45 protein-coding genes (2 of these 45 only partly in view) are annotated in these 57,671 nt (G+C 62.8%); 30 read left to right on the top strand and 15 right to left on the bottom strand.

Annotated elements, in window-relative coordinates; translation table 11 throughout:
* Positions 1-36, top strand: partial view of a translation initiation factor IF-1 gene (gene infA, locus BLT86_RS05375; protein WP_002553999.1) — the 3' portion only. Its footprint begins 183 nt before the window's first position; the window shows 36 of its 219 coding nt (coding positions 184-219); the start codon falls outside the window, past its left edge; its stop codon occupies positions 34-36.
* 95 nt (positions 37-131) lie between these two features.
* Here the strand turns inward: infA and clpA are convergent, their stop codons facing one another.
* Both clpA and clpS read right to left on the bottom strand, forming a co-directional pair.
* A complete protein-coding gene (gene clpA / locus BLT86_RS05370) occupies positions 132-2,402 on the bottom strand; it encodes an ATP-dependent Clp protease ATP-binding subunit ClpA (RefSeq protein WP_092375208.1) in 2,271 nt (756 codons plus the stop codon).
* Between the two features lie 29 nt (positions 2,403-2,431).
* Positions 2,432-2,794, bottom strand: a complete 363-nt coding sequence (gene clpS / locus BLT86_RS05365; protein WP_003460431.1) for an ATP-dependent Clp protease adapter ClpS — start codon at positions 2,792-2,794, stop codon at positions 2,432-2,434.
* 231 nt (positions 2,795-3,025) lie between these two features.
* Here clpS and cspD point away from each other — a divergent pair, with 231 nt between their 5' ends.
* A complete protein-coding gene (cspD, locus tag BLT86_RS05360) occupies positions 3,026-3,295 on the top strand; it encodes a cold shock domain-containing protein CspD (RefSeq protein ID WP_092375204.1) in 270 nt (89 codons plus the stop codon).
* Between the two features lie 135 nt (positions 3,296-3,430).
* Here the strand turns inward: cspD and icd are convergent, their stop codons facing one another.
* Entirely contained in the window at positions 3,431-4,687 is a 1,257-nt protein-coding gene (icd, locus tag BLT86_RS05355) for an NADP-dependent isocitrate dehydrogenase (protein WP_092375201.1), read from the bottom strand.
* A 360-nt stretch (positions 4,688-5,047) separates the two neighbouring features.
* On the opposite strand from icd, the gene BLT86_RS05350 reads away from it, so the two are divergent.
* Both BLT86_RS05350 and BLT86_RS05345 read left to right on the top strand, forming a co-directional pair.
* Complete coding sequence (locus tag BLT86_RS05350) at positions 5,048-7,276, top strand: NADP-dependent isocitrate dehydrogenase (RefSeq protein ID WP_092375198.1); 2,229 nt, start codon at positions 5,048-5,050, stop codon at positions 7,274-7,276.
* Positions 7,277-7,439: 163 nt separating this feature from the next.
* Positions 7,440-7,877, top strand: a complete 438-nt coding sequence (locus BLT86_RS05345; protein ID WP_092375195.1) for an NUDIX hydrolase — start codon at positions 7,440-7,442, stop codon at positions 7,875-7,877.
* Positions 7,878-7,910: 33 nt separating this feature from the next.
* On the opposite strand, the gene BLT86_RS05340 is transcribed toward BLT86_RS05345, so the two are convergent.
* From BLT86_RS05340 to BLT86_RS05325, 4 genes are all read right to left on the bottom strand, one after another.
* Positions 7,911-9,293, bottom strand: a complete 1,383-nt coding sequence (locus tag BLT86_RS05340) for a tripartite tricarboxylate transporter permease (protein WP_021489182.1) — start codon at positions 9,291-9,293, stop codon at positions 7,911-7,913.
* Positions 9,293-9,820, bottom strand: coding sequence for a hypothetical protein (locus BLT86_RS05335; RefSeq protein ID WP_052716904.1), 528 nt, complete (start codon positions 9,818-9,820; stop codon positions 9,293-9,295). The genes BLT86_RS05340 and BLT86_RS05335 overlap by 1 nt, the downstream gene beginning before the upstream one ends.
* 133 nt (positions 9,821-9,953) lie before the next feature.
* A complete protein-coding gene (locus BLT86_RS05330; protein WP_092375193.1) occupies positions 9,954-10,865 on the bottom strand; it encodes a hydroxymethylglutaryl-CoA lyase in 912 nt (303 codons plus the stop codon).
* Entirely contained in the window at positions 10,862-12,148 is a 1,287-nt protein-coding gene (locus BLT86_RS05325) for a hydroxymethylglutaryl-CoA reductase, degradative (protein ID WP_017677074.1), read from the bottom strand. Before BLT86_RS05325 ends, BLT86_RS05330 begins: the two co-directional genes overlap by 4 nt.
* Before the next feature lie 117 nt (positions 12,149-12,265).
* Between BLT86_RS05325 and BLT86_RS05320 the strand changes: the two genes are divergently transcribed.
* The 12 genes from BLT86_RS05320 to BLT86_RS05265 all read left to right on the top strand — a co-directional run bounded on the left by BLT86_RS05320 (position 12,266) and on the right by BLT86_RS05265 (position 26,223).
* A complete protein-coding gene (locus tag BLT86_RS05320; RefSeq protein ID WP_026088579.1) occupies positions 12,266-13,651 on the top strand; it encodes an aminotransferase-like domain-containing protein in 1,386 nt (461 codons plus the stop codon).
* 88 nt (positions 13,652-13,739) lie between these two features.
* Positions 13,740-14,852, top strand: a complete 1,113-nt coding sequence (mnmA, locus tag BLT86_RS05315; RefSeq protein WP_017677076.1) for a tRNA 2-thiouridine(34) synthase MnmA — start codon at positions 13,740-13,742, stop codon at positions 14,850-14,852.
* Complete coding sequence (gene hflD, locus BLT86_RS05310) at positions 14,849-15,469, top strand: high frequency lysogenization protein HflD (RefSeq protein ID WP_017677077.1); 621 nt, start codon at positions 14,849-14,851, stop codon at positions 15,467-15,469. Before mnmA ends, hflD begins: the two co-directional genes overlap by 4 nt.
* 2 nt (positions 15,470-15,471) lie before the next feature.
* Positions 15,472-16,335, top strand: coding sequence for a DMT family transporter (locus tag BLT86_RS05305; RefSeq protein ID WP_017677078.1), 864 nt, complete (start codon positions 15,472-15,474; stop codon positions 16,333-16,335).
* A 148-nt stretch (positions 16,336-16,483) separates the two neighbouring features.
* Positions 16,484-17,854, top strand: a complete 1,371-nt coding sequence (purB, locus tag BLT86_RS05300; protein WP_017677079.1) for an adenylosuccinate lyase — start codon at positions 16,484-16,486, stop codon at positions 17,852-17,854.
* Between the two features lie 78 nt (positions 17,855-17,932).
* Entirely contained in the window at positions 17,933-19,099 is a 1,167-nt protein-coding gene (locus BLT86_RS05295) for a ribosomal protein uL16 3-hydroxylase (protein ID WP_017677080.1), read from the top strand.
* Entirely contained in the window at positions 19,092-19,517 is a 426-nt protein-coding gene (locus BLT86_RS05290) for a GNAT family N-acetyltransferase (RefSeq protein ID WP_017677081.1), read from the top strand. The genes BLT86_RS05295 and BLT86_RS05290 overlap by 8 nt, the downstream gene beginning before the upstream one ends.
* An 8-nt stretch (positions 19,518-19,525) precedes the next feature.
* A complete protein-coding gene (locus BLT86_RS05285) occupies positions 19,526-20,167 on the top strand; it encodes a DUF7931 domain-containing protein (protein WP_017677082.1) in 642 nt (213 codons plus the stop codon).
* Positions 20,164-20,973 (top strand): secretin N-terminal domain-containing protein, encoded by an 810-nt coding sequence (locus BLT86_RS05280; protein ID WP_017677083.1) that lies wholly within the window; start codon positions 20,164-20,166, stop codon positions 20,971-20,973. The genes BLT86_RS05285 and BLT86_RS05280 overlap by 4 nt, the downstream gene beginning before the upstream one ends.
* 560 nt (positions 20,974-21,533) lie before the next feature.
* Positions 21,534-23,129, top strand: a complete 1,596-nt coding sequence (locus tag BLT86_RS05275) for an isocitrate lyase (protein ID WP_017677084.1) — start codon at positions 21,534-21,536, stop codon at positions 23,127-23,129.
* A gap of 301 nt (positions 23,130-23,430) precedes the next feature.
* A complete protein-coding gene (locus BLT86_RS05270; protein ID WP_017677085.1) occupies positions 23,431-25,446 on the top strand; it encodes a PhoX family protein in 2,016 nt (671 codons plus the stop codon).
* Positions 25,447-25,566: 120 nt separating this feature from the next.
* Positions 25,567-26,223 carry a hypothetical protein gene (locus tag BLT86_RS05265; protein ID WP_017677086.1) on the top strand — a complete coding sequence of 219 codons (657 nt, stop codon included), beginning with the start codon at positions 25,567-25,569 and terminating at the stop codon, positions 26,221-26,223.
* Between the two features lie 45 nt (positions 26,224-26,268).
* Here the strand turns inward: BLT86_RS05265 and BLT86_RS05260 are convergent, their stop codons facing one another.
* Positions 26,269-27,666 carry a pectin acetylesterase-family hydrolase gene (locus BLT86_RS05260; protein ID WP_017677087.1) on the bottom strand — a complete coding sequence of 466 codons (1,398 nt, stop codon included), beginning with the start codon at positions 27,664-27,666 and terminating at the stop codon, positions 26,269-26,271.
* Positions 27,667-28,234: 568 nt separating this feature from the next.
* Between BLT86_RS05260 and BLT86_RS05255 the strand changes: the two genes are divergently transcribed.
* The 13 genes from BLT86_RS05255 to nuoN all read left to right on the top strand — a co-directional run bounded on the left by BLT86_RS05255 (position 28,235) and on the right by nuoN (position 43,117).
* On the top strand, positions 28,235-28,648 hold the full coding sequence (locus tag BLT86_RS05255; RefSeq protein ID WP_013715479.1) for an NADH-quinone oxidoreductase subunit A: 414 nt from the start codon (positions 28,235-28,237) through the stop codon (positions 28,646-28,648).
* Positions 28,649-28,658: 10 nt separating this feature from the next.
* On the top strand, positions 28,659-29,336 hold the full coding sequence (locus BLT86_RS05250; RefSeq protein WP_013715478.1) for a NuoB/complex I 20 kDa subunit family protein: 678 nt from the start codon (positions 28,659-28,661) through the stop codon (positions 29,334-29,336).
* A gap of 63 nt (positions 29,337-29,399) precedes the next feature.
* Positions 29,400-31,181, top strand: a complete 1,782-nt coding sequence (gene nuoC / locus BLT86_RS05245; RefSeq protein ID WP_026088580.1) for an NADH-quinone oxidoreductase subunit C/D — start codon at positions 29,400-29,402, stop codon at positions 31,179-31,181.
* A 2-nt stretch (positions 31,182-31,183) separates the two neighbouring features.
* Positions 31,184-31,678 (top strand): NADH-quinone oxidoreductase subunit NuoE, encoded by a 495-nt coding sequence (nuoE, locus tag BLT86_RS05240; RefSeq protein WP_017677089.1) that lies wholly within the window; start codon positions 31,184-31,186, stop codon positions 31,676-31,678.
* Positions 31,675-33,021: an NADH-quinone oxidoreductase subunit NuoF gene (nuoF, locus tag BLT86_RS05235; protein ID WP_017677090.1), complete on the top strand. Its 1,347-nt coding sequence runs from the start codon at positions 31,675-31,677 to the stop codon at positions 33,019-33,021. Before nuoE ends, nuoF begins: the two co-directional genes overlap by 4 nt.
* A 58-nt stretch (positions 33,022-33,079) precedes the next feature.
* Positions 33,080-35,788 (top strand): NADH-quinone oxidoreductase subunit NuoG, encoded by a 2,709-nt coding sequence (nuoG, locus tag BLT86_RS05230; protein WP_017677091.1) that lies wholly within the window; start codon positions 33,080-33,082, stop codon positions 35,786-35,788.
* Complete coding sequence (gene nuoH, locus BLT86_RS05225) at positions 35,785-36,777, top strand: NADH-quinone oxidoreductase subunit NuoH (RefSeq protein WP_017677092.1); 993 nt, start codon at positions 35,785-35,787, stop codon at positions 36,775-36,777. Before nuoG ends, nuoH begins: the two co-directional genes overlap by 4 nt.
* 13 nt (positions 36,778-36,790) lie before the next feature.
* Positions 36,791-37,339, top strand: coding sequence for an NADH-quinone oxidoreductase subunit NuoI (gene nuoI, locus BLT86_RS05220; RefSeq protein ID WP_017677093.1), 549 nt, complete (start codon positions 36,791-36,793; stop codon positions 37,337-37,339).
* 67 nt (positions 37,340-37,406) lie between these two features.
* Positions 37,407-37,916: an NADH-quinone oxidoreductase subunit J gene (gene nuoJ / locus BLT86_RS05215; RefSeq protein ID WP_017677094.1), complete on the top strand. Its 510-nt coding sequence runs from the start codon at positions 37,407-37,409 to the stop codon at positions 37,914-37,916.
* The gene (gene nuoK, locus BLT86_RS05210; RefSeq protein ID WP_003460477.1) at positions 37,913-38,221 is read left to right on the top strand and encodes an NADH-quinone oxidoreductase subunit NuoK; all 309 of its coding nucleotides are present in this window, start codon (positions 37,913-37,915) and stop codon (positions 38,219-38,221) included. Before nuoJ ends, nuoK begins: the two co-directional genes overlap by 4 nt.
* Entirely contained in the window at positions 38,218-40,068 is a 1,851-nt protein-coding gene (gene nuoL, locus BLT86_RS05205) for an NADH-quinone oxidoreductase subunit L (RefSeq protein WP_017677095.1), read from the top strand. Before nuoK ends, nuoL begins: the two co-directional genes overlap by 4 nt.
* 15 nt (positions 40,069-40,083) lie before the next feature.
* Complete coding sequence (gene nuoM / locus BLT86_RS05200; RefSeq protein ID WP_017677096.1) at positions 40,084-41,613, top strand: NADH-quinone oxidoreductase subunit M; 1,530 nt, start codon at positions 40,084-40,086, stop codon at positions 41,611-41,613.
* A gap of 19 nt (positions 41,614-41,632) precedes the next feature.
* On the top strand, positions 41,633-43,117 hold the full coding sequence (gene nuoN, locus BLT86_RS05195) for an NADH-quinone oxidoreductase subunit NuoN (protein ID WP_017677097.1): 1,485 nt from the start codon (positions 41,633-41,635) through the stop codon (positions 43,115-43,117).
* A gap of 127 nt (positions 43,118-43,244) precedes the next feature.
* Here nuoN and tam read toward each other — a convergent pair whose 3' ends face one another.
* Positions 43,245-44,006 (bottom strand): trans-aconitate 2-methyltransferase, encoded by a 762-nt coding sequence (gene tam / locus BLT86_RS05190; RefSeq protein WP_017677098.1) that lies wholly within the window; start codon positions 44,004-44,006, stop codon positions 43,245-43,247.
* 323 nt (positions 44,007-44,329) lie between these two features.
* Here tam and BLT86_RS05185 point away from each other — a divergent pair, with 323 nt between their 5' ends.
* Complete coding sequence (locus BLT86_RS05185) at positions 44,330-45,337, top strand: TRAP transporter substrate-binding protein (RefSeq protein WP_017677099.1); 1,008 nt, start codon at positions 44,330-44,332, stop codon at positions 45,335-45,337.
* Between the two features lie 52 nt (positions 45,338-45,389).
* On the opposite strand, the gene BLT86_RS05180 is transcribed toward BLT86_RS05185, so the two are convergent.
* The 6 genes from BLT86_RS05180 to BLT86_RS05155 all read right to left on the bottom strand — a co-directional run.
* Entirely contained in the window at positions 45,390-46,859 is a 1,470-nt protein-coding gene (locus tag BLT86_RS05180; protein WP_026088581.1) for an efflux transporter outer membrane subunit, read from the bottom strand.
* Positions 46,856-49,960: a multidrug efflux RND transporter permease subunit gene (locus BLT86_RS05175; protein WP_017677101.1), complete on the bottom strand. Its 3,105-nt coding sequence runs from the start codon at positions 49,958-49,960 to the stop codon at positions 46,856-46,858. The genes BLT86_RS05180 and BLT86_RS05175 overlap by 4 nt, the downstream gene beginning before the upstream one ends.
* 103 nt (positions 49,961-50,063) lie before the next feature.
* Positions 50,064-53,156 carry an MdtB/MuxB family multidrug efflux RND transporter permease subunit gene (locus tag BLT86_RS05170; RefSeq protein WP_017677102.1) on the bottom strand — a complete coding sequence of 1,031 codons (3,093 nt, stop codon included), beginning with the start codon at positions 53,154-53,156 and terminating at the stop codon, positions 50,064-50,066.
* The gene (locus BLT86_RS05165) at positions 53,153-54,412 is read right to left on the bottom strand and encodes an MdtA/MuxA family multidrug efflux RND transporter periplasmic adaptor subunit (protein ID WP_026088582.1); all 1,260 of its coding nucleotides are present in this window, start codon (positions 54,410-54,412) and stop codon (positions 53,153-53,155) included. The genes BLT86_RS05170 and BLT86_RS05165 overlap by 4 nt, the downstream gene beginning before the upstream one ends.
* Positions 54,413-54,638: 226 nt before the next feature.
* Entirely contained in the window at positions 54,639-55,139 is a 501-nt protein-coding gene (gene tpx, locus BLT86_RS05160) for a thiol peroxidase (protein WP_017677104.1), read from the bottom strand.
* Between the two features lie 175 nt (positions 55,140-55,314).
* Positions 55,315-57,671, bottom strand: the 3' portion of a protein-coding gene (locus BLT86_RS05155) for a translocation/assembly module TamB domain-containing protein (RefSeq protein ID WP_017677105.1). The gene runs 1,327 nt beyond the window's last position; only the last 2,357 of its 3,684 coding nucleotides appear in the window; its start codon lies off the right edge, out of view; the stop codon is at positions 55,315-55,317.

The raw sequence follows: 57,671 nt of genomic DNA, 5'->3' as shown, positions 1-57,671 counted from the left end.
TTGAGCAAGGGCCGTATCACCTACCGCGCCCGTTAAGCCAAGCACCAAACGAAAACGCCCGGCATATGCCGGGCGTTTTCGTTGGCTCACCGAAAGCCATCAAAGCTTTCGGTGAACCTGATGCCATTCGATCAGGCGACCTCTGCCGCCGTCTCGAACTCGAAGCTGGGCTCGCCATCCTTGATGTCGATGTGTACCACGCCGCCATGCTCGGCCAGCTCGCCAAAGAGGATTTCCTCTGCCAGCGGACGCTTGATCTTGTCCTGGATCAAACGCGCCATCGGCCGCGCCCCCATCAGCACATCGTAACCACGCTCGGCCAGCCAGCCGCGCGCCGCATCGCTGACTTCCAGCGTGACGCGCTTGTCCTCCAGTTGCGCCTGCAGTTCGGTGAGGAACTTGTCGACGATACTCTTGATGGTCTCGTGACTCAGGCGGCCAAACTGGATGATGGTGTCCAGGCGGTTGCGGAACTCTGGCGTGAAGCTCTTCTTGATGACTTCCATGGCATCGGTGGAGTGATCCTGCTGGGTGAAACCGATCGACGCACGTGAAGCGGTTTCCGCACCGGCGTTGGTGGTCATGATCACTATCACGTTGCGGAAGTCCGCCTTGCGCCCGTTGTTGTCAGTCAGCGTACCGTGGTCCATGACCTGCAGCAGTAGATTGAAGACCTCCGGGTGCGCCTTCTCGATCTCGTCGAGCAGCAGCACGCAGTGCGGTTGCTTGGTGATCGCTTCGGTCAGCAGACCTCCCTGATCGAAACCGACGTAACCGGGCGGCGCACCGATCAGGCGCGACACCGTGTGGCGCTCCATGTACTCGGACATATCGAAGCGCACCAGCTCGATACCCATGGCCTTGGCCAACTGCCGTGCAGCCTCGGTCTTGCCCACGCCAGTAGGACCGGCGAACAGGAAGGAACCGACAGGCTTGTCCGGTGCCTTGAGGCCCGCACGCGACAGCTTGATCGCGGTGGCCAGCGAGTCGATTGCAGCGTCCTGACCGAATACGGTGAGCTTGAGGTCGCGCTCCAGATTACGCAGCAACTCCTTGTCGGAGCTGGATACGTGCTTCGGCGGAATTCGCGCGATCTTGGCCACGATGTCCTCGACCTGCGCAACCTCGATACGCGCCACACGCTTCTCTTCCGGCTGCAGGCGCTGGTAAGCCCCCGCCTCGTCGATCACGTCGATGGCCTTGTCCGGCATATGACGGTCGTTGATGTAGCGCGCAGCCAACTCGGCCGCTGCACGCAGGGCTTCGTCACTGTATTCGATGTGGTGGTGCTGCTCGAAGCGCGCCTTGAGCCCCTTGAGGATGCCGTAGGTGTCGTCCACCGAAGGCTCGACCACGTCGACCTTCTGGAAGCGCCGCGCCAATGCGCGATCTTTCTCGAAGATGCCGCGGAATTCCTGGAAGGTGGTGGAGCCTATGCAGCGAATCTCACCCGAGGACAGCATTGGCTTGAGCAGGTTGGATGCATCCATGACCCCACCCGACGCCGCGCCGGCACCAATGATGGTGTGGATCTCGTCGATGAAGAGGATGGCGTGCGGGCGCTTGCGCAGCTCGTTGAGCAGCGCCTTGAAGCGCTTCTCGAAGTCGCCGCGATATTTGGTGCCCGCGAGCAGCGCACCAAGATCCAGCGAATACACAACGCTGTCAGCCAGCAGGTCGGGTACCTGCTCGTCGACGATACGCTTGGCCAGGCCTTCGGCGATGGCGGTCTTGCCGACACCGGCCTCGCCTACCAGCAGCGGGTTGTTCTTGCGCCGGCGAGCGAGAATCTGCGCAACGCGCTCGACTTCATGCTCGCGCCCGACCAGTGGATCGATACGTCCCTGACGAGCCAGTTCGTTGAGGTTGCTGGCATAGGCATCCAGCGGATTGCCGGAAGCGGAGGACTCGCCACCCTCATCATCCTGCATATCCTGATCATTCTCATGGTGATCGCCATGCCCAGGCACCTTGGAGATACCGTGGGCGATGTAATTGACCACATCAATGCGGGCCACGCTCTGCTGCTTGAGCAGAAACACGGCCTGACTTTCCTGCTCACTGAAGATCGCAACCAGCACGTTGGCGCCGGTCACCTCACGCTTGCCGGAGCTCTGCACATGGAAAACAGCACGCTGCAGAACGCGCTGGAAGCCCAGAGTCGGCTGGGTTTCGCGATCTTCATCGTGCTGAGGAATCAGCGGCGTGGTGGAGTCGATAAACTCCTGCAAATCATGGCGCAGCTTGTCGAGGTTGGCCCCACAAGCCCGCAGCACACTGGCAGCTGCCTCGTTATCCAGCAAGGCGAGTAATAGGTGCTCGACCGTCATGAATTCATGACGCTTGGCACGGGCCTCCTTGAAAGCCAGATTGAGGGTGACTTCGAGCTCTCGATTCAACATAGCTTCACCTCATACCCAAGTGGCCGGCGTTAACCGTCCTTCTCTATTTCACAGAGTAGCGGATGCTGGCTCTCTCGCGCGTATTGGTTGACCTGCATTGCCTTGGTCTCCGCAATATCGCGGGTGTACACACCACATACCGCACGCCCTTCTGTATGGACGGCCAGCATGATCTTGGTCGCCAGCTCCCGGTTCATGCCGAAAAACGTTTCGAGCACTTCGACGACGAAATCCATCGGGGTGTAGTCGTCATTGAATAAGACCACCTTGTACATCGGTGGTGCCTGCAATGCTGGCTTGGATTCCTGAACAGCGATACCAGAGGAGTCATCCTCATGCTCTGCCGGGTGATCCTGATTGAATGTTAGTCGAATCTGGCTACTTGCATGCATGCTGAAATCAGAGGTTCAAGGCCGGGCGAATGGGGATGCTAGAGGGAGTTTGACTGAGTTCTCAGCCATCCGCCGTATAGCCTTGACTAACGGCAAAAGGGTGTTACAACAAATGAATACCCACTGGTGGGTATCAGGGATTCCACGCTTTCGCCCAGCCTGGTCGGTTAACGCGCGGAATCGAAGTGGATGATACTCCAGAGATGGAGTCCTTTGCAGAGGGATATCAGCATGCTCAGCGGTAAGGTCAAGTGGTTCAACAACGCCAAAGGCTATGGATTCATCCTGGCCGACGGCCGAGATGAGGACCTGTTCGCCCACTACTCGGCCATCCAGATGGAAGGTTACAAGACACTCAAGGCCGGCCAGCCGGTCCGCTTCGAGATCGTGCAAGGCCCCAAAGGACTGCATGCCATCAATATCAGCGCGGTTACCGCCAACCAGGACGCCCCCGTGGCCGTACCCCAGGCGCAAAATATCGCGAGCACTGTCGAAGTCTGAGTCCCCTGCCGCCACAAAAACGCCGGGAGCGTTTTTGCGCGCAAACCCCGAAGGGGTGAAGCACATGGATGTGCTGAGCACAAAAAGGCCGGTCATGTGACCGGCCTTTTTCACGCTATTGGTTCAGTGAACTGATCACATATGGCTGATCATCGCATCACCGAACTCGGAGCACGACATCAGCTTCGCACCCTCCATCAGACGCTCGAAGTCATAGGTCACGGTCTTGGCGGCGATGGCGCCGTTGGTGCCCTTGATGATCAGATCGGCAGCTTCGGCCCAACCCATGTGACGCAGCATCATCTCGGCAGAGAGAATGACCGACCCCGGGTTGACCTTGTCCTGACCGGCATATTTGGGCGCCGTGCCATGAGTCGCCTCGAACATGGCCACCGAATCGGACAGGTTGGCGCCGGGCGCGATGCCGATGCCGCCGACTTCCGCAGCCAGTGCGTCGGAGAGGTAGTCACCGTTGAGGTTGAGGGTGGCAATCACGTCATACTCGGCCGGACGCAGCAGAATCTGCTGCAGCATGGCGTCGGCGATCACATCCTTGACCACGATGTTCTTGCCGGTGCGCGGATTCTTGAACTGCATCCAAGGGCCGCCGTCGAGCAGCTCGGCGCCGAACTCCTCACGAGCGATCTCGTAGCCCCATTCCTTGAAGGCACCTTCGGTGAACTTCATGATGTTGCCTTTGTGCACCAGGGTCACCGAGCTGCGATCGTTGTCCACGGCGTACTGCAGCGCCTTGCGCACCAGGCGCTTGGTACCCGCCTCGGAAACCGGCTTGATGCCGATGCCGCACATATCGGTGAAGCGGATCTTCTTGACACCCATTTCCTCGGTGAGGAATTTGATGACCTTCTCGGCTTCGGGGCTGCCGGCTTTCCACTCGACACCAGCGTAAATGTCCTCGGAGTTCTCGCGGAAGATCACCATGTCCACGTCACCCGGCTTCTTCACCGGGCTTGGCACGCCTTCGAACCAGCGCACTGGGCGCAGGCAGACATAGAGATCGAGCTCCTGACGCAAGGCCACGTTAAGTGAGCGAATGCCGCCACCAACAGGCGTGGTCAGCGGACCTTTGATCGAAACCACGTAATCACGTACAGCTTCGAGGGTTTCTTTCGGCAGCCAGGTGTCCTGGTCGTAAACCTGGGTAGCTTTCTCGCCGGCGTAAACTTCCATCCAGGAGATCTTGCGAGCGCCGCCATAAGCTTTTTCGACAGCAGCGTCGACGACCTTGATCATCACCGGAGAAATATCGACGCCAATACCATCACCCTCGATGAACGGGATGATCGGGTTGTTCGGAACAGTCAGCGACATATCGGCGTTGACGGTGATTTTGTCACCGCTGGCTGGCACCTGGATCTTTTGGTATCCCATGCTGGACTCCATCTTGTGGTTAGACAGTGTGCATCCCCGAGAGTAGCGCAAACCGCTCGCGGAGACACATGTGCAAAGGTCTTATTCAACTGGGCATTCTGTGGCGAGGTGTCGCAGTGGTATACTGCTTAGGTGACTAACGAGTCATAAGGGGCGACCTGTCTGGAACCAGGCAGCAACCTCTTGAAACCGGTAAACGGCCACCACTGTCTGCCGGCTCGAAATGCTCGACACTCTACGGGTGCATCCAACATCACCGCGGCGAGTCCTCGACCCGGCCCCGCCATCATGGGGCTCAAGCGCCTACCCGCGCAGGTCGAGTTTCTATGCGCGCTCAGCAAAGAAGAGAGTTAACCCTAAATGTCCACCCCTTCGAAGATCATCTACACCTTCACCGACGAAGCTCCGGCCCTCGCTACCTATTCGCTTCTGCCAATTGTAGAAGCCTTTGCCGCCTCGGCTGACATCTCCGTTGAAACCCGCGACATCTCTCTTGCTGGACGGATCCTGGCAAGCTTTGCCGACCGCCTGGACGCCGACAAGCGCATCGATGACGACCTGGCCAAACTGGCCGAGCTGACTCTGCAGCCGGACGCCAACATCATCAAACTGCCGAACATTAGTGCCTCCGTACCTCAGCTCAAGGCAGCCATCGCCGAGCTGCAGGCTCAGGGCTATAACATTCCGGACTTCCCGGAAGATCCGCAGAGCGACGAAGACAAAGAAGTTCGCGGCCGCTACGCCAAAATCCTGGGCAGCGCCGTGAACCCGGTTCTGCGCGAAGGCAACTCCGACCGCCGCGCCCCGGCCGCGGTCAAGGCCTATGCACGCAAGCACCCGCACAGCATGGGCAAGTGGAGCATGGCTTCGCAGTCCCACGCCGACTACATGCGCGGCGGCGACTTCTTCTCCAGCGAGCAGTCGATCACCATGGCCAAGGCTGGTGACGTGCGCATCGAGTTCGTCGGCAAGGACGGCAAGGTCGAGGTCAAGAAACAACTCGCCCTGCAGGAAGGCGAAGTGTTCGACAGCATGTTCATGAGCTGCCGCAAGCTGCGTGACTTCTTCGAGAAGACCCTGCAGGACTGCAAGGAAACTGGCGTAATGTGGTCCCTGCACGTCAAGGCGACCATGATGAAGGTCTCCCACCCGATCGTCTTCGGCCACGCCGTCAGCGTTTACTACAAGGACGTGTTCGACAAGTACGGCGAACTGTTCAAGGAACTGGGCGTCAACCCGAACAACGGTATCAGCAGCGTCTACGACAAGATCAAGTCGCTGCCGGCCTCGCAGCAGGAAGAAATCCTCCACGACATCCACGAGGTCTACGCCCATCGCCCGGAAATGGCCATGGTCGACTCGGTCAAGGGCATTACCAACCTGCACATTCCGAGCGACGTGATCGTCGACGCCTCGATGCCGGCAATGATCCGCAACTCCGGTCAGATGTGGGGCAAGGACGGCAAGCAGAAAGACACCAAGGCCGTCATGCCTGAGAGCACCTACGCTCGCATCTATCAGGAAATGATCAACTTCTGCAAAACCAACGGCGCCTTCGACCCGACCACCATGGGCACCGTGCCGAACGTCGGCCTGATGGCGCAGAAAGCCGAAGAGTACGGCTCTCACGACAAGACCTTCGAAATGACCGCCGACGGCACCATGCGCGTCGTGGCTGCCGACGGCACCGTGCTGATGCAGCACCAGGTCGAAGCCGGCGACATCTGGCGCGCCTGCCAGACCAAGGACGCGCCGATTCGCGACTGGGTGAAGCTGGCCGTTACCCGTGCTCGTCAGTCCAACACCCCTGCCATATTCTGGCTGGACCCGGAGCGCGCCCACGACCGCGAGCTGCAGAAGAAGGTCGAGCTGTACCTCAAGGATTACGACCTGACCGGCCTGGACATCCGCATGATGGGCTACAACGAAGCCATCCGTGTCTCCATGGAGCGCATGATTCGCGGCCAGGACACCATCTCGGTGACCGGCAACGTACTGCGCGACTACCTGACCGACCTGTTCCCGATCATGGAGCTGGGCACCTCGGCCAAGATGCTGTCCATCGTGCCGCTGATGGCTGGCGGCGGCATGTACGAAACCGGCGCCGGCGGCTCGGCACCCAAGCACGTACAGCAGCTGGTCGAAGAGAACTACCTGCGCTGGGATTCCCTGGGCGAGTTCCTGGCCCTGGCCGTGTCGCTTGAGGAAACCGGCATCAAGACCAACAACGCCAAGGCCAAGGTACTGGGCAAGACCCTGGATCAGGCCACCGGCAAGCTGCTGGACAACAACAAGTCCCCGGCGCGCAAGGTCGGCGAGATCGACAACCGCGGCAGCCATTTCTACCTGGCACTGTACTGGGCACAAGCCCTGGCCGAGCAGAATGACGATGCCGAGCTGAAAGCCCGCTTCACCCCGCTGGCCAAGCAACTGACCGAGCAGGAAGCGACCATCGTTGGCGAACTGGCTGCCGTACAAGGCAAGCCGGTCGAAATCGGTGGCTACTACCGCTCCAACCCCGAGCTGACCAGCAAGGTGATGCGCCCCAGCGCTACCTTCAATGCCGCTCTGGCTGCACTGAATGCCTGATAGGGCTTGAGTGTCAAAAGAACCCCGGCCCTATGCCGGGGTTCTTTATTTATAGACGCGAACAATCGCCGTTGGAGCGAGCTCCGCTCGCGAAGCCGTTTTTCGCGAGCAGAGCTCGCTCCTACAGAATCCTGCACGCTGATCGTTTTTTGGAGCACCAAAAATGGAGTGGCAACCCCATATCACCGTGGCCACGGTGATCGAAGATGATGGCCGTTTCCTCTTCGTCGAAGAGTTCAAGGCCGGCCGCCTGGTACTCAACCAACCGGCCGGGCACCTGGAAGCCAATGAATCGCTACGCGAAGCCGCACTGCGCGAGACGCTCGAGGAAACCGGCTGGGACGTCGAGCTCACTGCCCTGCTCGGCATCTACCTCTATACCGCACCAAGTAATGGCGTGACCTATCAACGCGTGTGCTTCAGCGCACGCCCCGTGCGCCATTACCCCGAGCGCGAGCTGGATAGCGACATCAGCGGCATCACCTGGTTGACGCGCGACGAGTTGGCCACCCAGCCCGAGCGCTGGCGCAGCGAGCTGGTACTGCAATGCGTGGATGACTACCTGGCTGGCATCAGCGGACCACTGGAGCTGCTGCGCTAACGCCAGGCACACCGTTGCGCCCAAGGTTGTCGCTTACCTCAACACGGCCAACATAGCCGGTACGCTCAATACCGCCGTGTAGTAACCCATGAACTGCACGCCGATGTTGAACCCCAGGAAGCGCCCGAGGAAGCCACCAATCAAGCCGATGGTGACCACCACCAGCACTCCGAGCAGGCCACCCTCCCAGATACCCACGACCAGTGCCAGACCGATGAAGGTGGAGATCACCGCCTCGTGACTGATCTTGCGGAACACGAAGGATGCCGCCCGGTGGGCGAAGCTCATGGAAAACGGATAAGCGATCAGGATGGCGACAAACACCGCCAACATGCCATAACCGAAGAACTCCCAGTAGTTCAGCAGGTTGTGCAGGTTGTTGACCTCACCTGTCGCGCTGTCGACGGTAAAACGCGGCGGTGCATTGAACAGCGGCGCAGCCGGCCCGGCAGCTACCGGGCTTAGCGGCAGGCCGAAGGCGATCAGGGGAATCAGCGCTTCCGCGATGTAGGTCGACTCAGTTACGCCATTACGTGCAGTGATCACCGTGGTCAATCGCTCGTATGCCTGCTTGATGCGGGCACCGATCACCTCGCCCATGATCACGGTCATGGCCACGGGGCTGAAGACGAAGGTGGCACTGGTGACACTGGCAGCCATCGCGGTCATGCGTCTCTGACGCTTGTTGATCACTCGAAACGGATTGGGAAAGTAGCCTTTCCAGCCCTTCATGTCCGGAGCCAGGGAAAAGACGCGAAAGCCATCGCGACGCATCTTCTCGCGCTCGCCCGGCGCCAGCAGAGAGAACAGCGAGGCGATCAGCGGCGCGACTGCGATACCGAGGAAATAGCTGACGGCGAGCTTGACGTCGTGCTGAGCCGTCAACGCCTGCAAGGCAACGATGACCAGCACGAATGGCAGCAGCGCCAGCACCGAGGCCCAGCGACCGGCCGAGAAATAAGCGATGGCAAAGGCCGCACAGAGGAAAACCCAGGGAGCGAACTGCTTGATCACATCGCCGAATGGCGCCAGCAACACCGCGAACAGCACCGATAACGGCACTGCAATCAGAGCGGCCATCGCGCCGCCGGTGATCATCTTGCGCAAGGCCACGTGGGGCACGCCGAGTCGGCGCAAGTAGTTGGCGTCCCCGATCAGAGCAGTCGCCATGGTGTCGCCGGGAATCCCCAACAGCGCAGTGGGTACGGCGTGGGTCATATGCTTGGCGACCGCCCCGGCCAGAAAGAAGGTGAGGATGCCGGCTGGCGGCGCACCCAGCATCACGACCAACATGGTCAAGGGCGCCAGGGTGGTGGTTTCATCGGTTCCCGAGACCAGACCGATAGCGGAGAACAACACCGCGCCGAACAAACCCAGTGCCAGAGCCATCAGGATTTCGTAGAGCAACCCCTCCATCACGAACGCCCTCCACTTGGCTGCAGGGATGCATGCTCATCCACCTCGGTGTCAGCGGCAGACTCACGCGCTCCCTCCTCTCGCCGCTGAGCGTCGCGAAATAGCTCGTAGAGCCCCAGATCGCGCAGCTCGGCGATCACCTCGGGCGACGTCTCCTCAAGGCGACCAAGGCTGCCGTACTCCTTGAGCAGGTCGTTGACCACTTGCTCACGAAACGCGGGATCCGCCACGTGCTCGACCACATCGCGCTTGGGTTTGAACAGGAAGGCGCTGATCGTACCGCCACCCAGGCAACCCAGAATTCCGAACAACATGGCGTAGGCCTTGGCCATCTGCGCCGAATCCAGGATGTCGGCAAGAATCCCTAATGCCAATGCATAGGTACCGAGACTGACGACTGCACTGATCAGAATGGCCAGCACGAGATGCCTGGAATCCACGGTGTCGCCCCACACCTCATAGAGGTTGTTGGTATCGCGCGTGACGTCGGACGGCGTTGCGGCCGGCCTGGCAAGTTCTTGAGTCATGATGTCCCTCGCCCTCGCGGGCTCTTGTTGTTATTGAGGAAGCGCTTGGATGGACGACCGCCAGGTCGTCGTTTATGGGGTGTCGGGATACTGGGCGTGACACATGCCTGTCATCACCAGCCCTCCGGCACCGTCATCGCGGACGGGCTGCCTTGCTGCGCAGAGCCGTGGCCACTCTCGAGGCCGAGGCCTTGCCCAGCGCGGCATCGATAAAGGCTCCCGCTTCGAGCAGCGCCGGAAGATCAACACCGGTCGCCAACCCCTGCTCACGGAACAGGTAGACCAGTTCCTCGGTTGCCACGTTACCCGTGGCACCTGGTGAATATGGACACCCGCCAAGCCCGGAGATCGAGCTGTCGAACACACGCACGCCAGCGTCCAGAGCCGCCTGAACGTTGGCCACTGCCATGCCATAGGTGTCGTGGAAGTGCCCGGCCAGGGCCGTGACCGGCACTTCGCTGGCGCACGCCTCGATGAGCTGCCTGACCCGCCCCGGCGTACCTCTGCCAATGGTGTCCCCCAGGCTGATCTCATAGCAGCCCATGGCATACAGCTCACGGGCAACTCGAACCACATCAGCCATCGGTACTTCATCGCTGAACGGACAACCAAGCACGCAGGACACGTAGCCGCGTACCGCCACGCCCTGCTCTGCTGCCTTGGCAAGCACAGGCTGGAAGCGCTGCAGGCTTTCATCGATGGAGCAGTTGATGTTCCGCTGCGAGAACAACTCGGATGCGGACGCGAAAACCGCGACCTCCCTGCAGCCCGCCGCCAGCGCGGCATCCAGCCCCTGGAGATTGGGCACCAGCGCCGTGTAGGTCACCCCCGGGTGCTGCCGAAGCCGTCGCAGCACCTCATCGGAGTCGGCCATCTGCGGAACCCAGCGCGGCGAGACGAACGCACCGGCCTCCAGAGTTTGCAACCCGGCTGCGACCAGGCGCTCGATCAGCTCCACGCGTATCGCCACCGGCAGCGTCTGGGCCTCGTTCTGCAGGCCGTCGCGTGCGCCGACCTCTACCAGCCTTACCGCATCCATGGTCATTGAGCACGCTTTTCGCGCAGCAGAACCTCCGCGCGGTCGGCGCGCACATCTCGCGCCTCGACCATTCGCTTGACCAGCCAGTCCACCTCATCGCCACGGGCACCGGCCGACAGCGCGACATTGCGCGCATGCAGGGCCATGTGACCGCGCTGAATGCCTTCGGTGGCCAGGGCGCGCAGAGCCCCGAGGTTCTGCGCCAACCCCACGGCGACCGCAATTTCGCCCAGCTCCTGAGCACTCTTGACGCCCAGAATGCGCAGCGACAACTGCGCCAGGGGATGAGTCTTGGTGGCGCCGCCCACCAACCCCAGCGGCATGGGCATTTCAATGGTTCCGACCAGATGACCTTGGCTGTCCTTCTCCCAGGTGGTCAGTGAACCATAGTGACCATTGCGGCAGGCATAGGCATGAGCACCGGCCTCCACCGCCCGCCAATCGTTGCCAGTGGCCACCACCAGGGGATCGATGCCATTCATGATGCCCTTGTTGTGGGTCGCCGCTCGGTAGGGATCGATCGCCGCAAAGGTATAGGCATCGATCACCCCTTCGATGACCTCGACCCCCTTGTACGCCGGCGTATCCAGCTGCTCCGGCGCAATACGCACCTGGGCGCGGGCCAGACGCAGATCGGCGAGGTTGGAGAGAATGCGCAAACGCACCTTGCCGCCGGTGAGCTGCTCCATCAGCGGCGCCACCGCCTCTGCCATGGTATTGACCGTATTGGCGCCCATGGCATCGCGCACGTCGACGATCAGGTGAGCCACCAGCATCGGCCCGCGCGGGCTATCGATGAAGGTGTGCACCTCGATATCGCGACAACCGCCACCCAGGCTGTTCAGCAACTGGTCCTTGCTGTTGGCCAGAGCGATGATCTCGTCCTTGCTGCGCAGCAGGCTGAGCCGCGCATTGTAGGGGTCGCTGACGCCAATGATCTGTACCTGAGCACGCATCAGGGGCGCACTGCTGGAGGTCTGAAAACCACCAGTCGGCCGCGCCAGCTTGGCCATGAACGAAGCCGCGGCAACCACCGAAGGCTCCTCCACCACCAATGGAATCACTACATCCCTGCCGTTGATGCGGAAGTTGCTTGCCAGTGCGTAGGGCAACTCGAACGTGCCGATCACGTTCTCGATCATGCCGTCGGCGATTTCAATCGGCAGTGCACCGGCATCGCGGAGAAGGGCCGAGTCCTCGGCAGACAGACCGATCAGTTGCTGAACGTAGTCGAGTCGTTTCGAGGGCGACAGATTGCGGAAATTGGGCAGGCGGGAGTCGATGGACATCGGGGAGCTCTCTTGGAGTCGTTTGTTCTTGGTTGCGAAACACTATCCGCACTGTATCCATGAAAAAAGGTACAGTTTGTCCAGACACTTCACCCATGTACCCACGACCTTTTCGCCATGCCCAGACAAACCCTTGCGCAAAGAGTGGCCGACGCCATTGCCAGGCAGATAGCCGAAGGCGCCCTGCAAGAGGGCAACAAACTGCCCTCGTTACGCGAGTACATGCGCCTGCATGGGTACGCCAAGAACACCGTAATCACCGCTTACGAGCACCTGGCATCGCAGGGGCTGGTAGAAGCCCGGCATGGCAAGGGGTTCTTCGTCTGCAAGAACCTCAAAGCGCGCAAGGAGGATGACGAACCAGAGCCTTACACCCGGGCGCTGGACACCATCTGGATGATGCGCCAGCAGTTCGTGCGCGACCCTGGCCATTCACACCTGGGCGAAGGGTTTCCGCCGATCGAATGGCTGATGGACATGCGCCTGGACAAATTCCACCGGCAAGTGGTGCGCGGTGGCGTGTCGACCCTGTTTCGCTACGGAACACGGCTGGGCAATCCCGACCTGCGCCAACGCCTGGTGCAGAAGCTGGCGGACTACCAGATTGCCGTATCACCACGGCAACTGGTGACCACCCTGGGCGCCAACCATGCAATGGACCTGATCATCCGTCGCTACGTGGCCCCCGGCGACACGGTACTGGTCGAGGACCCTGGCTACTATCCCTTGTTCGGCAAGCTGCAACTACAAGGGGCGCGCATGCTCGGCATTGCGCGAGAGGCTGATGGCCCGGACCTGGATACGCTGGAACGCCAGCTGAAGAAGCACCGCCCCAAACTGTTCTTCCTCCAATCCGTGGGCCACAACCCGACCGGCTCCGATCTGTCCCCAGCCAAGGCGCACCAGTTGCTGCAGCTTGCAGAAGCGCATGACCTGCTGCTGGTGGAGAACGACGCCATGGCCGACTTCAAACCCAGCTCGGCGATAAAGCTGACGGCCCTGGACCAGTCCGAGCGCACCCTGTACCTGGGCAGTTTCTCCAAATCGATTTCCGCCGCCTTGCGCGTCGGCTTCATCGCCGGCAGCAAGAAACGCATCGAGGAACTGGCCGACCTGAAGATGCTGCTGCACAACAGCGGCGCCGAGTACAGTGAGCGCACCATCGACGTGATCCTCGCCGAAGGGCACTTCCTGCGCCACCTGTCGCGCCTTCAGGAACGCTTGCGCGCTGCCACGCAACGCGGTCTGGCGGTACTCGACGGTTTGGGCGCCGAGGTGTTCTGCCGGCCCGAACAGAGCCTCTATCTGTGGGCCCGCTTTCCTGGGGCAGATGATGCCAATACCCTCACCCGCCAATGCCTGAGCCAGGGCGTGATGCTTGCGCCGGGCTCGATCTTCGCGGTCGATCGGCAGATGCCCGTGGCCTGGACGCGGCTCAATGTCGCCTACCTGGACGATCCAGCCTTTCGCCGCAGCCTCATGCACCTGGGGCTAGCAGGATAAGAACAACAGTCGCTCTCGCCTGCGCACTGAACGGGCGCAGGCTTTCTGGTAGACTCGGCAACTTTTCAGGCTTCACTCGCAGATTCCCATGCAAGCACCTAGCACCCAACGCGTGATCGTCGGCATGTCCGGCGGCGTCGACTCGTCCGTTTCCGCCCTGCTGTTGATGGAGCAGGGTTACCAGGTCGAAGGCCTGTTCATGAAGAACTGGGATGAAGACGACGGCACCGAGTACTGCACCGCCATGGACGACCTGGCCGACGCCCAGGCCGTATGCGATCGCATCGGCATCAAGCTGCACACCGCCAACTTCGCCGCAGAATACTGGGACAACGTGTTCGAGCATTTCCTGGCCGAATACAAGGCCGGACGTACGCCGAACCCGGATATCCTGTGTAACCGCGAGATCAAGTTCAAAGCCTTCCTCGACTACGCCCTAAGCCTCGGCGCCGACCTGATCGCCACCGGCCACTACGTGCGTCGCCGCGATATCGATGGCCGTACCGAGCTGCTCAAGGGTCTGGACCCGAACAAGGACCAGAGCTACTTCCTGCATGCCGTCGGCGGCGAGCAGATCGCCAGGACCCTGTTCCCGGTCGGTGAACTGGAAAAGCCGCAGGTGCGCGCCATTGCCGAGAAGTACGAGCTGGCCACGGCGAAGAAGAAGGACTCCACCGGTATCTGCTTCATCGGCGAGCGCCGCTTCAGCGACTTCCTCAAGCAGTACCTGCCGGCGCAGCCTGGCGATATCGAAACCACTGACGGCCAGGTCATCGGCCGTCATCACGGCCTGATGTACCACACCATCGGCCAGCGCCAGGGCCTCGGCATCGGTGGTCTCAAGGACGCCAGCGACGATCCCTGGTACGTGCTGCGCAAGGACCTGACGCGCAACGTGCTGATCGTCGGCCAAGGCAACGAACATCCCTGGCTGTTCTCCCGCGCCCTGCTCGCCTCGGACATCTACTGGGTCAACCCCGTGGACCTGAGCACTCCGCTCCGCCTCACGGCCAAGGTGCGCTACCGCCAGAGTGACCAGAGCTGCACCCTGGAGAAGACCGAAAACGGCTATCGCGCCGTGTTCGACGAGCCGCAGCGCGCCGTCACCCCGGGTCAGTCCGTGGTGTTCTATGACGGCGAGGTGTGCCTCGGCGGCGGCGTGATCGAAACCGCCGAAGCCTGGTACGAGGACGCCCGATGAGCCCGCTGCAGGAGCAACTGGTTGCCCTCGGCGCCGTATTCGAAGCCGCCGTACTGGCCGACAAGATCGCCCGCACCGGCCAGGTCAGCGAAGCCTCTATGGGCTGCATGCTGGGCAGCCTGCTGGTGCGCGACCCGAAAAGCACGCTGGACGTATACGGCGGCGACGACCTCAACCTGCGTGACGGTTATCGCGCCCTGATCAGCTCGCTGGAGCGCAACCCATCCGCTCTGCAGCGCGAGCCGCTGCGCTATGCGCTGGCGATGATCGGCCTGGAGCGGCAACTGGACAAGCGCAGCGACATGCTGCAGGTGATGGGCAGCCGGCTGGATCAGATCCAGCAACAGGTCGAGCATTTCGGCCTGGTCCATGACAACGTCATTGCCGCCTGCGGCGGCCTGTATCAGGACACCATCAGCACCTTCCGCCAGCGCATTCAGGTGCACGGCGACATGCGCTTCCTGCAGCAGCCGAACAACGCGGCAAAAATCCGCGCCCTGCTGCTCGCCGGCATCCGCTCGGCGCGCCTCTGGCGTCAGCTCGGCGGCCACCGCTGGCAGTTGGTGTTCAGCCGCAGCAAGCTGCTCAAAGAACTCTACGAACTGACGCGAAGCTGACCATGGAGCCCGCCAGCCGCAGCGTAAAACCCCTTCAGGGTGCCCTGCTGCTGGCGCTCTCGGCGCTGCTGTTCGCCTTTACCGGAGTCGGCATCCGCGAGATATCCGTCAGCGTCAACAACGAGTCGGTGGTGTTCTTCCGCAATCTGGTCGGCGTGCTGTTCTTTCTGCCGCTGCTGCTGGTACGCGGTGTTCGTCCTCTGCGCACGACACGGCTGAAATCCCATCTGTGGCGCACCACCTACGGCCTGGCGGCGATGTACTGCTTCTTCTACGCCATCGCCCACCTGCCACTGGCCGACGCCATGCTGTTCACCTATTCGGCGCCGGTATTTACCCCGCTGATCGCACATATCTGGCTCAAGGAGCCGCTGACGCGGCGCATGCTGATCAGCAGCCTGATCGGCCTGTGCGGGGTACTGCTGGTGGCCAAGCCCAGCGCCGCCCTGTTCGAGGGGCCCGCGCTGTTTGGCCTGGCCGCCAGCCTGCTGGCCGCCTTCGCCTTCGTCTCCATCCGCGAAATGAGCGACAGCGAACCGGCCACGCGCATCGTCTTCTATTTCTCGCTGTTCAGTGCACTGTTCTCCGCCATCCCGCTGACCTGGAGCTGGCAACCGCTCGACTCCACGCAACTTAGCTGGCTGCTGGGCATCGGCCTGCTGGCCACCGCCAGCCAGGTGATCATGTCGCGCGCCTATGGCCTGGCGCCGCCCGGGCTGATCGGCCCGGTCGCCTACCTGGCCATCGTCTTCGCCGGCATCATCGCCTGGCTGCTCTGGGGCGAGACGCCAGACACGCTTTCGCTGCTCGGTGCAGCATTGATCTTTGCCGCCAGTCTGTTATCGGTAGCAAGACGCAGGGCATAGGCGGCCAAGCGTCGGTTTTCATGTATGATATGCGCCCTTTTCGTCAGAGGTCGTCCCGGCACCTGAGCTAGCGCCCGCTTCATCGAAGCCGGCGCGATGCACAGCGATCCAGGATGGCTTTTCAGCCCGACAGCCCGAGAACGCCTACATGCAGCTTTCCTCGCTCACCGCGGTTTCCCCCGTCGACGGCCGCTACGCCGGCAAAACCAGCGCCCTGCGCCCTATCTTCAGCGAATACGGCCTGATCCGTAGCCGCGTACTGGTCGAAGTGCGCTGGCTGCAGCGCCTGGCTGCCCACGAAGGCATCCCGGAAGTCGCGCCCTTCTCCGCCGAAGCCAACGCCCTGCTCAACGAGCTGGCCGAGAACTTTGCCGTCGAGCATGCCGAGCGCGTCAAGGAAATCGAGCGCACCACCAACCACGACGTCAAGGCCGTGGAGTACCTGCTCAAGGAGCAGGCCGCCAAGCTGCCAGAACTGAACAAGGTCAGCGAGTTCATTCACTTCGCCTGCACCAGCGAGGACATCAACAACCTGTCCCACGCTCTGATGCTGCGCGAAGGCCGTGACAGCGTCCTGCTGCCGCTGATGAAACAACTGGCAGACGCCATCCGTGAGCTGGCGGTGAAGTTCGCTGACGTGCCGATGCTGTCGCGCACCCATGGCCAGCCGGCCTCGCCGACCACCCTGGGCAAGGAACTGGCCAACGTCGTCTACCGACTGGAGCGCCAGATCGCTCAGGTCGCGGCTGTACCGCTGCTGGGCAAGATCAACGGCGCCGTGGGCAACTACAACGCGCATCTGTCGGCCTACCCGAGCATCGACTGGGAAGCCAACGCCCGCCAGTTCATCGAAGGTGACCTGGGCCTGAGCTGGAACCCCTACACCACCCAGATCGAGCCGCACGACTACATCGCCGAGCTGTTCGACGCCATCGCCCGCTTCAACACCATCCTGATCGACTTCGACCGCGACGTCTGGGGCTACATCTCCCTCGGTTACTTCAAGCAGAAGACCGTGGCCGGCGAAATCGGCTCCTCGACCATGCCGCACAAGGTCAACCCGATCGACTTCGAAAACTCCGAGGGCAACCTGGGTATCGCCAACGCGATCTTCCAGCACCTGGCCAGCAAGCTGCCGATCTCCCGCTGGCAGCGCGACCTGACCGACTCCACCGTGCTGCGTAACCTGGGTGTCGGCTTCGCTCACAGCGTCATCGCTTACGAGGCAAGCCTCAAGGGAATCAGCAAGTTGGAGCTCAATGCTCAGAAAATCGCTGAAGACCTGGACGCCTGCTGGGAAGTGCTCGCCGAGCCGATCCAGACCGTCATGCGCCGTTATGCCATCGAGAACCCGTACGAGAAGCTCAAGGAGCTAACCCGCGGCAAGGGCATCAGCCCCGAGGCCCTGCTGGCCTTCATCGACGGCCTGGACATGCCGACCGCCGCCAAGGAAGAGCTCAAGCAACTGACCCCGGCGCGCTACATCGGTAACGCCGTGGCCCAGGCTAAACGCATCTGAGCCATACCAGCCTCGAGGACGCCCGGCTGAGCCGGGCGTTTTTGTTTTAAGGTTTTTATCTATTTCAAGGGCTTACTGATGAATCCTGATACTCCGCTGCAATTGCTGGGTGGCCTCACAGCCCGTGAATTCCTGCGCGACTACTGGCAGAAGAAACCCCTGCTGGTGCGTCAGGCCATTCCCGACTTCGAAAGCCCGATCAGCCCGGACGAACTGGCCGGCCTGGCGCTGGAAGAGGAAGTCGAGTCGCGCCTGGTGATCGAGCATGGCGAGCGCCCCTGGGAGCTGCAGCGCGGTCCGTTCAACGAAGACACCTTCCAGGATCTGCCCGAGCGCGACTGGACCCTGCTGGTACAAGCCGTCGACCAGTTCGTCCCGGAAGTGGCCGAACTGCTGGAAGACTTCAAATTCCTGCCCAAGTGGCGCATCGACGATCTGATGATCAGCTTCGCTGCCCCCGGTGGCGGCGTCGGCCCGCATTTCGACAACTACGACGTATTCCTGCTGCAGGCTCATGGTCATCGCCGCTGGCAAATTGGCCAGATGTGCGATGCCGACAGCCCGCTGCTCCCCCACGCCGATCTGAAGATCCTGGCTCAATTCGAACCAACCGATGAATGGGTGCTGGCACCCGGCGACATGCTCTACCTGCCGCCATGCCTCGCCCACTGTGGCACCGCTGAGGATGATTGCATGACCTATTCCGTGGGCTTCCGCGCGCCGAGCGCCGCCGAAGTACTGACCCATTTCACCGACTTCCTCGGCCAGTTCCTGCCCGACGAAGAGCGTTACAGCGATGCCGACATCCAGCCGAGCGAGGATCCCAACCAGATCCAGCGCGACGCCCTGGAGCGCCTCAAGGCCCTGCTCAATGAGCACATGGGTGACGAACGTCTGCTGATGACCTGGTTCGGCCAGTTCATGACCGAGCCCAAGTACCCGGAGCTGGTCGCCGGCATCGAGATCGAGGAAGAAGACTTCCTTGGCGCACTGGAAGATGGCGCGATCCTCATCCGCAACCCCAGCGCACGCATGGCCTGGTCGGAAGTCGGCGAAGATCTGGTGCTGTTCGCCAGCGGCCAGAGCCGTCTGGTGTCGGCCCGCCTGCGTGAGCTGCTGAAGCTGATCTGCAGCGCCGATGCGTTACATGTGGAAAACCTCGGCGCCTGGCTGGCCGACGACGAGGGGCGTACCCTGCTATGGGAACTGGTCAAGCAAGGCAGCCTGGGATTTGCCGATGAGTGAGATCTCCGTCCGAGTCGCGGACTGGCACAGGGACAATGTCGAGCTTCGTCGTATCCGCGACAGCGTGTTCGTCGCCGAGCAATCGGTGCCGCCAGAACTGGAGTGGGACGCCGAGGATACCGACGCCGTGCACTTTCTCGCCGAGGAAGGCGATTACCCGGTCGGCACCGCACGCCTGCTGCCCGACGGCCATATCGGTCGCGTGTCGGTGCTCAAGGACTGGCGCGGCCTGAAAGTGGGCGAAAAACTGATGCAGGCGGTGATTGCCGAAGCGGAAAAGCGCGGCCTGCATCAGCAAATGCTCACGGCTCAGGTGCACGCCACGCCGTTCTATGAAAGGCTAGGCTTCAGGATTGTCAGCGACGAGTACCTCGACGCTGGCATACCGCACGTGGATATGGTGCGCACCAGCCAGTAGAGAGCACGATGAACGACAAAGACGCCCCGGTCGAACCGATCGATACGCCAGATCCCATTGAACTGGCGGCTATCCAATTCGAGTCGCCGGGGCGTTTTGCCGTGCACAACCCCGCCCCCATCACGCCGGATGCGGCGCAATGGGAGCCGGCCCCCTTCGTCTTGGGCGAGCACGAGCGCCTGGAGCGCTTCAGCCAGCCCCAGCAAGCGCGCGCTCACGTTCTCGCCCTGATCCAGCAGGCGCAGCGCAACCTGTGCCTGTACAGCGATGACCTGGAACCCTGGCTCTATCACCACAGCAGCGTGCAACAGGCCTGTACCCGATTCCTGCTGAGCAGCCCACGAGCGCGCCTGCGCATCCTGCTGCGCGATCCGACCCGCGCCGTGAAGGAAGGTCATCGCCTGCTCGCCCTGTCACGCCGACTGTCCTCCAACCTGCATATCCGCAAACTCAATCCGGATTACGCCAACGAGGAACTGGCCTTCCTGATCGCCGATGACAGAGGCCTGTTCGTGCGACCTGAACTCGATCAACAATCCGGCTACACCCTGTACAACGATCCGGCGCGCGTGCGCCAACGCCAAACCCAGTTCGACCAGGCCTGGGATACCAGCATCACCGACCCTGATCTGCGGAGCTTTCTGCTATGACCCTGCGCACGCTGTTCGCCGCCCTGCTTCTCGGCCTGTGCCTGCCGCTGCAAGCGGCCACCGAGGTAATCCCACTGAATTACCGCACTGCCGATGACGTACTCGGCGTGGTGCAGTCGATGCTCGGCAACGAGGGCAAGGTCAGCGCCTATGGCAACCAACTGATCGTCAATGCGTCACCGGCCAAGATCGGTGAAGTGCGCGTGTTGTTGCAGCAACTCGACACCCGCCCGCGTCGCCTGCTGATCACCGTGGAGAGCGCCGACAGCAATTACCAGAACGACCGCGGCTATCGCGTCGATGGCACGCTCAGTGCCGGCAATGCCGAAGTACAGGTCGGCCGCGGCGAAGTGAACGGTCGCGACCAGGTGCGCATCATCCGCCGCAGCACCGACAGCCGTGGTGGCGGCACCCAGCAGGTACAAGCCACCGAAGGTTATCCAGCGCTGATCCAGGTCGGCCAGAGCGTGCCGCTGACCACCACCAGTACCGGCCCTTACGGCCAGGTCTACCAGGATACCCATTACCGCGACGTGACCCGCGGCTTCTACGTAACGGCCAGCCTCTCTGGCGAACTGGTCCACGTTGCCATCAGCAGCCAACGCGATCGCGTCAGCAACAGCCACCCCGGCGTGATCGATGTGCAAAGCACTGATACCCGCGTCAGCGGCCGACTCGGCGAGTGGATTACCCTGGGTGGCGTCAGCGAGGAAACCAGCTCCAGCGGCCGTGACGTGTTGCGCCGACACACTACCCAGGGCCGCGAGGACATGTCGCTGCGCCTGAAGGTCGAAGCGATCGACTGACACCCCGACCAAAGTCGAATGCCTTTCCCTCGCAAGAACGATGGACAACTCACGCAACCCGCGAAATGCCTGAAACGCCCATCCCATGGGCTGCCGAGCGTGACCAGCCAGTCGCCTACTGAATATGTAGTAGTTTTAAAAAACCACTACAAAACGTTTGACGAAGCATTTTCCCAGAGGCATGATGGCCTCGCTCCCGCTAGCCAGGGGTCCTGAAAAGGATCTCCAGACCGCCCGCGAAGTACTTCGCAACGGTCCGTGTCCCAACAGCCCACAAGGCCGTACGACGAGGTTGCGACTGGAACGAAGTTGTCCTGAGGGACGGGGAAGCGTTTAGCGTCAGACAGATCGAAAGCCCAGCAGGTGCCCAAGGCTTCCACGAGCCAACCAGCCCACGCCAAGCGCCCGAACTGTTCGCCACATCCCCCCCTCCTCGCGGTCAATCCTCGCCCCAGCCGTATTCTCGCCGTCAAAGTGGAAGCCTCCCGCAGCCGCTGCATCCGTGCACGCATTGCGTGGGTAGTCGGTGCTCAACCAACACATTTTTTGAAGGATTGACCATGTCCGCATATCAAAACGACATCAAGGCTGTAGCCGCTCTGAAAGAGAAGTTCGGCAGCAGCTGGAGCGCTATCAACCCCGAGTCCGTCGCCCGTATGCGCGCTCAGAACCGCTTCAAGACCGGTCTGGAAATCGCTCAGTACACCGCTGACATCATGCGCAAGGACATGGAAGAGTACGACGCCGACTCCTCCGTCTACACCCAGTCGCTGGGTTGCTGGCACGGCTTCATCGGTCAGCAGAAGCTGATCTCGATCAAGAAGCACCTGAAGACCACCAACAAGCGCTACCTCTACCTGTCCGGCTGGATGGTCGCTGCTCTGCGCTCGGACTTCGGCCCGCTGCCGGACCAGTCGATGCACGAGAAGACTGCCGTCTCCGACCTGATCGAAGAGCTGTACACCTTCCTGCGTCAGGCCGACAGCCGCGAACTGGATCTGCTGTTCACCGCCCTGGACGCTGCTCGTGCAGCTGGTGACCAGGCCAAGGCTGCCGAGATCCAGAACCAGATCGACAACTACGAAACCCATATCGTGCCGATCATCGCCGACATCGACGCTGGTTTCGGTAACCCGGAAGCCACCTACCTGCTGGCCAAGCGCATGATCGAAGCAGGCGCCTGCTGCATCCAGATCGAGAACCAGGTTTCCGACGAGAAGCAGTGCGGCCACCAGGACGGTAAGGTGACCGTTCCTCACGCCGACTTCCTCGCCAAGATTGCTGCCGTTCGCTACGCCTTCCTCGAGCTGGGCATCGACAACGGCGTGATCGTTGCACGTACCGACTCCCTGGGTGCCGGTCTGACCAAGCAGATCGCCGTGACCAACGAGCCGGGCGACCTGGGCGACCTGTACAACAGCTTCCTGGATTGCGAAGAAGTGTCTGCTGCCGACCTGGGCAACGGCGACGTCGTGATCAACCGCGGCGGCAAGCTGCTGCGTCCCAAGCGCCTGCCGTCCAACCTGTTCCAGTTCCGTGCTGGCACCGGCGAAGACCGCTGCGTACTGGACTGCATCACCAGTCTGCAGAACGGCGCCGATCTGCTGTGGATCGAGACCGAGAAGCCGCACGTTGGCCAGATCAAGGCCATGGTTGACCGCATCCGCCAGGTCATCCCGAACGCCAAGCTGGTGTACAACAACAGCCCGTCCTTCAACTGGACCCTGAACTTCCGTCAGCAGGTGTTCGACGCCATGGTTGCCGAAGGCAAGGACGTTTCCGCCTACGACCGCGCCAAGCTGATGAGCGTCGAGTACGACGAGACCGAACTGGCCCAGATTGCCGACGAGAAGATCCGTACCTTCCAGCGCGACGGTTCGGCCCACGCCGGCATCTTCCACCACCTGATCACCCTGCCGACCTACCACACTGCCGCACTGTCCACCGACAACCTGGCCAAGGGCTACTTCGCCGACCAGGGTATGCTGGCCTACGTGAAGGGCGTGCAGCGTCAGGAACTGCGTCAGGGTATCGCCTGCGTCAAGCACCAGAACATGGCTGGCTCCGACATCGGCGACAACCACAAGGAGTACTTCGCTGGCGAAGCAGCTCTGAAGGCGAGCGGTAAAGACAACACCATGAACCAGTTCCACTAAGAACGGTTCTCCTGCTGCGGACCACGCATCCGCAGCAGCCTGTTTGCCTAATCCGCCCCGGCTTTGCCGGGGTTTTTTTATGCCTGGGCGCAGGGTACGTCCCGCGCATCAATATCACCGCAAACGCCTGCACTGCCTGCCCTGCACGGCCTTGCCACACCTGATGAAGCGGCGCCAAACAGAGGATGGTCGTTGCCCCTCCGAGCAGTTTTGTGCAATGGCGCACAGGCGCTGTCACTATTCCGTCGTTTTCCTTGGTTAGCGTCATGACTCCGTCGATCAGCCTGACAAGGAGCCCTCCATGCGCAATGAACAAGAGCAAAACGTGCTATTCGGCAATGGCGATGAACCGCTCAGCAACGCCTCCAGCAATCCTCATATCAATGACCTGATCGAAGCCGGCCTGAGCCGCCGCCAGGTGGTCGCCGGCGGCGCTGCGCTCGGCGTCATGGGCTTTCTCGGCGTCGCCATGCCCGGTAGTGCCGAGGCCGCCGACAACCCGCTCAAAGACCAGCTCAAGGAGCTGCTGGAACGCCTGAAGAAACGCAGCAAGCGCCTGCCGTTCAATCCGGTGGCGGTTACCCGTGCCGATACCATCACCGTGCCAGCCGGCTACAAAGCCACCACTTTCATCCCCTGGGGCACGCCGATTCGTGGCAGCTTCCCGGCATTCCTCGACAACGCCGGCAACAGTGCCGCCGATCAGGCTGACCAGATCGGCATGCACCATGACGGCATGCACTTCTTCCCCATCGACGGTCAGCGCGGCGGCGGTCACAAGAGCGACCACGGCCTGCTGGTACTCAATCACGAGTACATCGACGCACCGCTGCTGCACCCCAATGGCCCCACCCTGGTCGGCGGCAAGCGCAGCAGCGCCGATGAAGTGCGCAAGGAAATCAACGCCCACGGCGTTTCGGTGGTAGAAGTGCGCCGCGTGCGCGGCCAATGGGAGGTGCTGCCCAGCGCCCGCAACCGCCGCATCACGGGCGCCACACCGATGCAGATCAGCGGCCCAGCACGCGGTCACGCCCTGCTCCGGACTCGCTACAGCCCCGACGGCACCGCCACCCGCGGCACGCTGAACAACTGCGCCAACGGCTTCACGCCCTGGGGCACTTACCTGACCTGCGAGGAAAACTGGGCCGGTTATTTCGCCAGCGGCGATGCCGAGCGCCCGCGTGAAATGACCCGCTACGGTGTCGGCAGCGCCAGCCGCTACGGTTGGGATCACCTGTCCGGCGACGAATTCCAGCGCTTCAACGCCACCCGCCTGGCCGCCGAGGCTGCAGGCGACTATCGCAACGAGCCGAACCACTTCGGCTGGATCGTTGAGATCGATCCCTTCGCGCCGGAATCGCCCCCGGTCAAGCGCACTGCACTGGGCCGCTTCGCCCACGAAGGCCTGGTATTCGCCCCGGTCAAACCGGGCAGTCCAGTGGTCTGCTATTCCGGCGACGATTCGCAGAATGAGTACATCTACAAGTTCGTCAGCCGCGGCAGGTACGTACCGGGTCGCAGCAACGGCAGTCTGCTCGACGAGGGCACTCTCTACGTGGCGCGCTTCAAGGCCAACGGCAAGGGGGATTGGCTGGCCCTGGACATCAAGGACAAGGCCTTCCAGGCCGCCTGCAGGGCTGCCGGGGTAAGCTTCGCCGACCAGGGCGAGGTACTGATCAACACCCGCCTGGCTGCCGACATCGTCGGCGCCACCAAGATGGATCGTCCGGAATGGGGGGCGGTAAACCCGAACAACGGCGACGTCTACTTCACCCTCACCAACAACAGTTCGCGCACCGTCGCTGATGCAGCCAACCCGCGCCCGGCCAACGCCTTCGGTCACATCATCCGCTGGCGTGAGCAGAGCCGCGACTATGCTGGCCGTGAATTCGTCTGGAGCCTGTTCCTGCTGGCCGGGCCGGAGAACGACAGCCTCGACCCCAACGGCAGACCGCTGACCGCCGACAACCGCCTGGCCAGCCCGGACGGCCTGTGGTTCGACGACGAAGGCCGCCTGTGGATCCAGACCGACATGAGCGGCAGCCAGCTCGCCAGCGGCCCTTTCGGCAACAACCAGATGCTGGTGGCCGAGCCCACCACCGGCGAGGTCAAGCGCTTTCTGGTCGGCCCCGTAGGCTGCGAGGTCACCGGCATCACCGCCACACCGGACTTCCGTACGTTGTTCGTCAACATCCAGCACCCGGGTGAAGGCTCGACTCCGACGGATTTTCGCAGCACCTGGCCGGACGGCCCCGGTCGCCGCCCACGCTCGGCCACCGTGATCGTCACGCGCGAAGACGGCAAGCCGCTGTTCTGATCCAGACACCTGCCCTCTCACCCACGACGAGAGGGCAGGCCCTCCATTCGCTGCATGGACAGGCAAAACGCGACTGCAACTTCTAAGCTGGAAGGCAATCGACTCGCGCAAGGACTGCTCATGCCCCGCTCCATTCTGCTGTTCGGCAGTTGCATTCTGATTGGCAGCATGACACTCGCCTGGTACTGGCAACGCCCCAATGCCGAAGAGCCTGCCACCTCACCATCAGAGCAAACGCAAGTGCAACCGGCCGCGCAAGGCAGCGCCTCGCCAGCTCCAGCCGATCTGAGCCCCGAGCAAATGCACCTGTTGGCCAGGCCCGAAGTCCAGCAACAGGAACGCCGCCTGGATTTTCATCGGCGCTACAGAGGGTTCATCGAGCACGCCACGGAACTAGACAGCAGCAGTCGCGAAGCACAAGCGCAAGCGTTGAGTGAGGGCGTCGATGCACTGGAGCAGCGAGGGGAATTGGCGCTGAGCGAGGCCCTGTTGTTGCAGATTGCCCTGATCAAGGCAGTCAGCGAAGACGAAGCCGAGCAGAAGAGACGCGCTGAAGCACTGATCAAGCGTTACCAGGCCATCAGCGCTGAGCGTGAGGCCAAACTGGCGCAACGATCTGACCCGAACTTCGAACGCTACAAGGCCGAGGAAAGAAATATCGTCGAAGAAGTGCTCGGCCTGCAGAACATTCCCGATGGACTCACTCGCGATCAATACCTCAGGCAACGTCTGCAAGAAGCTCGCGAGCGCAGTTACCAACAAACTCCGGATGGCTGAACGCGGCGACAACCCAAGCTGCCGCCGCATTACTTTCACGCCGCTTCAGAGCAACTGGTCCAGCAGGTAATAGAGCAGATTGAATGGTTTGTTGCGGTCAGCCACATCGCTGCTTTCCGAAGCATCCAGTACCTGCCCACTGCCATCGAGAACACTGCTGACGAAGTTGTCCAGCTGCAGGTTCTGCTCCTGGATATCGGAGTTGGCGAACTCGATGATGCTGGTGCAGTGGCTTTCGTTGACGTTACGGAATTGCGGGAAATAACCACCGACATTGCCCAGGCTCGCCAGTTGGCTGCGCAGACGCGTGGTATCCGTTGCCCAGCGCTGCTTGATCAGTGCTTCCTTGGCAGCCTGATTCGGCGCGTTGACGATCTCCGGGTAGAAGCGCTCGTAGGAATAGGACGAATAGTTCAGGTCCTGCCAGAAATGTGTATGCCCCATGCGATCACCCGGCAGATTGCTCGAAAGCGCCGGATACAGGCTGCCCAGATCGTTGCTGCTGAAGCCTGGCAGGCGCGCCTGCAGGTACTGCAACGGCCCCTGCGCCGCATCCAGGCCCCAGGCCTGGCGGATCAGGGTCTGCAACGGATAGGAAGGATAGGCCTGGTTGTCGCCAGCCAGCGCGGTATAGACGGGCCCGGAATCATTGATCAGGTAACCCCGGTTCGGCGCGATGTCCTGGCGCAGGTTGGCGTAGTTGGTCAGGCTGCCCGCGCCGCCTGCACTGCATCCCGTGGTGAGCATCTGGGTCGGCCGCGGCAGATTGTCCTTCAGCCACCCCACCACTGCGCGCATGTTGCGCAAGCCGTTGTGGTGCCACACCAGCGGGGGATTTACCCCCTGCGGGTCTTCGTATACCGCCACCTTGTCGCCGGAGTAGATGTCACCCGTGCAATACGGCACATAGACCATGTTCCAGTTCTGCGTCTTGACGCGCGTCCAGGGGTGCAGACGCACGACGAACGGGCTCACCAGACTGGCGCCAGGGTTGAGCAGCGACATGTAGTCATTGGCAATCCCATCGGGATTGCGCGCGCCACGTATGCCGCTTTGCCCGCTGCAACTGGCGTAATCCCAGCAGGCGCCACCACCTTCCAGATAAACGATGGTATTGCGCGTGTTCGGCACACGATTGATGAAGAACTTGTATGGCGAGCCATTGCCGCACACCGCACCGGTCTGCGGCGCCATCTGAATCGTTTGCCAGCCGTAGTAATTGCCGGGATTGAAGCCGCTGTTGAAACCACTCGGATTAGCCAACAACGGGTAGGGTCCGACACGCTGCGCAGGCGTCACCGGATTGTCGGCCCTGGGCGGCGACACCAGATTGCTCAAGCTCTGCCAGAAATTGTAATCACCCAATTCCGCGCTGGCAGGCGCGCTCAGGGCTAGCAACAGAACGGCTGGGACAATACGTGGCAACGACTGGACAACAGGCATGGCAAAACCCCTCATATTGTTATTCGTACGAAGGGTCGGCATACCCAGGCAGGGCAACTTCGCAGACCCAGCGGATGGTGGGCACTGCTCGATCAACTGCGCATCGCCGCGCGGCGATTCATGCACGCTAGTACAAGATCAGTTGGACAGCACCTGGAGATGAATAACATTTGGTGATAAGCCATGCCGCCGGCTATACGCTTTGAGAATCCAGGAAGCCATTCGATGCTTTCGCCTTAACACCAAAGTGGCAGCGAATTGCTCATCTCGCTGAGGGCAATCACGCTGCGAAATGAGGCAAATTAGCCGGATGAATGCGCCTTGAAATTGCCAGAGCAGAGTCATCAGCTATAGTCCTGAAACGCCAGCCCATACGGCTCGCTTCAGAGTTACACCGATGCGACAAATCAATCAGAAATGATCGAATTTCAGGAATAATTTTTCTCTGAAAAATTTACTTACAGTTGGTCTACGCATAGTATTGTATACACACTTCGCGCCAACGCCCTCGACGGTGTCTGGTCGCTTAATAGATTAAAAGCCGTTCCTTAATTCAAGGAGTACCGGCATGCCTGATGCGGTAACGACCATGTCCCATAACTGGGCTTTCGCTGTGTTCTTGCTGGGTGTCTGCGGGCTCATCGCCTTCATGCTCGGCGTTTCCAGTCTGCTCGGCAGCAAAGCCTGGGGACGTAGCAAGAACGAGCCTTTCGAGTCGGGCATGCTTCCTACCGGCAGCGCGCGTCTGCGCCTGTCAGCCAAGTTCTATCTGGTCGCGATGCTCTTCGTGATCTTCGACGTTGAAGCCCTCTATCTCTTCGCTTGGGCAGTCTCGGTGCGCGAAAGCGGCTGGGCGGGCCTGATCGAAGCTACAGTTTTCATAGCAATTCTGTTGGCAGGTCTTGTCTATCTTTGGCGTATCGGCGCGCTCGATTGGGCACCGCAGGGACGTCGTGAACGGCAGGCGAAGCTGAAACAATGAGGCTTTGGCGATGCAATACAAACTTACTCGGGTCGACCCGAATGCGCCCAACGAGGCGTATCCGATCGGCCAGCGGGAGGTCGTCTCCGACCCGCTGCTAGAGGACCAGGTTCACAAGAACATCTACATGGGCAAGCTCTCGGACGTGCTTAACGGCGCGGTCAACTGGGGGCGCAAGAATTCCTTGTGGCCATACAACTTCGGCCTGTCCTGCTGCTATGTGGAAATGACCACCGCCTTCACCGCCCCGCATGACGTGGCGCGTTTCGGTGCGGAGGTCATTCGCGCATCACCCCGCCAGGCGGACTTCATGGTCATCGCCGGCACCTGCTTCATCAAGATGGCGCCGGTCATCCAGCGTCTCTATGAGCAAATGCTGGAGCCCAAGTGGGTCATCTCCATGGGTTCATGCGCCAACTCCGGCGGCATGTACGACATCTACTCGGTCGTTCAGGGCGTGGACAAGTTCCTCCCCGTGGACGTCTACATTCCCGGCTGCCCGCCCCGTCCGGAGGCGTTCCTGCAAGGCTTGATGCTGCTGCAGGAATCCATCGGCCAGGAGCGCCGCCCGCTATCCTGGGTCGTTGGCGATCAAGGCATCTACCGTGCCGAAATGCCTTCGCAGAAGGAACAGCGACGCGAGCAGCGAATCGCCGTTACCAACCTGCGTAGCCCCGACGAAGTCTGAGCCGATGCTTGCCTGCGCAAGCGTCACGCCCACTTTCTACGTTGATCGACAGCGACCGAGACCATGACTCAAGACACCGTTGTGTCCATACCGCCTTACAAGGCTGACGACCAGGACGTCGTCGCTGAACTGCGCGCCCGTTTTGGCGACGACAGTTTCACCCTGCAAGCGACCCGCACCGGCATGCCGGTTCTCTGGGTCGCCCGTGAGCGCCTTATCGAAGTGCTCACCTGCCTGCGCAACCTGCCACGCCCCTACGTGATGCTCTTTGATCTGCATGGCGTCGACGAGCGCCTGCGTACTCAGCGTCGCGGCCTGCCGGACGCCGACTTCACGGTGTTCTATCACCTGATGTCGCTGGAGCGTAACAGTGACGTGATGATCAAGGTCGCCTTGAGCGAGCGCGACCTCAACCTGCCCACCGCCACCAGCATCTGGCCCAACGCCAACTGGTACGAGCGCGAAGTCTGGGATCTGTACGGCATCACCTTCACCGGCCACCCGCACCTGAGCCGCATCATGATGCCGCCGACCTGGGAAGGTCACCCGCTGCGCAAGGACTACCCGGCGCGCGCCACCGAATTCGATCCGTTCAGCCTGACCCTGGCCAAACAAGAGTTGGAAGAAGAAGCCGCACGCTTCCGCCCCGAAGACTGGGGCATGAAACGCGGCGGTGAGCACGAGGACTACATGTTCCTCAACCTCGGCCCCAACCACCCGTCCGCTCACGGCGCGTTCCGCATCATCCTGCAGCTCGACGGCGAAGAGATCGTCGATTGCGTACCAGAGATCGGCTACCACCACCGTGGCGCCGAGAAAATGGCCGAACGCCAGAGCTGGCACAGCTTCATCCCCTACACCGACCGCATCGACTACCTCGGTGGGGTGATGAACAACCTGCCCTACGTGCTTTCGGTGGAGAAACTCGCCGGCATCAAGGTGCCGGCCCGCGTCGACTTCATCCGCGTGATGCTCGCCGAGTTCTTCCGTATCACCAGCCACCTGCTGTTCCTCGGTACCTACATCCAGGACGTTGGCGCGATGACACCGGTGTTCTTCACCTTCACCGACCGCCAGCGTGCCTACAAGGTGATCGAAGCCATCACCGGTTTCCGCCTGCACCCGGCCTGGTACCGCATCGGCGGCGTCGCCCATGACCTGCCGCGCGGTTGGGACAAGCTGGTCAAGGAGTTCGTCGACTGGCTGCCCAAGCGCCTCGACGAATACGAGAAAGCGGCGCTGAAAAACAGCATCCTCAAGGCCCGTACCATCGGTGTGGCGCAGTACAACACCAAGGAAGCGCTGGAATGGGGCACCACCGGTGCCGGCCTGCGCGCCACTGGTTGCGACTTCGACCTGCGCAAGGCGCGCCCCTATTCCGGCTACGAGCACTTCGATTTCGAGGTGCCGCTGGCGGCCAATGGTGACGCCTACGACCGCTGCATGGTGCGTGTGGAAGAGATGCGCCAGAGCATCCGCATCATCGACCAGTGTCTGAAGAACATGCCGGAAGGTCCGTACAAGGCCGACCACCCGCTGACCACGCCGCCGCCGAAAGAGCGCACGCTGCAGCACATCGAAACCCTGATCACCCACTTCCTGCAGGTTTCCTGGGGCCCGGTCATGCCGGCCAACGAAGCCTTCCAGATGATCGAGGCGACCAAGGGCATCAACAGCTACTACCTGACGAGCGACGGCAGCACCATGAGCTACCGCACCCGGATTCGCACGCCCAGCTTCCCCCACCTGCAGCAGATCCCCTCGGTGATTCGCGGCAGCATGGTGGCGGATCTGATCGCCTACCTGGGCAGTATCGACTTCGTCATGGCCGACGTGGACCGCTGATCATGAATACGCTTATCCAGACAGACCGTTTCGTTCTCAGCGAAACCGAGCGCTCGGCCATCGAGCACGAGATGCACCACTACGAAGACCCGCGCGCTGCCAGCATCGAAGCGCTGAAGATCGTGCAGAAGGCCCGCGGCTGGGTGCCTGACGGCGCCGCTGACGCCATTGGCGCGGTCCTCGGCATTCCCGCCAGCGACGTCGAGGGCGTGGCCACCTTCTATAGCCAGATATTCCGTCAGCCGGTGGGCCGCCACGTGATTCGCGTGTGCGACAGCATGACCTGCTACATCGGCGGCCATGAATCGGTGGTCAGTGAAATGCAGAAGCAGCTCGGCATCGGCCTTGGCCAGACCACCAGCGATGAGCGTTTCACCCTGCTGCCGGTGTGCTGCCTGGGCAACTGCGACAAGGCTCCTGCGGTGATGATCGACGACGACACCTTCGGCGATGTCCAACCTGACGGCGTCGCCAAGCTGCTGGAGGACTACAAATGAAGCCCCTGACCTCCATCGGCCCAGCCAACCGCATCGCCCGCAGCGAAGAAACCCACCCGCTGACCTGGCGCCTGCGTGACGACGCCCAGCCGGTGTGGCTGGAGGAATACCAGCAGAAGAACGGTTACGCGGCCGCCCGCAAGGCACTGACCGAAATGGCCCAGACCGACATCGTGCAGACCGTCAAGGAATCCGGCCTCAAGGGCCGTGGCGGCGCAGGCTTCCCCACCGGGGTGAAGTGGGGCCTGATGCCGGCTGACGAATCCATGAACATCCGCTATCTGCTGTGCAACGCGGACGAAATGGAGCCCAACACCTGGAAAGACCGCATGCTGATGGAACAGCTGCCCCACCTGCTGGTGGAAGGCATGCTGATCTCCGCGCGCGCACTGAAGGCCTATCGCGGCTACATCTTCCTGCGTGGCGAGTACGTCGACGCCGCAGCCAACCTCAACCGCGCTATCGATGAAGCCAAGGCCGCCGGCCTGCTCGGCAAGAACATTTTTGGCAGCGGCTTCGATTTCGAGCTGTTCGTGCATACCGGCGCGGGCCGCTACATCTGCGGCGAAGAAACCGCGCTGATCAACTCGCTGGAAGGCCGCCGCGCCAACCCACGGGCCAAGCCGCCCTTCCCGGCTGCTGTCGGTGTGTGGGGCAAACCCACCTGCGTCAATAACGTCGAAACCCTGTGCAACGTGCCGGCCATCGTCGGCCAGGGCGTGGACTGGTACAAGGGCCTCGCCCGCCCGGGCAGCGAAGACCACGGCACCAAGCTGATGGGGTTCTCCGGGAAGGTGAAGAACCCCGGTCTGTGGGAGCTGCCGTTCGGCATCACCGCCCGCGAATTGTTCGAGGACTACGCCGGCGGCATGCGCGATGGTTACCAGCTCAAATGCTGGCAGCCGGGCGGTGCCGGCACCGGCTTCCTGCTGCCCGAACACCTCGAGGCGCAGATGTACGCCGGCGGCATCGGCAAGGTCGGCACGCGCATGGGCACCGGCCTGGCGCTGGCGGTCGACGACTCGATCAGCATGGTCTCGCTGCTGCGCAACATGGAAGAGTTCTTCGCCCGCGAGTCCTGCGGCTGGTGTACGCCGTGCCGCGACGGCCTGCCGTGGAGCGTGAAGATCCTTCGTGCACTGGAGCGTGGCGAAGGCACCCGCGAGGACATCGCCACCCTGCTCGGCCTGGTCAACTTCCTCGGCCCGGGCAAAACCTTCTGTGCTCACGCGCCAGGCGCCGTGGAGCCGTTGGGCAGTGCCATCAAGTATTTCCGTGAAGAGTTCGAGGCCGGTGTGGCCAAGGTGGCGACCACGCCCCGCATGCCGGCAAGAGCGAGCTGAACAGACGAATTCCCTTAGCCAGCCGCTTTTCTGAAGCGGGTAAACGAAGACTGAAGAAATGGCCACTATCCACGTAGACGGCAAAGATTTCGAAGTCGATGGTGCAGACAACCTCCTGCAGGCCTGCCTGTCCCTTGGACTCGATATCCCCTACTTCTGCTGGCACCCGGCGCTTGGCAGCGTCGGCGCCTGCCGCCAGTGCGCGGTCAAGCAGTACAACGACGAGAACGACACCCGCGGTCGCATCGTCATGTCCTGCATGACGCCCGCCACCGATAACACCTGGATCAGCATCGACGACGAGGAGTCCAAGGCGTTCCGCGCCAGCGTCGTCGAATGGCTGATGACCAACCACCCGCACGACTGCCCAGTGTGCGAGGAAGGTGGTCACTGCCACCTGCAGGACATGACGGTGATGACCGGGCACAACACCCGTCGCTACCGCTTCACCAAGCGTACCCACCAGAATCAGGAACTCGGCCCGTTCATCGCCCACGAGATGAACCGCTGCATCGCCTGTTATCGCTGCGTGCGCTACTACAAGGACTACGCCGGCGGCACCGACCTGGGCGTCTACGGCGCGCACGACAACGTGTACTTCGGCCGCGTCGAGGACGGCACGCTGGAAAGCGAGTTTTCCGGCAACCTGGTCGAGGTCTGCCCGACTGGCGTGTTCACCGACAAGACCCACTCCGAGCGCTACAACCGCAAGTGGGACATGCAGTTCGCCCCGAGCATCTGCCATGGCTGCTCCAGCGGCTGCAACATCAGCCCCGGTGAGCGCTACGGCGAGCTGCGCCGTATCGAGAACCGCTTCAACGGCTCGGTGAACCAGTACTTCCTCTGTGACCGTGGCCGCTTCGGCTATGGCTACGTCAACCGCGAAGATCGCCCACGTCAGCCGCTGCTGGCTGGCCAGGCCATCGGCATCGATGCCGCGCTGGACAAGGCCGCCGAGCTGCTCAAGGGCAAGCGCGTGATCGGCATTGGCTCGCCGCGCGCCAGCCTGGAATCCAACTTCGCCCTGCGCGAACTGGTCGGTGCCGACAACTTCTATAGCGGTATTGCTGCCAGCGAACTGGCCAATATTCGCCTGATCCGCGACATCCTGCAAAACGGCCCGCTGCCGACCCCGACCCTGCGCGACGTCGAGCTGCATGACGCCATCTTCGTCCTCGGCGAAGACCTGACCCAGACCGCCGCGCGTATGGCCCTGGCCCTGCGTCAAGCCGTCAAGGGCAAGGCCACCGAGATCGCTGCCGGTGCACGTATTCAGGACTGGCACATGGCAGCGGTGCAGAACGTTGCGCAGCACGCTCTGCACCCGCTGTTTATCGCCAGCGTCGGCGAAACCCGCCTGGATGATGTCGCCGAGCAGTGCGTGCACGCTGCCCCGGCCGACCTGGCCCGTATCGGTTTCGCCGTGGCCCACGCCATCGACCCGAGCGCACCGGCCGTCGACGGCCTGGACGCCGAAGCCGGCGAACTGGTGCAGCGCATCGCCGATGCCCTGATCAATGCCAAGCGCCCGCTGATCGTTTCCGGAGCCTCCCTGGGCGACAAGGCCCTGATCGAAGCCGCCGCCAATATCGCCAGCGCGCTGAAGAACCGCGAGAAGAACGGCTCGCTGAGCCTGGTGGTGCCTGAGGCCAACAGCCTGGGGCTGGCCCTGCTCGGTGGCGACTCCGTCGATGCCGCACTCGGTGCTCTGAGCAACGGCCAGGCCGATGCCGTGATCGTGCTGGAAAACGACCTGTACCGCCGCGCCGATGCGGCCAAGGTCGAAGCCGCGCTCAGCGCCGCGCAGGCGGTGATCGTCGCTGATCACCAGCGCACTGACACCAGCGAACGCGCCCACCTGCTGCTGCCGGTGGCCTCCTTCGCCGAAGGCGACGGCACCCTGGTCAGCCTGGAAGGCCGCGCTCAGCGTTTCTTCCAGGTCTATGAGCCGAGCTACTACGACGCGGGCATCCTGATCCGCGAAGGCTGGCGCTGGCTGCACGCGCTGCACAGCACCCTGCTGGGCAAGGCCGTGGACTGGACGCAACTGGATCAGGTCACCGCGGCCTGCGCCGCCAGCAATCCGCATTTGTCCGGCATCAAGGACGCCGCGCCTAGCGCCTCGTTCCGCATCAAGGGGCTCAAGCTCGCCCGCGAGCCGCACCGCTACAGCGGCCGTACCGCCATGCGCGCCAATATCAGCGTGCACGAGCCGCGTCAGCCGCAGGATCAGGATTCGGCCTTCGCCTTCTCCATGGAAGGCTACGCCGGCAGCAAGGAAGATCGGCAACAGATTCCGTTCGCCTGGTCGCCGGGCTGGAACTCACCGCAGGCCTGGAACAAGTTCCAGGACGAGGTCGGTGGTCATCTGCGTGCCGGCGACCCCGGCGTGCGCCTGCTCGAAGCCGCCGCTAACGTCCTGCCCTGGTTCGCGGTGAATGCAGCGTTCAACCCGGCAGCCGGCACCTGGCAGGTGGCGCCGCTGCACCACCTGTTCGGCAGCGAGGAAAACTCCGCACGCGCCAAACCGATTCAGGAGCGTATGCCCGAGCCTTACGTGGCCCTGGCCCGCGATGAAGCAGCACGCCTGGGGGTGAACGACGGTGCGCTGCTGGCCCTGCGCGTCAACGGCCAGGCGCTGCGCCTGCCGCTGCAGGTGCGTGATGATCTGGCCGTCGGTCTGGTCGGCCTGCCGGTTGGCTTGCCGGACATTCCGGCGACACTCGCCGGTGCCTGCGTGACCCTGCTGCAGGAGGCCGCGCAATGAGCTGGTTGACGCCCGAAGTGATCGAGATCGTCATCGCGGTGCTCAAGGCCATCGTCATCCTGCTGGTGGTGGTGGTCTGCGGCGCGCTGCTGAGCTTCGTCGAGCGGCGCCTGCTCGGCTGGTGGCAGGATCGCTACGGCCCCAACCGTGTGGGGCCGTTCGGCATGTTCCAGATCGCCGCCGACATGATCAAGATGTTCTTCAAGGAGGACTGGACGCCGCCGTTCGCCGACAAGTTCATCTTCATCCTGGCACCGATGATCGCCTTCTCGGCGATGCTGATGGCCTTCGCCATCATCCCCATCACCCCGACCTGGGGTGTGGCGGATCTGAACATCGGCATCCTGTTCTTCTTCGCCATGGCGGGTCTTTCGGTCTATGCCGTGCTGTTCGCCGGCTGGTCGAGCAACAACAAGTTCGCCCTGCTCGGCAGCCTGCGTGCCTCGGCCCAGACCATCTCCTACGAGGTGTTCCTGGCCCTGGCACTGATGGGCGTGGTGGCGCAGGTCGGCTCGTTCAACATGCGCGATATCGTCGATTACCAGGCGCAGAACCTGTGGTTCATCATTCCGCAGTTCTTCGGCTTCTGTACCTTCTTCATCGCTGCCGTTGCGGTGACCCACCGTCACCCGTTCGACCAACCGGAAGCCGAGCAGGAGCTGGCCGATGGTTACCACATCGAATACGCCGGGATGAAATGGGGCATGTTCTTCGTCGGCGAGTACGTCGCCATCGTCACCGTGTCGGCCTTGCTGGTAACGCTGTTCTTCGGTGGCTGGCACGGCCCGTTCGGCATCCTGCCGCAGATTCCGTTCTTCTGGTTCGCGCTGAAAACGGCCTTCTTCATCATGATCTTCATCCTGCTGCGCGCGTCGATCCCACGCCCGCGCTATGACCAGGTCATGGCCTTCAGCTGGAAGTTCTGCCTGCCGCTGACCCTGATCAACCTGCTGGTGACCGGCGCCGTCGTGCTGGCCACGGCCCAGTAAGGAGAACCACAGAATGTTCAAATACATATGGGACGTGCTGGTCGGTACCGGCACCCAACTGCGCAGCCTGGTCATGGTGTTCAGCCATGGCTTTCGCAAGCGCGACACCCTGCAATACCCGGAAGAACCAGTCTACCTGCCGCCGCGCTACCGTGGCCGCATCGTCCTGACCCGCGACCCCGACGGCGAGGAGCGCTGCGTGGCCTGCAATCTGTGCGCCGTGGCCTGCCCGGTGGGCTGCATCTCGCTGCAGAAGGCGGAAACCGACGACGGTCGCTGGTACCCGGAGTTCTTCCGCATCAACTTCTCGCGCTGCATCTTCTGCGGCCTGTGCGAAGAAGCCTGCCCGACCACCGCGATCCAGCTCACCCCCGATTTCGAGATGGGCGAGTTCAAGCGTCAGGATCTGGTGTACGAGAAGGAGGACCTGCTGATCAGCGGCCCCGGCAAGAACCCGGACTACAACTTCTACCGCGTTGCCGGTATGGCCATCGCCGGCAAGCCCAAGGGCGCCGCGCAGAACGAGGCCGAGCCGATCAACGTCAAGGGGCTGTTGCCATGACTCGTTCTTACCCTCTCCCCCAGCCCCTCTCCCGCAAGCGGGAGCGGGGTGCCATGAGGAGCTTCTGATGGAATTTGCCTTCTATTTCGCCGCCGGTGTGGCGGTGGCCGCAACGGTCGGGGTAGTCACCAACACCAACCCGGTGCATGCCCTGCTCTACCTCATCGTCTCGCTGCTGGCGGTGTCGATGGTGTTCTTCGCCCTTGGTGCGCCCTTCGCCGGCGCGCTGGAAATCATCGTCTACGCTGGCGCGATCATGGTGCTGTTCATCTTCGTGGTGATGATGCTCAACCTTGGCCCGGCTGCTGCCGAGCAGGAGCGCAAGTGGCTGACGCCCGGTATATGGGTCGGCCCGGCGATTCTTAGCGCCCTGCTGCTCAGCCAGTTGCTCTATGTGCTGCTCAATCACGTCAGCGACGCCCATATCGGCCACACCACAGTGGAAGCCAAGGCCGTCGGTATCAGCCTGTTCGGCCCCTACCTGCTTGCCGTGGAGCTGGCCTCCATGCTGCTGCTCGCCGCATTGGTCGCTGCCTACCATCTGGGCCGCCACGACGCCAAGGAGCCCACTGCATGACCGGTATTCCACTCGAACACGGCCTGGCCCTGGCCGGCGTGCTGTTCTGCATTGGCCTGGTCGGCCTGATGGTGCGGCGCAACATCCTGTTCATCCTGATGAGCCTGGAAGTGATGATGAACGCCGCTGCGCTCGCCTTCGTCGTCGCCGGCGCCCGTTGGGGCGCGGCTGACGGCCAGGTGATGTTCATTCTGGTGATCACCCTGGCAGCCGCCGAGGCCAGCATCGGCCTGGCGATCCTGCTGCAGCTGTATCGCCGCTTCAACACTCTGGATATCGACGCTGCCAGCGAGATGCGCGGATGAACCTTCTAGCCCTGACTCTATTCTTCCCGCTGCTCGGCTGGCTGCTACTGGCCTTCTCGCGCGGGCGCCTCTCGGAAAACACCAGTGCACTGATCGGTGTCGGCTCCATCGGCCTGGCGGCCGCCAGCGCTGCCTGGGTCATCGCCGCCTTTCTCGGCAACCCGCCGGCCGGTGGCGCCTACAGCCTGACCCTGTGGCAGTGGATGAGCGTCGAAGGCCTGGCGCCAAGCTTCACCCTGTACCTGGACGGCCTGTCCGTGACCATGCTCGGCGTGGTCACCGGCGTGGGTTTTTTGATCCACTTGTTCGCCAGCTGGTACATGCGCGGTGAAGAAGGCTATTCACGCTTCTTCGCCTACACCAACCTGTTCATCTTCAGCATGTTGCTGCTGGTGCTCGGCGACAACCTGCTGGTGCTGTTCTTCGGCTGGGAAGGCGTGGGCCTGTGCTCGTACCTGCTGATCGGCTTCTATTACAAGCACGTGCCCAACGGTAACGCGGCGCTCAAGGCGTTCATCGTCACCCGCGTCGGCGACGTGTTCCTGATGGTTGGCCTGTTCCTGCTGTTCCTCAACCTCGGCACCCTGAACATTCAGGAGCTGATGGTGCTGGCTCCGCAGCAATACGTGGCCGGTGACGCCTGGCTGTGGCTGGCCACGCTGATGCTGCTGGGCGGCGCGGTGGGTAAATCTGCCCAGCTGCCGCTGCAGACCTGGCTGGCCGACGCCATGGCCGGCCCGACTCCGGTGTCGGCGCTGATCCACGCGGCGACCATGGTCACCGCTGGCGTGTACCTGATCGCCCGTACCCACGGCCTGTTCCTGCTGACCCCGGAGATTCTCGAGCTGGTCGGCATCGTAGGTGGCGTGACCCTGGTGCTGGCCGGTTTCGCCGCGCTGGTGCAGACCGACATCAAGCGCATCCTCGCCTACTCGACCATGAGCCAGATCGGCTACATGTTCCTCGCCCTGGGCGTTGGTGCCTGGGATGCGGCGATCTTCCATTTGATGACCCACGCATTCTTCAAGGCCCTGCTGTTCCTTGCTTCCGGTGCGGTGATCCATGCCTGCCACCACGAGCAGAACATCTTCAAGATGGGCGGGCTGTGGAAGAAGTTGCCACTGGCCTACGCCAGCTTCGTCGTCGGCGGCGCTGCCCTGGCTGCCCTGCCGCTGCTGACCGCCGGCTTCTACTCCAAGGACGAAATCCTTTGGGAAGCCTTCGCCAGTGGCCACAGCGAGCTGCTTTACGCGGGTCTGGTCGGTGCCTTCCTGACCTCGATCTACACCTTCCGCCTGATCTTCATCGCCTTCCACGGCGAGCAGAAGACCGAGGCGCACGCCGGTCATGGCATCGCCCACAACCTGCCGCTGCTGGTGCTGATCGTCCTGTCGACCTTCATCGGTGCCTGGATCACCCCGCCGCTGGCCGGCGTGCTGCCACAAAGTGCCGGCCATGCCGGTGGCGAGGCCAAGCACAGCCTGGAATTGCTGTCGGGGCTGATCGCGGTGAGCGGTATCGTCATCGCCGCCCTGCTCTTCCTCGGCCAGCGTCGCGTCGCCTCTGCCGTGGCGCAGAGCGCGCCGGGTCGTTTGCTGAGCGCCCTGTGGTTCGCTGCCTGGGGCTTCGACTGGCTCTACGACAAGCTGTTCGTGCGCCCCTACCTTGCGCTCTGCCATCTGCTGCGCCGCGACCCCATCGACCGCAGCATCGGCCTGATTCCGCTGCTTGCGCGCGGTGGTAATGCCGCGCTGGTGCGCAGCGAAAACGGCCAGGTGCGCTGGTACGCCGCCTCGATCGCCGGGGGCGCCGTGCTGGTGCTCGCCGCCATCCTCTTTCTGAGTTAAGGAAAACAGCCTGTCATGATTCTGCCCTGGCTAATCCTGATTCCCTTCATCGGCGGCCTGCTGTGCTGGCAAGGCGAGCGCTTCGGCCACGTCCTGCCGCGCTGGATCGCCCTGATCACCATGGGCCTGCTGCTGGGCCTCGGCCTGTGGCTGTGGGTCAGCGGTGATTTCACCCTGGCACCCGCTCCTGGCGGCGAGCCGCGCTGGGCCCACGAGTTCGTCATCGACTGGATCCCACGTCTGGGGATCACCATCCACCTGGCGATGGACGGCCTGTCGGTGCTGATGGTAGTGCTCACCGGCCTGCTCGGCGTGCTCTCGGTGCTCTGCTCGTGGAACGAGATCCAGAACCGCGTCGGCTTCTTCCACCTCAACCTGATGTGGATTCTTGGCGGCGTGGTCGGCGTGTTCCTCGCCGTCGACCTGTTCCTGTTCTTCTTCTTCTGGGAAATGATGCTGGTGCCGATGTATTTTCTCATCGCGCTCTGGGGTCATAGCGGCAGCGACGGCCGTACCCGCATCACCGCCGCCACCAAGTTCTTCATCTTCACCCAGGCCAGCGGCCTGATCATGCTGGTGTCGATCCTGGCTCTGGTGTTCGTGCACTTCAACCAGACCGGCGTGCTGACCTTCAACTACGCCGACCTGCTGAAAACCGAGTTGGCACCCGGCACCGAGTACCTGCTGATGCTCGGTTTCTTCGTCGCCTTCGCGGTGAAGTTCCCGGTGGTGCCGGTGCACTCCTGGCTGCCGGACGCCCACGCCCAGGCGCCTACCGCCGGCTCCGTCGACCTGGCCGGCATTCTGCTGAAGACCGCGGCCTACGGCCTGCTGCGCTTCGCCCTACCGCTGTTCCCCAATGCCTCGGCGGAGTTCGCGCCCATCGCCCAGTGGCTCGGCGTGTTCGCCATCATCTACGGCGCCTTGCTGTCCTTCGCGCAGACCGACATCAAGCGCCTGGTGGCCTACTCCAGCGTGTCGCACATGGGCTTCGTGCTGATCGCCATCTATTCGGGTAGCCAGATCGCCCTGCAAGGTGCGGTGGTGCAGATGGTCGCCCACGGCCTGTCCGCTGCTGCGCTGTTCATCCTCTGCGGCCAGCTCTACGAGCGCGTGCACACCCGTGACCTGCGCCAGATGGGCGGCATCTGGGCGCGTATGCCGTGGCTGCCGGCCATCAGCCTGTTCTTCGCCGCTGCCGCGCTGGGCCTGCCGGGCACCGGCAACTTCGTCGGCGAATTCCTCATCCTGATCGGCAGCTTCCCCGGCGCACCCTGGATCGTGGTGCTGGCCGCCACCGGCCTGGTGCTCGGCTCGGTGTACGCCCTGGCGATGATCCACCGCGCCTACTTCGGCCCGGTGCAACAGGAGGCACCGCTGCCGGGCCTGAAAGCCCGTGAGCTGGCCATGGTGCTCGGCCTCGGCGTACTGCTGATTCTGCTTGGCGTTTACCCGCAACCGGTGCTCGACACCTCCGCTGCCAGCATGCATGGCGTGCAGCAGTGGATGGCTGGCGCCCTCAATCAACTCGCCTCGGGCCGGTAAGGGTAAGGATTAAAGACTCATGGAACATCACGCTGTCGACTTCACCCTGCAACACCTGATCGCCCTGCTGCCACTGCTGGTGACCAGCCTCACCGCTGTCGTGGTGATGCTGGCCATCGCCGCCAAGCGCAATCACGCCCTGACCTTCATCCTCTCGGTGGTGGGCCTGAACCTGGCGCTGCTGTCGTTGATTCCGGCACTGGAAGTAGCGCCGCTGGAAGTCACCCCGCTGCTGCTGATCGACACCTTCGCCTGCTACTACATGGCCCTGGTGCTGGCCGCCAGCCTGGCCTGCGTCACGCTGATCCATGCCTACCTGGGCGGTGCATCGGGCAAGGGCTACCCGGGCAACCGCGAGGAGCTGTACCTGCTGGTGCTGCTCTCCGCCGCGGGCGGCCTGGTGCTGGTCAGCGCGCAGCATCTGGCGGGCCTGTTCATCGGTCTGGAACTGCTGTCGGTGCCGACCTACGGCATGATCGCCTACGCCTTCTTCAACAAGCGCTCGCTGGAAGCCGGCATCAAGTACATGGTGCTGTCGGCCGCAGGCAGCGCCTTCCTGTTGTTCGGCATGGCGCTGCTGTATGCCGAGTCTGGCAACCTGGCCTTCGCCGATATCGGCGCAAGCCTGGCGCGCGAGAGCAGTCAGCTGGTGCAGATCGGCATCGGCATGATGCTGATCGGCCTGGCCTTCAAGCTGTCGCTGGTGCCCTTCCACCTGTGGACGCCGGATGTCTACGAAGGCGCCCCTGCGCCAGTCGCAGCCTTCCTCGCCACTGCCAGCAAGGTGGCGGTATTCGCCGTGCTGCTGCGCCTGTACCAGATATCTCCGGCCATGAGCGGCGGCTGGTTGAGCGACCTGCTGACCCTGATCGCCATTGCCTCGATCCTGTTCGGCAACCTGCTGGCACTGCTGCAGAACAACCTCAAACGCCTGCTCGGTTACTCGTCGATCGCCCACTTCGGCTACCTGCTGGTGGCGCTGATCGCCAGCAAGGGCCTGGCCGTCGAGGCCGTGGGCGTGTACCTGGCCACCTACGTGCTGACCAGCCTGGGTGCGTTCGGTGTGATCACCCTGATGTCCACGCCCTACAGCGGCCGCGATGCCGATGCGCTGTACGAGTACCGTGGCCTGTTCTGGCGCCGCCCGTACCTGACCGCCGTGCTCACGGTGATGATGCTGTCGCTGGCCGGCATTCCGCTGACCGCAGGCTTCATCGGCAAGTTCTACGTGATCGCTGCCGGTGTCGAGGCGCAGCTGTGGTGGCTGCTCGGCGCCATGGTGCTGGGCAGTGCCATCGGCGTGTTCTATTACCTGCGGGTGATGGTCACGCTGTTCATGCGCGAACCCAATATGCATCGCCACGATGCGCCCTTCGACTGGGGTCAGCGTGCCGGCGGCATCATGCTGCTGGTGGTCGCCCTGCTCGCCTTCATCATCGGCGTGTACCCGCAGCCACTGCTGGAGCTGGTCCAGCACGCCGGACTGGTTGCCCTGGCGCAGTAAACGAACAGCCCCCGCAGATGCGGGGGCTTTCTTTTAAGGGTCGCGGCTAAAGTCCCTCCCACAGTCGTCACCGCGATCTGTGGGAGGGGCTTCAGCCGCGACAGACCTGCCCCGGATTGCATCCGGGCTACCGCCGAGCCACCAGAAACAGACGCGGAAACGGCAGCAACACCCGAGCATCGGCCTGCGCCGGATAGGCTTCAGCAATCGCCGCCTGATAGCGCTCGAGGAAAGCTGCCTGCTGCTCGACCTCCAGCGGTTGCAGGAACGGCAGCAACGCCGTTGACTTGAACCACTCCACCACCGCCGCGGCATTGTCCAGCACATGGAAGTAGGTAGTGCGCCAGATATCCAGCTCGCTGGCATGGGCGCCGAGGATGTCGTAATAGGCCTGCGCGCTGTGCCGCTCGGCATGGCGCACCTCGCCGATTTGTGCAGCCCAGGGCCCGGCGGCGGCCACCTCGCGGGCCAGGCGGTGTGCCGGTTCCTGCAGGTTGTCCGGCGTCTGGATCGCCAGCCAGCCACCGGGTGCCAGCTGCGCCAGCAATCTCGGGTAGAGCTGCGCGTGATCCGGCAACCACTGCAGCGAGGCGTTGGCCAGGATCAACTGCGGTGCGCGCTCGGCCTGCCAGTGCTGGATATCCGCCAATTGGAAGGTCACCTGGGGCAACCGCTCACGCGCTGCGCGCAGCATGTCTTCACTGCTGTCGATACCTATCACCCGCGCCTGTGGCGCATGAGCCTGCAATACGGCAGTGGAATTACCGGGGCCGCAGCCCAGGTCGACGGCCAGCTCGACATCATCGCGCGGCACCGCCGCCAGCAGATCATGCACAGGGCGGGTACGCTGGCGTTCAAACAGGGAATACTGCTGGGCGGACCAACTCATCGCATCACTCCTCGATTTCAATCGCGGGCCACAGGATAACAGGCTGACCGAAGCCCCAAGGCTTTCGCTGAAACCGGCAAGTTTCCGCTCTCGCCTGACACAGGCATGGCGGATATCCGCCACCCAATGTGCGACACGTCACAGCCCTTTTCACACACCAGGCAGGTTGGCGGAATTTCGCCACAATGGCATAAGCCTTGCGATGGTAAGTCGCCAGCTTCGTTCATGCCGCGGCAGCTACCAGCGGCTGAGCGACCGCCAAAGTGACCAACACGACGTAGCCGAAAAGGCTACGCAACCTGATAAGAAGAAAAGGAAGCAGTATGTTCAATACAGTTCGCGTCATGGCCATCTGCGCCATGGCGTTCGCCTCTCTCAGCGCCACAAGCGCGCTGGCCGATGAACCTATCCTGATCAAGTTCTCCCATGTTGTGGCCGATGCCACTCCCAAGGGCCAGGGCGCACTGCTGTTCAAACAGCTGGTCGAGGAACGTCTGGCCGGCAAGGTGAAGGTCGAGGTCTACCCGAACTCCAGCCTCTTTGGCGACGCCAATGAGCTGGAAGCCCTGCGCAAAAACGATGTTCAGTTGCTGGCACCGTCTCTGGCAAAGTTCGAGCAGTACACCAAGCAACTGCAGGTATTCGACCTGCCGTTCCTGTTCGATGACCTGGATGCGGTCAACCGCTTCCAGAAACGCGCCAAGGGCCGCCAGTTGTTGCGCTCGATGGAAGACCACAACATCGTTGGTCTGGCTTACTGGCATAACGGCATGAAGCAGCTTTCCGCTACCCGCGCGCTGAACATGCCTGGCGATGCCAATGGTCTGAGCTTCCGTATTCAGCCGTCGGCGGTACTGGAAGCACAATTCGCCCAGGTGGGCGCAAATAGTCAGAAACTGCCTTTCTCGGAAGTCTTCAAAGCGCTACAGAGTGGCCAGGTACAGGGGGCGGAAAACCCCTGGTCGAACATCTATAGCCAGAAGCTGCATGAAGTGCAGCCCTTCATCAGCGAAACCAACCATGGCGTGCTGGACTACATGCTGGTGAGCAATTCGCGCTTCTGGTACGGCATCCCGCATCAGATCCGGATGGAGCTGGAAGCCATCATCGATGAGGTCACCTACGCGGTGAACAAACAGGCCGAGGCCGCCAACCAGGCCGACCGCCAGCGCATCGTGGATTCTGGCCGCAGCCAGGTCATCAACCTGACCGCCGAGCAGCGCCAGGCCTGGCGCGATGCGATGCGTCCGGTATGGGAACAGTTTCAAGGGCAGATTGGCAGTGACGTGATCAAGGCGGCGCAGACGGTGAACCGCAAGCATCTCGAATGACCCACAGCCGGCATGGCGGTTTTCCGCCACGTCGGCTGCTTACTTCCCTCACCTACTGGGGCGCCTGCTGCCGCAGTCGCTCCACCTGCCAGCCGCCGCCGAGAGCAGCGATCAACTGCACACTGGCAGTCAGCCGGCTACCCAGCAGCGTGAGATTGGTACGTTCGTTGTTCAGCGCGGTGGCCTGTACGGTAACCACGCTGTTGTAGTCCACTGTACCGGCGCGGTACTGGTTCTCGATCAGACGCAGCGACTCGCGCGCCGCATCCAGCGCCTCCTGCTGCACCCCGCTCTCCTGCTCCAGCACGCGCAGCTGCACCAGGTAATCCTCCACTTCACGGAAGCTATCCAGCACGGCCTGGCGGTATTGCGCCACAGTCTGGTCATAGACGGCTTCGCTACGTTCCAGCTCCGCACGCCGCGCGCCGCCGTCGAACAGGGTCAGTGCCAGTTGCGGGCCGAGCGACCAGAAGCGATTGGGTACCTCGATCCAGTCGGCGAAGCTGCTACCACGATAGCCACCGGTCGCCGAAATGCTCAGGTCCGGAAACCAGGCCGCTTCCGCCACGCCGATCTGCGCATTGGCTGCCATCACCCGGCGCTCGGCCGCGGCAACGTCAGGGCGACGTTCGAGAAGTTGCGACGGCAGCGCCACGGGTACCTCGGGCAGCGCTGGCAGGCTCTCGCGCGGTGCGATGGACAGCTCGGCCGGGCTGACGCCGACCAGCACGGCAATGGCATGTTCGAGCTGCGCGCGCTGCCACTCGAGATCGATTGCCTGCGCCTGGGTGCTCTTGAGCTGAGTGGTGGCCTGGGTCACGTCGGACTTGGGCACGATACCGGCTCGATACTGGTTCTCGGTCAGGCGCAGCGAGCGCGCGTAAGCGGCCACTGTCGCGTCGAGCAGGCGCTTCTGTTCGTCGAGGATGCGCAGTTGCAGGTAGTTCTGCACCAGTTCGCTCTGCAGGCTCAGGCGCGCTGCAGCCAGATCGGCGGCGCTGGCCTCGAATTCGGCGCGGCTGGCCTCCAGGCCCCGGCGCAGCTTGCCCCAGAGATCCAGCTCCCAGGCTGCATTGAGGCTGAGGTCATAACTCTTGGAAATGCTTGACGCTCCAGAACCGCTGACAGTGACGCCATCAGCGGTACGGATGGTGCTGTCACCACCACCCTGCCCGGCCCGAGTCACCCCGGCGCTGCCGGACAGCGTTGGATAGAAGCTGGCCCGCGCACCGCGCACCAGTGCCCTTGCCTGGCGGTACTGGGCCTCGGCGGCGGCCAGGTTCTGGTTGGACAGCTGCAGGCGCTCGGCCAGTGCATTGAGCTCGGCGTCGCCGTACAGCGCCCACCAGTTGCCACGCTCCAGAACATCTGCTGGCGCGGCGGCTTTCCAGCCCTCGACCTGTTTGAACTGTGCAGGTGCCGCCAGCTCGGGGCGCTGATAGTCAGGCCCCAGGGCGCAACCGCCCAGTACGCCGGCCAGCAGCAAGGAGACAAGAGTTCGGGCGAAAGGAGCTCGATTCATAACGGATTTTCCAACGAAGCATCGGTGCGCACGCCACGCCAGCGGTTGACGCGATGGCGCAGACGGTCGAAGTAGAGGTAGACCACCGGAGTGGTGTAGAGGGTCAGCATCTGGCTCAGCACCAGACCACCGACGATGGTGATACCCAGCGGCTGACGCATCTCCGAACCTTCGGCACTGCCCAGCACCAGCGGCAAGGCGCCAAGGATGGCAGCCAGGGTGGTCATCATGATCGGCCGGAAACGCAGCAGGCACGCCTGGCGGATGGACTCCTGCGGACTCAGGCGCTCACCGCGCTCCAGTTGCAGGGCCAGATCAACCATCAGGATGGCGTTCTTCTTGACGATACCGATCAGCAGGAACAGACCCAGCAAGGAGATCAGACTGAACTCCATGCCTACCAGTTGCAGCGCGAGCAAGGCGCCAACGCCGGCCGACGGCAAGGTCGAAAGGATGGTCAGCGGATGTACGTAGCTCTCGTAGAGCACGCCCAACACGATATACACCACCACCAGTGCCAGCAGGATCATCAGCGGCTGATTGCCCTGGGTCTGCTGGAAGGCTGCACCGGTGCCGCCCAGCATGCCCTGCACTTCGGTGGGCAGGCCGACCCGCGCCACGGCATTGTCAATGGCGCGGCTGGCCTGATCCAGGCTGACCCCTTCGGCCAGGGAGAAGCCGATGTTCTCGGCGGCGAACTGGCCCTGGTGGTTGACCCTGTCCTCTTCCAGGCTGCGTTCCCAATGGGCGAAGGTGGACAGCGGCACCCGTGCGCCATCGGCGGTGATCAGCTGAATCTGGTCCAGCGCCTCGGGATGCTGGGCATAGAGCGGGTTGATTTCCATCACCACGCTGTACTGGTTCAGCGCTTCGTAGATGGTGGAAACCTGGCGCTGACTGAAGGCGTTGTTGAGCACTGCGGTGATCATGCTCATCTCCACGCCCAGGCGCTGCGCGGCTTCGCGATCCACCACCAGGCGAATCTGCTGGGCACCGCTGTTCTCGCGGGCGTCGATATCGGTCAGTTCGGGCAACGCGCGCAGCGCTTCACGCACCTTGGGTAGCCACTCACGCAGGGCATCGAGATCGCCCGAGAGCAGCATGTACTCGTTCTCCGAACTGCGTCCTTCACGCCCGCCGATCTGCAGATCCTGGTCCGGCATGAGGAACATGCGCCCACCGGGCACCTTCGGCACGCTGGCGCGCAGGCGGTTGATCACCTGTTGCGATGACACGCTGCGCTCGCTGATGGGCTTCAGGCGCACGATCATGAAGGCGTTGTTGATGCCGCCGGCACCGCCGATGAAGCCAGCAACGCTGTCCACCGCCGGATCGGCCAGCACCGCCTTGCGGAAAATCTCCATCTTCGGCTGCATGACCTGGAACGACAGGCCATCGTCGCCGCGGATAAAACCGATCAGTTGGCCGGTGTCCTGCTGCGGCATGAAGGTCTTCGGAATGCTGACGAACAGGTAGACGTTCAGCGCGATGGTCGCCAGCAGGCTGATGACCATCAGTAACGAATGGCGCAGTGCCCAGTCCAGCGAACGCCCGTAGATAGCCAGCACCCGCGTCTGCAAGCGGTCGCCCCACTGCTGCAGGCGGCCGCGTGGCTGCTCGTCTTCGGCCTTGAGCCAGCGCGCGCAGAGCATCGGCGTCAGCGTCAGCGACACCAGCAGGGAAATCACCACCGCTACAGCCAGGGTAATGGAGAACTCACGGAACAGTCGCTCGACGATGCCGCCCATGAACAGGATGGAGATGAACACCGCTACCAGCGACAGGTTCATCGACAGCAGGGTGAAGCCTACCTCGCGCGTGCCTTTGAACGCCGCCGCCATCGGCTTCTCACCGTTATGGATGTGCCGGGCGATGTTCTCCAGCACCACAATGGCATCGTCCACCACCAGCCCGGTGGCGATAATCAGCGCCATCAACGACAGGTTGTTCAGCGAGAACCCCAGCAGGTACATGGCGGCGAAACTGCCGATCAGCGACACCGGCACCGCCAGCGCCGGAATCAGCGCAGCGCGCCAACGCCCGAGAAACGCCAGCACCACGAGGATCACGAGGCCCACGGCGATCAGCAGGGTCTGCTCGGCCTCGTGCAGGGTGGCGCGGATTACCGGCGAGCGATCCATCGCCACTTCCAGCTCGACGCTGGCTGGAATCACCTCGCGTAGCGCCGGCAGCTCGGCGCGGATGTCGCTGATGGTCTGCAGGATGTTCGCCCCGCTCTGCCGATTGATCACCAGCAGCACCGCTTCCTTGTCGTTGTAGAAGCCGCTGTTGTAGCGGTCCTCGACACCATCGGTGACCGTGGCTACGTCGCCCAGGCGCACGGCAGCGCCGTCCTGGTAGCGGATGATCATCGGCAGGTAATCGGCGGCCTTGGCCAACTGGTCGCTGGCCTGCACCTGCCAGCGACGCTGCTCGTCCTCGACCGCGCCCTTGGGACGCAGGGCATTGCTGGCGGCGATGGTCTGGCGCACTTCGTCCAGCGCGATGCCGTAGTGATCGAGCAGACGTGGCTCGAGGGAAACCCGTACTGCCGGCAGCGAACTACCACCGACCTGCACCTCACCCACGCCACCGACCTGGGACAGTTTCTGCGCCAGGATGGTCGAAGCCACGTCGTACAGCTGGCCCTTGTTCAGCGTGGCACTGGTCAGCGACAGCACCATGATCGGTGCCTGCGAAGGGTTGATCTTGCGGTAGCTGGGCATGGTGCGCATGCCGCTGGGCAGCAGTTCGCGCGCCGCATTGATCGCCGCCTGGACCTCGCGCGCGGCGGTGTTGATGTCCTTGTCCAGGTCGAACTGGATCATGATCCGCGTGCTGCCCTGGCTGCTGCGGCTGTTCATCTGGCTGACCCCGGCGATCGAGCCGAGCGAGCGCTCCAGCGGCGTGGCCACGGTCGAGGCCATGATCTGCGGGCTGGCTCCTGGCAGGCTGGCCTGCACGGTGATGGTGGGGAAATCCATCTGTGGCAGCGGCGCCACTGGCAGCAGGCCGAAGCTGACACCACCGAGCAGCATGATCGCCAGGCTCAGCAGCAGCGTGGCCACCGGACGGCGGATAAAGGGGGCGGAGAGGTTCATGCGTGATTGGCCCCAAGGCTTCGCCAATCCTGTAGGAGCGGCTTCAGCCACGAATCCCTTGCACCTTCCTGTTCGCGGCTGAAGCCGCTCCTACGGGTCTGGGTCATACCGCCACCCCCGCCGCACTGCGCCCGCTGACGCGCCGCGACAGGCGATCGAAGTACAGGTAGATCACCGGCGTGGTGAATAGCGTCAGCACCTGGCTGACCAGCAGACCGCCGACCATCACCAGTCCCAGCGGCTGGCGCAGCTCGGCACCGGAGCCCGAGGCGAGCATCAGCGGGATGGCGCCGAACAACGCCGCCAGGGTGGTCATCAGAATCGGCCGAAAGCGCAGCAGCGCCGCCTGATAAATCGCCGCCTCTGGTGCCATGCCCTGGTTGCGCTCGGCCTCGAGGGCGAAGTCGATCATCATGATCGCGTTCTTCTTGACGATACCAATCAGCAGGATGATGCCGATGATGGCGATCAGCCCCAGGTCGTTACCGGTCAGCAGCAATGCCAGCAGCGCACCGACGCCCGCCGACGGCAGCGTGGACAGAATGGTGATCGGGTGGATATAGCTCTCGTAGAGCACGCCGAGCACGATGTACATGGTGACGATGGCCGCCAGGATCAGCAGCAAGGTCGACGACAGCGATGCGCGGAACGCCTCGGCAGCGCCCTGGAACTGGGTGTTGATGCCGCCTGGCAAACCGATTTCCTGCTCGACCCGCTCGATCACCGCCACTGCCTCGCCCAGCGACACGCCAGGCGCCAGGTTGAACGACAGGGTCACCGCCGGGAACTGGCCGATATGGTTGACCAGCAGGCTGGCCGGACGCTCCTCGACATGCGCCAGGGACGACAACGGCACCTGCTGGCCGTCACCGGTGGCCACATGAATCTGACGCAGCGCGGCCAGGCCGATACGCCCGCCATCGCGGCTCTCCAGCACCACGCGGTACTGGCTGGCCTGGGTGTAGATGGTGCTGATCTGGCGTTGGCCAAAGGCGTCATACAGCGCATCGTCGATAGTGCCGACGTTGATGCCCAGGCGCGCCGCGGCGTCACGATCGATATCCAGAAACACCTGCAAGCCGCGGTTCTGCAGGTCGCTGGCCACGTCGGTCAGCTCCGGCTGCTCGCGCAGCGCCTCGACCAGACGCGGCGTCCAGGTTTCCAGCAACTGGCTGTCGGGCGATTCCAGGGTGAACTGGAACTGGGTACGGCTGATGCGATCCTCGATGGTCAGGTCCTGCACCGGCTGCATGAACAGCTCGATACCGGGAACCTTCGCCAGCTCAGGACGCAGACGTTCGATTACCTCACTGGCGGTGACGTCGCGTTCGGCGTGGGTTTTCAGGTTGATCAGCAGACGGCCGCTGTTGAGCGTCGGATTGTCGCCATCCACGCCAATCGACGAGGACAGACTGGCCACCGCCGGATCACGCAGGATGACATCCGCCAGGCGCTGCTGACGCTCGCTCATGGCGGCAAAGGAAATCGACTGCGGCGCCTCGGAAATACCCTGGATCACGCCGGTGTCCTGCACCGGGAAGAAGCCCTTGGGTACCGCCATATACAACAGCACGGTCAGGCCCAGGGTCGCCACGGCCACCAGCAGGGTCAGCGGCTGATGCCTGAGCACCCACTGCAGCCACACGCCGTAGCGTTCGATCATGGCGTCGATGGCGCCACCGGCGACGCGATAGAAGCGCCCTTCCTGCTCGGGTTTCTCGGCCTTGAGCAAGCGCGCGCACATCATCGGCGTGAGGGTCAGCGACACCACCAGGGAAATCAGGATGGCCACGGCCAGGGTAATGGCGAACTCGCGGAACAGCCGGCCGACCACATCGGCCATGAACAGCAGCGGGATCAGTACGGCAATCAGCGACAGGGTCAGCGAGACCAGGGTGAAGCCGATCTGCCGAGCGCCCTTGAGCGCGGCGTTGAGCGGCGTCTCGCCCTCCTCTAGATGGCGGGCGATGTTTTCCAGCATGACGATGGCGTCGTCGACCACGAAACCGGTGGCGATGGTCAGCGCCATCAGCGTCAGGTTGTTGATGGTGAAACCGGCCAGGTACATCACACCGAAGGTGCCAATCAGCGACAGCGGCACGACGATCGACGGGATGATGGTCGCCGACAGCTTGCGCAGGAACAGGAAGGTCACCATCACCACCAGGGCAATGGCCAGCAGCAGTTCGTGCTGTACGTCGCGCACTGCAGCGCGGATGGTCTGCGTGCGGTCGGTGAGCACCTTGACCTCGACGCTGGCCGGCAGGCCTTCGGTCAGGTGCGGCAGCAGGGTCTGGATGCGGTCGACCACATCAATCACGTTGGCACCGGGCTGACGCTGCACATTGACCAGTACCGCCTGGTTGCGGTTGGCCCAGGCGGCCAGGCGTTCGTTCTCGGCGCCGTCGATGATCTCGGCGACATCCTTCAGGCGCAGCGCGGCACCATTCTGATAGCTGAGGATCAGCTCGCGATATTCCTCGACCGACTTCAGCTGGTCGTTGGCATCGAGCTGGGAAACCCGCGTGGGCCCGTCGAAGTTGCCCTTGGGCTGGTTGACGTTGCTGGCCGTGATCAGGCTGCGCACATCGGCCAGACTCAGGCCATAGGACGCCAGCGCCTCCGGGTTGACGCGAATACGCACCGCCGGACGTTGCCCGCCGGCCAGGGTCACCAGGCCGACACCGCTGGTTTGCGCCAGCTTCTGCGCCAGGCGGGTATCGACCAGGTCGTTGACCTGCGGCAGCGGCATCGTCTTTGAGCTCACCGCCAGGGTCAGCACTGGTGTATCGGCCGGGTTGACCTTGTTGTACACCGGCGGCGCCGGCAGATCGCCAGGCAACAGGTTGCTCGCCGCGTTGATCGCCGCCTGCACTTCCTGCTCGGCCACCGCCAGGGAGACATCCAGATTGAAGCGCAGGGTGATCACCGAGGCGCCGCCCGAACTGGTCGAGGACATCTGCTTGAGCCCGGCCATCTGCCCGAACTGGCGCTCCAGCGGCGCCGTCACGGCGCTGGTCATCACATCCGGACTGGCGCCTGGATATAAGGTCAGCACACGGATAGTCGGGTAATCCACTTCCGGCAGCGCCGACACCGGCAGCAGGCGATAGGCGATCAGACCGCTGAGGAAGATCGCCACCATCAACAGCGTGGTGGCGACCGGCCGCAGGATGAAGGGGCGGGAAATATTCATGCGTCGTTCCGTGCTGCGCCCGGACGTGCAGAGCCATCGCGCTTGCCCTGGCGGTCGCCCGGCTCGTTAGCCGCGCCGTCGGGGCTCTGCACCAGGTTCGGGTCGACCACTTCCACCTCACTACCGTCACGCAGACGATCGGTACCTTCCATGACCAGCCGCTCACCCTGCTGCACGCCCTCGTTGACCATGCTGCGTTCAGCGTCGCTGGCAGCGATGGTGACCTGACGGATGCTCACCTTGTTATCGTCACCCACGACATAGACGAAGGTACCCTGGGTGCCGAACTGCACCGCAGCGGACGGAATGATGGTGGCGGCCTCACGGGTTTCAACGCGCAGACGCACATTGACGAACTGATTGGGGAAGAGCATCTGCTCGGCGTTGTCGAAGCGCGCCTTGAGCTTGACCGTACCGGTGGTGGTGTCGATCTGGTTATCCAGGCTTTCCAGCACGCCCTCGGCCAGTTTCAAGCGCTCACCACGGTCCCAGGCCTCGACAGCCAGGATCGTGCCGTCGCGGCGGCGCTGCAGCACGGCAGGCAGATCGCCCTCGGGGATGGTGAAGATCACCGCAATCGGATCGGCCTGGGTGATTACCACCAAAGGCGTGGTATCGCCGCTGCTGACCAGATTGCCGATATCCAGCTGACGCAGACCGAGGCGACCGTCGATGGGCGCGCGAATCTGGGTGAAGTCGAGGTTGAGCTTGGCCGTGGCGACATCGGCCTGGTTGCTCTGCAGACTGCCACGGTACTGATTGACCAGCGCCTGCTGGGTGTCCAGGGTCTGTTTGGCGATGCTGTCTTCGTCGTACAGCCCCTTGTAGCGCTGCAGGTCCAGCTCGGCGTTCTTCAGTTGCGCCTGGTTTTCCTGCAGCGCCCCCTGCGCCTGCTGCAAGGCCACCTGATAAGGGCGTGGATCGATCACCGCCAGCAGGTCGCCGGCCTTGACCTGCTGGCCCTCCTCGAACAGCACCTTGACCAGTTCACCGTCGACTCGCGAGCGTACGTTGACCGTGTTATAGGAAGTTACCGTGCCAAGCGCCTTGAGCTCGATGGCGAACTCGCCCTGCTTGACCTCGGCCACGCGCACCGGCACCGGCCCCATGTCACCGAAACGGCCACGGCCCATCTGCTGGCTTTCTGGCTTGCTCGGCCAGAACCACCACAGCAGCAGAAGCAGAACGGTGAGCAACGTCAGGCCAATCAGCCATTGACGGGAGGAATTCGATGGAGACGGGGAAGCATTCGACATGGCAGGCGCAATATCACTTTTAAGGGGAGTCGGCACGATAAGCACTGGCCCGCGTCAAGCAAAGCCCATTTACCCGCTTTTTACGCTGCCCTTACGTTACTAACTGTTTGAGTCCGCGAAAAAATCTGGATCGGGCAAGGGACTGTCGACGTGCTCAGAACGTTCGGCTTGGTGCACAAATAAAAACGGCCTGCGAAGCAGGCCGTTTCATCGAACCAGCTGCGAGTTACTTCAGCGCGGCCAGGGCGGCTGCGTAATTCGGCTCATCAGCGATTTCGCCAACCAGCTCGCTGTGCAGCACCTTGTCGTTTTCATCCAGCACTACCACGGCGCGCGCGGCCAGGCCGGTCAGCGGGCCGCTGGCAATGGCCACACCGTAGTTCTTGAGGAAGTCGGCGCCACGCAGGCTGGACAGGTTGACCACGCTTTCCAGACCTTCGGCACCACAGAAGCGTGCCTGGGCGAACGGCAGGTCAGCGGAGATGCACAGCACCACGGTGTTGTTCAGTTGACCGGCTTCGGCGTTGAACTTGCGCACGGAGGTAGCGCAGGTCGGGGTGTCGACGCTGGGGAAGATGTTCAGCACCTTGCGCTTGCCAGCCAGGCTGGCCAGGGTGACGTCGCTCAGGTCACCAGCGACCAGGCTGAACGCTGGTGCCTGTTGGCCGGCCTGCGGCAGTTGGCCGTCGACCTGCACCGGGTTGCCTTTGAGAGTGACTTGCGCCATGGGAGTTTCCTTATCGTTCAGGGAGTTGAAGGGCAAATGTGTGACATGGGGTTCGCCGTGGCGAATGCTCCATCGAATGGCAGGTCACGGCCCGACCATGCATCCAGACTAGCGCAGAAGCGCCGCCGATACACCCGCAGCCATGTAGGGATTTAGCATAAAGGTGGCGCGACCATCAGAAGTCCCGGCGATAGAACAGGTCGAGCGAGCTGGCCAGACCGCTGGCGGCCTCAAGGTACAGGCGCCGGCTCAGCTCGTAACGCAGAGCGATGGTGTTGGCCGGCTCGAACACACCCACGCCGTAACGCAGGCTCAGGCGCTCGGTGATATTGCCGCTGGCCACCACGCTGGTGGTCACGCCACTGCCCTCGGTGTCGAGCTGAAAATCCTGAATACCCAGACTGGTGGCCAGGCTGGTGGTGAGCGAACTGCTGCCGGCCAGACCGAGCGCCAGCGCTGCCTGGCCAAGCATGTTGTTGTCCCCCGTGCTTTGCCCCAAAGGCCGGCCCAGCACCAGATAGGACAGCGCCTGTTCCTGGCTCATGGCCGGCTCGGCGAAGACCGTGGTGCTCGGCTGCTCGGCGCTGCCGGACAGACGGATACCGGCGACGACCGTGTCGACCCGGCGAATCGCTTCCACATCGAGGAACGGCTGATCGATAGGTCCGGTGAACAGCAGGCGCGCGCGGCGAATGGTCAGGCGCTGGCCGTAGGCGCGATAGCGGCCGTTGACCAGATCCAGTTCACCGCGGGTATCGAGGTTATCGCCGATGTGCACGCGTCCACGCAGGTCGGCAGTCAGGCCAAAACCGCTGAAGGCCAGCTTGTCCTGCCCCACCTCGACATCGACATCCATGGCGACGCCCATGCCCTGCTCAGCTTCCGGGGTTTCACGACCGACCACCCGTGCATCACCGGAAACCTTGACCGTCGACGGCGGTAGTTCACGTACGCTGATCAAACCACGCGGCACACCAACCTTGCCGCTGACGGCCAGACGCTGGGCACGCAGTTGCAATTGCAGATCAGGCTCGACTTCCAGCTCGGCATACGGCTCGACCTTCACCGGCAAGCGCTGTCCCTGCAATACCAGATCGCCGCTCAGCCCCTCGGCCCAGGTCAGTTCGCCACGCAGATTGCCACGCCCCTGCTCACCGCTGCGCCAATCGCCGGAGAGCTGCACCTGCTCGCCCGCGATCAGCGCCTGCAATTGCAGGTTCTCCAGGCTGATCGGCAGTTCGCTGCCGGACAGCTCGCCGCCGTCCAGGCGCAGCTGGCCGTTGATCTGCGGCGCCAGCAGCTGGCCACTTATATTGCCGCTGCCCTGCAGCTTGCCTTCGAGCCTTTCCGCCATGGGTACGAAGGGACGCAGCACGGCGAGATCGAACCCGCTCAATCGAAACTCGCCGCTGACCGGCTTGCTCGCCGGGCGTGGGTCGATCTGCGCCTGCAGCAGCAGCTCACCCAGGCGGCTACTGACGAAACGCAGTTCGCTGTCTACCCGCTGAGGGCGCAGCGTGCTGTCCAGGCGCAGGCTGTCGTAGGGAAAGTCCAGCCACTGCTCTTCATCCGGCTGACGAATACGCAGGTTGCCGCCGCCGGCATCGAGCCTGATCTGGCCGTTGGGACCGCTGTCGGGTAGCTCGACTTTCAGCTGACCATCCAGCCGCCCCTGCCAGGCAAAGTCCTCGGGCAGCCAGGGCTGCAGGCTGGCCAAGGGGAAATTCTCCAGGCGCCAGTCCAGGCTGGGCTGTGGCATCAGCCGCTGCTGCCCGCCGCACAGGCTGGCATCGCCGGACTGCCAGCAATGCGCGCCCAGGTTCATGCGGCCGCTGGCCAGGCGCTCCAGGGTCGCCACCTGTTGCAATTGCCAATCCTGCCCGCCGCTCTGCACACGGCCACTGGCAATACGACCGCGCCAGTCGCCCTGCTCGCTCAAGCTGCCGTCCAGGGCCAACGCCAGCTGCAACAGCGGACCTTGCAAATCGATGTCCAGCGCCTGGCGACGCTGATCGCCACGACCATCGGCCTGCAGGCGCCCAAGGTAGGTATCGCCGATGCGGATGCCACGCAGATTCAAACCGATGCGCGCCTGCTGGCGGGCATCCAGCGTCGCGTCCAACTGCAGTCGCCGCAGGCTGGGGTCGCCAAAGGCCAGACGCTCCCCACTCAGCGCAAGCTGGCCTTGCGGCGCCTGCAAGGTGCCCGCCACGGACAGCTGGCCCTGTATCTGCCCTTGCAGACCGGGCCAGAGTTGCCCCAGACGCGGCAAGGCCAGTTGTAGCTGGCCACGCAAACGCTGATCCAGCGCGCCCTGGCCGCTGATCCGGTTGTCGCCCAGACGCACCAGCAATTGCTCGAGCTGCCACTGCTCGCCGCTACCGGCGCCCTGCACTTGTAATTGCGCGGGCTGGCCACGCAGACGGCCATTGAGGTCGATATCGGCCTTGGCTTGCAGCGCACCGGCATTGAAGCTGCCCGAGGTATTCAGCGGCCCTGCCAGATTACCCGGCATCTCAGCCAGCCAATAAC

The organism is Pseudomonas sihuiensis (genome assembly GCF_900106015.1).
Classification (GTDB): domain Bacteria; phylum Pseudomonadota; class Gammaproteobacteria; order Pseudomonadales; family Pseudomonadaceae; genus Aquipseudomonas; species Aquipseudomonas sihuiensis.
The sequence above is the reverse complement of the archived record's forward strand: the minus strand, read 5'-3'. Positions and strand labels throughout refer to the sequence as shown.

Excerpts from the sequence above, each read along its gene's own strand:
- nuoN (WP_017677097.1), top strand. The coding sequence starts at position 41,633 with ATGGAACATCACGCTGTCGACTTCACCCTGCAACACCTGATCGCCCTG.
- tam (WP_017677098.1), bottom strand. The coding sequence starts at position 44,006 with ATGAGTTGGTCCGCCCAGCAGTATTCCCTGTTTGAACGCCAGCGTACC.
- nuoM (WP_017677096.1), top strand. The coding sequence starts at position 40,084 with ATGATTCTGCCCTGGCTAATCCTGATTCCCTTCATCGGCGGCCTGCTG.
- nuoF (WP_017677090.1), top strand. The coding sequence starts at position 31,675 with ATGAAGCCCCTGACCTCCATCGGCCCAGCCAACCGCATCGCCCGCAGC.
- clpA (WP_092375208.1), bottom strand. The coding sequence starts at position 2,402 with ATGTTGAATCGAGAGCTCGAAGTCACCCTCAATCTGGCTTTCAAGGAG.
- nuoE (WP_017677089.1), top strand. The coding sequence starts at position 31,184 with ATGAATACGCTTATCCAGACAGACCGTTTCGTTCTCAGCGAAACCGAG.
- BLT86_RS05185 (WP_017677099.1), top strand. The coding sequence starts at position 44,330 with ATGTTCAATACAGTTCGCGTCATGGCCATCTGCGCCATGGCGTTCGCC.
- BLT86_RS05290 (WP_017677081.1), top strand. The coding sequence starts at position 19,092 with ATGAGTGAGATCTCCGTCCGAGTCGCGGACTGGCACAGGGACAATGTC.
- mnmA (WP_017677076.1), top strand. The coding sequence starts at position 13,740 with ATGCAAGCACCTAGCACCCAACGCGTGATCGTCGGCATGTCCGGCGGC.
- tpx (WP_017677104.1), bottom strand. The coding sequence starts at position 55,139 with ATGGCGCAAGTCACTCTCAAAGGCAACCCGGTGCAGGTCGACGGCCAA.
- BLT86_RS05280 (WP_017677083.1), top strand. The coding sequence starts at position 20,164 with ATGACCCTGCGCACGCTGTTCGCCGCCCTGCTTCTCGGCCTGTGCCTG.
- BLT86_RS05305 (WP_017677078.1), top strand. The coding sequence starts at position 15,472 with ATGGAGCCCGCCAGCCGCAGCGTAAAACCCCTTCAGGGTGCCCTGCTG.
- BLT86_RS05345 (WP_092375195.1), top strand. The coding sequence starts at position 7,440 with ATGGAGTGGCAACCCCATATCACCGTGGCCACGGTGATCGAAGATGAT.
- BLT86_RS05270 (WP_017677085.1), top strand. The coding sequence starts at position 23,431 with ATGCGCAATGAACAAGAGCAAAACGTGCTATTCGGCAATGGCGATGAA.
- purB (WP_017677079.1), top strand. The coding sequence starts at position 16,484 with ATGCAGCTTTCCTCGCTCACCGCGGTTTCCCCCGTCGACGGCCGCTAC.
- BLT86_RS05255 (WP_013715479.1), top strand. The coding sequence starts at position 28,235 with ATGCCTGATGCGGTAACGACCATGTCCCATAACTGGGCTTTCGCTGTG.
- BLT86_RS05170 (WP_017677102.1), bottom strand. The coding sequence starts at position 53,156 with ATGAATATTTCCCGCCCCTTCATCCTGCGGCCGGTCGCCACCACGCTG.
- BLT86_RS05180 (WP_026088581.1), bottom strand. The coding sequence starts at position 46,859 with ATGAATCGAGCTCCTTTCGCCCGAACTCTTGTCTCCTTGCTGCTGGCC.
- nuoC (WP_026088580.1), top strand. The coding sequence starts at position 29,400 with ATGACTCAAGACACCGTTGTGTCCATACCGCCTTACAAGGCTGACGAC.
- clpS (WP_003460431.1), bottom strand. The coding sequence starts at position 2,794 with ATGCATGCAAGTAGCCAGATTCGACTAACATTCAATCAGGATCACCCG.
- BLT86_RS05325 (WP_017677074.1), bottom strand. The coding sequence starts at position 12,148 with ATGTCCATCGACTCCCGCCTGCCCAATTTCCGCAATCTGTCGCCCTCG.
- nuoJ (WP_017677094.1), top strand. The coding sequence starts at position 37,407 with ATGGAATTTGCCTTCTATTTCGCCGCCGGTGTGGCGGTGGCCGCAACG.
- BLT86_RS05335 (WP_052716904.1), bottom strand. The coding sequence starts at position 9,820 with ATGACTCAAGAACTTGCCAGGCCGGCCGCAACGCCGTCCGACGTCACG.
- BLT86_RS05285 (WP_017677082.1), top strand. The coding sequence starts at position 19,526 with ATGAACGACAAAGACGCCCCGGTCGAACCGATCGATACGCCAGATCCC.
- nuoL (WP_017677095.1), top strand. The coding sequence starts at position 38,218 with ATGAACCTTCTAGCCCTGACTCTATTCTTCCCGCTGCTCGGCTGGCTG.
- nuoK (WP_003460477.1), top strand. The coding sequence starts at position 37,913 with ATGACCGGTATTCCACTCGAACACGGCCTGGCCCTGGCCGGCGTGCTG.
- BLT86_RS05350 (WP_092375198.1), top strand. The coding sequence starts at position 5,048 with ATGTCCACCCCTTCGAAGATCATCTACACCTTCACCGACGAAGCTCCG.
- nuoH (WP_017677092.1), top strand. The coding sequence starts at position 35,785 with ATGAGCTGGTTGACGCCCGAAGTGATCGAGATCGTCATCGCGGTGCTC.
- hflD (WP_017677077.1), top strand. The coding sequence starts at position 14,849 with ATGAGCCCGCTGCAGGAGCAACTGGTTGCCCTCGGCGCCGTATTCGAA.
- BLT86_RS05250 (WP_013715478.1), top strand. The coding sequence starts at position 28,659 with ATGCAATACAAACTTACTCGGGTCGACCCGAATGCGCCCAACGAGGCG.
- BLT86_RS05330 (WP_092375193.1), bottom strand. The coding sequence starts at position 10,865 with ATGACCATGGATGCGGTAAGGCTGGTAGAGGTCGGCGCACGCGACGGC.
- cspD (WP_092375204.1), top strand. The coding sequence starts at position 3,026 with ATGCTCAGCGGTAAGGTCAAGTGGTTCAACAACGCCAAAGGCTATGGA.
- BLT86_RS05340 (WP_021489182.1), bottom strand. The coding sequence starts at position 9,293 with ATGGAGGGGTTGCTCTACGAAATCCTGATGGCTCTGGCACTGGGTTTG.
- BLT86_RS05265 (WP_017677086.1), top strand. The coding sequence starts at position 25,567 with ATGCCCCGCTCCATTCTGCTGTTCGGCAGTTGCATTCTGATTGGCAGC.
- BLT86_RS05320 (WP_026088579.1), top strand. The coding sequence starts at position 12,266 with ATGCCCAGACAAACCCTTGCGCAAAGAGTGGCCGACGCCATTGCCAGG.
- BLT86_RS05275 (WP_017677084.1), top strand. The coding sequence starts at position 21,534 with ATGTCCGCATATCAAAACGACATCAAGGCTGTAGCCGCTCTGAAAGAG.
- nuoG (WP_017677091.1), top strand. The coding sequence starts at position 33,080 with ATGGCCACTATCCACGTAGACGGCAAAGATTTCGAAGTCGATGGTGCA.
- BLT86_RS05260 (WP_017677087.1), bottom strand. The coding sequence starts at position 27,666 with ATGCCTGTTGTCCAGTCGTTGCCACGTATTGTCCCAGCCGTTCTGTTG.
- nuoI (WP_017677093.1), top strand. The coding sequence starts at position 36,791 with ATGTTCAAATACATATGGGACGTGCTGGTCGGTACCGGCACCCAACTG.
- BLT86_RS05295 (WP_017677080.1), top strand. The coding sequence starts at position 17,933 with ATGAATCCTGATACTCCGCTGCAATTGCTGGGTGGCCTCACAGCCCGT.
- icd (WP_092375201.1), bottom strand. The coding sequence starts at position 4,687 with ATGGGATACCAAAAGATCCAGGTGCCAGCCAGCGGTGACAAAATCACC.
- BLT86_RS05175 (WP_017677101.1), bottom strand. The coding sequence starts at position 49,960 with ATGAACCTCTCCGCCCCCTTTATCCGCCGTCCGGTGGCCACGCTGCTG.
- BLT86_RS05165 (WP_026088582.1), bottom strand. The coding sequence starts at position 54,412 with ATGTCGAATGCTTCCCCGTCTCCATCGAATTCCTCCCGTCAATGGCTG.